At 35.9% G+C, this 52,782-nt stretch carries 46 protein-coding genes, 2 pseudogenes and 2 riboswitches (1 of these 50 cut by a window edge); of the genes and pseudogenes, 29 read left to right on the top strand and 19 right to left on the bottom strand.

Going from position 1 to position 52,782, the window contains the following annotated elements; genetic code table 11:
• The coding region (locus ACYIAL_RS04540) for an IS5 family transposase (protein ID WP_483751093.1) at nt 1–473 on the top strand (473 nt) is incomplete at its 5' end.
• Nucleotides 474–679: 206 nt separating this feature from the next.
• On the opposite strand, the gene ACYIAL_RS04535 is transcribed toward ACYIAL_RS04540, so the two are convergent.
• From ACYIAL_RS04535 to yihI, 3 genes are all read right to left on the bottom strand, one after another.
• The gene (locus tag ACYIAL_RS04535) at nt 680–1,489 is read right to left on the bottom strand and encodes a hypothetical protein (RefSeq protein ID WP_174796295.1); all 810 of its coding nucleotides are present in this window, start codon (nt 1,487–1,489) and stop codon (nt 680–682) included.
• A gap of 197 nt (nt 1,490–1,686) precedes the next feature.
• Nucleotides 1,687–3,057 (bottom strand): oxygen-independent coproporphyrinogen III oxidase, encoded by a 1,371-nt coding sequence (gene hemN, locus ACYIAL_RS04530; RefSeq protein ID WP_483751092.1) that lies wholly within the window; start codon nt 3,055–3,057, stop codon nt 1,687–1,689.
• A gap of 322 nt (nt 3,058–3,379) precedes the next feature.
• Complete coding sequence (yihI, locus tag ACYIAL_RS04525) at nt 3,380–3,874, bottom strand: Der GTPase-activating protein YihI (protein ID WP_483747488.1); 495 nt, start codon at nt 3,872–3,874, stop codon at nt 3,380–3,382.
• 170 nt (nt 3,875–4,044) lie between these two features.
• Here yihI and coaA point away from each other — a divergent pair, with 170 nt between their 5' ends.
• The 11 genes from coaA (at nt 4,045) to ACYIAL_RS04470 (ending at nt 18,307) form a co-directional block, all read left to right on the top strand.
• Entirely contained in the window at nt 4,045–4,980 is a 936-nt protein-coding gene (gene coaA / locus ACYIAL_RS04520; protein WP_160403767.1) for a type I pantothenate kinase, read from the top strand.
• Nucleotides 4,981–4,998: 18 nt separating this feature from the next.
• Nucleotides 4,999–5,427 (top strand): DUF1090 domain-containing protein, encoded by a 429-nt coding sequence (locus tag ACYIAL_RS04515; RefSeq protein ID WP_483751091.1) that lies wholly within the window; start codon nt 4,999–5,001, stop codon nt 5,425–5,427.
• Nucleotides 5,428–5,583: 156 nt separating this feature from the next.
• Nucleotides 5,584–5,628: riboswitch (PreQ1 riboswitch) on the top strand.
• A 3-nt stretch (nt 5,629–5,631) separates the two neighbouring features.
• A complete protein-coding gene (gene queF, locus ACYIAL_RS04510) occupies nt 5,632–6,105 on the top strand; it encodes a preQ(1) synthase (protein WP_483751090.1) in 474 nt (157 codons plus the stop codon).
• Between the two features lie 29 nt (nt 6,106–6,134).
• Nucleotides 6,135–6,791, top strand: a complete 657-nt coding sequence (gene queC, locus ACYIAL_RS04505; RefSeq protein WP_483751089.1) for a 7-cyano-7-deazaguanine synthase QueC — start codon at nt 6,135–6,137, stop codon at nt 6,789–6,791.
• A gap of 46 nt (nt 6,792–6,837) precedes the next feature.
• Nucleotides 6,838–7,518: a 7-cyano-7-deazaguanine/7-aminomethyl-7-deazaguanine transporter gene (locus ACYIAL_RS04500; protein ID WP_483751088.1), complete on the top strand. Its 681-nt coding sequence runs from the start codon at nt 6,838–6,840 to the stop codon at nt 7,516–7,518.
• Between the two features lie 353 nt (nt 7,519–7,871).
• Complete coding sequence (locus tag ACYIAL_RS04495; RefSeq protein ID WP_483751087.1) at nt 7,872–13,028, top strand: alpha-2-macroglobulin family protein; 5,157 nt, start codon at nt 7,872–7,874, stop codon at nt 13,026–13,028.
• Between the two features lie 119 nt (nt 13,029–13,147).
• Nucleotides 13,148–15,445, top strand: coding sequence for a penicillin-binding protein 1C (gene pbpC, locus ACYIAL_RS04490; protein ID WP_483751086.1), 2,298 nt, complete (start codon nt 13,148–13,150; stop codon nt 15,443–15,445).
• Between the two features lie 14 nt (nt 15,446–15,459).
• Complete coding sequence (ndk, locus tag ACYIAL_RS04485; protein WP_483747482.1) at nt 15,460–15,882, top strand: nucleoside-diphosphate kinase; 423 nt, start codon at nt 15,460–15,462, stop codon at nt 15,880–15,882.
• Between the two features lie 172 nt (nt 15,883–16,054).
• Nucleotides 16,055–16,888 carry an ABC transporter substrate-binding protein gene (locus tag ACYIAL_RS04480; protein WP_483751096.1) on the top strand — a complete coding sequence of 278 codons (834 nt, stop codon included), beginning with the start codon at nt 16,055–16,057 and terminating at the stop codon, nt 16,886–16,888.
• Nucleotides 16,889–16,891: 3 nt separating this feature from the next.
• Complete coding sequence (locus tag ACYIAL_RS04475) at nt 16,892–17,617, top strand: amino acid ABC transporter permease (protein WP_174796307.1); 726 nt, start codon at nt 16,892–16,894, stop codon at nt 17,615–17,617.
• Between the two features lie 6 nt (nt 17,618–17,623).
• Entirely contained in the window at nt 17,624–18,307 is a 684-nt protein-coding gene (locus ACYIAL_RS04470) for an amino acid ABC transporter permease (protein WP_483747480.1), read from the top strand.
• A 261-nt stretch (nt 18,308–18,568) separates the two neighbouring features.
• Here ACYIAL_RS04470 and ACYIAL_RS04465 read toward each other — a convergent pair whose 3' ends face one another.
• Nucleotides 18,569–19,189 (bottom strand): YrbL family protein, encoded by a 621-nt coding sequence (locus tag ACYIAL_RS04465; RefSeq protein ID WP_483751085.1) that lies wholly within the window; start codon nt 19,187–19,189, stop codon nt 18,569–18,571.
• A 278-nt stretch (nt 19,190–19,467) separates the two neighbouring features.
• On the opposite strand from ACYIAL_RS04465, the gene rplM reads away from it, so the two are divergent.
• The 7 genes from rplM (at nt 19,468) to glnE (ending at nt 27,167) form a co-directional block, all read left to right on the top strand.
• Nucleotides 19,468–19,896 carry a 50S ribosomal protein L13 gene (gene rplM / locus ACYIAL_RS04460; protein WP_065566227.1) on the top strand — a complete coding sequence of 143 codons (429 nt, stop codon included), beginning with the start codon at nt 19,468–19,470 and terminating at the stop codon, nt 19,894–19,896.
• 11 nt (nt 19,897–19,907) lie between these two features.
• Nucleotides 19,908–20,300: a 30S ribosomal protein S9 gene (rpsI, locus tag ACYIAL_RS04455; protein WP_034915459.1), complete on the top strand. Its 393-nt coding sequence runs from the start codon at nt 19,908–19,910 to the stop codon at nt 20,298–20,300.
• A 344-nt stretch (nt 20,301–20,644) separates the two neighbouring features.
• Nucleotides 20,645–21,277, top strand: coding sequence for a glutathione S-transferase N-terminal domain-containing protein (locus tag ACYIAL_RS04450; RefSeq protein ID WP_174796310.1), 633 nt, complete (start codon nt 20,645–20,647; stop codon nt 21,275–21,277).
• A gap of 49 nt (nt 21,278–21,326) precedes the next feature.
• The gene (locus ACYIAL_RS04445) at nt 21,327–21,737 is read left to right on the top strand and encodes a ClpXP protease specificity-enhancing factor (protein WP_483751084.1); all 411 of its coding nucleotides are present in this window, start codon (nt 21,327–21,329) and stop codon (nt 21,735–21,737) included.
• A 124-nt stretch (nt 21,738–21,861) separates the two neighbouring features.
• A complete protein-coding gene (locus tag ACYIAL_RS04440; protein ID WP_483751083.1) occupies nt 21,862–22,806 on the top strand; it encodes a CYTH domain-containing protein in 945 nt (314 codons plus the stop codon).
• 16 nt (nt 22,807–22,822) lie between these two features.
• Nucleotides 22,823–23,869: a hypothetical protein gene (locus ACYIAL_RS04435; RefSeq protein WP_483751082.1), complete on the top strand. Its 1,047-nt coding sequence runs from the start codon at nt 22,823–22,825 to the stop codon at nt 23,867–23,869.
• 454 nt (nt 23,870–24,323) lie between these two features.
• Nucleotides 24,324–27,167, top strand: a complete 2,844-nt coding sequence (glnE, locus tag ACYIAL_RS04430; protein WP_483751081.1) for a bifunctional [glutamate--ammonia ligase]-adenylyl-L-tyrosine phosphorylase/[glutamate--ammonia-ligase] adenylyltransferase — start codon at nt 24,324–24,326, stop codon at nt 27,165–27,167.
• Nucleotides 27,168–27,323: 156 nt separating this feature from the next.
• On the opposite strand, the gene ttcA is transcribed toward glnE, so the two are convergent.
• Nucleotides 27,324–28,220 carry a tRNA 2-thiocytidine(32) synthetase TtcA gene (ttcA, locus tag ACYIAL_RS04425; protein WP_174796315.1) on the bottom strand — a complete coding sequence of 299 codons (897 nt, stop codon included), beginning with the start codon at nt 28,218–28,220 and terminating at the stop codon, nt 27,324–27,326.
• Between the two features lie 14 nt (nt 28,221–28,234).
• The gene (gene yeiP / locus ACYIAL_RS04420; protein WP_160432338.1) at nt 28,235–28,807 is read right to left on the bottom strand and encodes an elongation factor P-like protein YeiP; all 573 of its coding nucleotides are present in this window, start codon (nt 28,805–28,807) and stop codon (nt 28,235–28,237) included.
• Between the two features lie 115 nt (nt 28,808–28,922).
• On the opposite strand from yeiP, the gene ACYIAL_RS04415 reads away from it, so the two are divergent.
• Together ACYIAL_RS04415 and ACYIAL_RS04410 are read left to right on the top strand one after the other, a co-directional pair.
• Entirely contained in the window at nt 28,923–29,189 is a 267-nt protein-coding gene (locus ACYIAL_RS04415) for a YkgJ family cysteine cluster protein (RefSeq protein ID WP_174796316.1), read from the top strand.
• A 202-nt stretch (nt 29,190–29,391) separates the two neighbouring features.
• Nucleotides 29,392–30,840, top strand: coding sequence for an amino acid permease (locus ACYIAL_RS04410; protein WP_174796317.1), 1,449 nt, complete (start codon nt 29,392–29,394; stop codon nt 30,838–30,840).
• 117 nt (nt 30,841–30,957) lie between these two features.
• Here the strand turns inward: ACYIAL_RS04410 and infA are convergent, their stop codons facing one another.
• The 6 genes and pseudogenes from infA to bamD all read right to left on the bottom strand — a co-directional run.
• Nucleotides 30,958–31,176, bottom strand: coding sequence for a translation initiation factor IF-1 (gene infA / locus ACYIAL_RS04405; RefSeq protein ID WP_025315083.1), 219 nt, complete (start codon nt 31,174–31,176; stop codon nt 30,958–30,960).
• 227 nt (nt 31,177–31,403) lie between these two features.
• Nucleotides 31,404–32,057, bottom strand: coding sequence for a nicotinate-nucleotide adenylyltransferase (gene nadD / locus ACYIAL_RS04400; RefSeq protein WP_174796318.1), 654 nt, complete (start codon nt 32,055–32,057; stop codon nt 31,404–31,406).
• Nucleotides 32,051–33,055, bottom strand: coding sequence for a DNA polymerase III subunit delta (holA, locus tag ACYIAL_RS04395; RefSeq protein ID WP_483747474.1), 1,005 nt, complete (start codon nt 33,053–33,055; stop codon nt 32,051–32,053). The genes nadD and holA overlap by 7 nt, the downstream gene beginning before the upstream one ends.
• A 7-nt stretch (nt 33,056–33,062) precedes the next feature.
• Entirely contained in the window at nt 33,063–33,557 is a 495-nt protein-coding gene (gene lptE, locus ACYIAL_RS04390; protein WP_483747473.1) for an LPS assembly lipoprotein LptE, read from the bottom strand.
• Nucleotides 33,558–33,592: 35 nt separating this feature from the next.
• A complete protein-coding gene (gene leuS / locus ACYIAL_RS04385) occupies nt 33,593–36,175 on the bottom strand; it encodes a leucine--tRNA ligase (RefSeq protein WP_174796321.1) in 2,583 nt (860 codons plus the stop codon).
• A 376-nt stretch (nt 36,176–36,551) separates the two neighbouring features.
• A pseudogene (gene bamD / locus ACYIAL_RS04380) lies at nt 36,552–37,274 on the bottom strand (outer membrane protein assembly factor BamD); the annotation flags it as partial.
• 92 nt (nt 37,275–37,366) lie between these two features.
• Between bamD and rluD the strand changes: the two are divergent.
• Together rluD and pgeF are read left to right on the top strand one after the other, a co-directional pair.
• Entirely contained in the window at nt 37,367–38,341 is a 975-nt protein-coding gene (gene rluD, locus ACYIAL_RS04375) for a 23S rRNA pseudouridine(1911/1915/1917) synthase RluD (RefSeq protein WP_483747472.1), read from the top strand.
• Between the two features lie 5 nt (nt 38,342–38,346).
• Nucleotides 38,347–39,117, top strand: coding sequence for a peptidoglycan editing factor PgeF (pgeF, locus tag ACYIAL_RS04370; protein ID WP_483747471.1), 771 nt, complete (start codon nt 38,347–38,349; stop codon nt 39,115–39,117).
• Nucleotides 39,118–39,263: 146 nt separating this feature from the next.
• Here the strand turns inward: pgeF and ACYIAL_RS04365 are convergent, their stop codons facing one another.
• From ACYIAL_RS04365 to queD, 3 genes are all read right to left on the bottom strand, one after another.
• Nucleotides 39,264–40,244, bottom strand: a complete 981-nt coding sequence (locus ACYIAL_RS04365; RefSeq protein ID WP_483751095.1) for a DUF1176 domain-containing protein — start codon at nt 40,242–40,244, stop codon at nt 39,264–39,266.
• A 201-nt stretch (nt 40,245–40,445) separates the two neighbouring features.
• Complete coding sequence (locus tag ACYIAL_RS04360) at nt 40,446–41,060, bottom strand: 7-carboxy-7-deazaguanine synthase QueE (RefSeq protein WP_483751080.1); 615 nt, start codon at nt 41,058–41,060, stop codon at nt 40,446–40,448.
• On the bottom strand, nt 41,057–41,485 hold the full coding sequence (gene queD, locus ACYIAL_RS04355) for a 6-carboxytetrahydropterin synthase QueD (RefSeq protein ID WP_483747469.1): 429 nt from the start codon (nt 41,483–41,485) through the stop codon (nt 41,057–41,059). Before queD ends, ACYIAL_RS04360 begins: the two co-directional genes overlap by 4 nt.
• A 3-nt stretch (nt 41,486–41,488) precedes the next feature.
• Nucleotides 41,489–41,534, bottom strand: a riboswitch (PreQ1 riboswitch).
• 286 nt (nt 41,535–41,820) lie between these two features.
• Between queD and clpB the strand changes: the two genes are divergently transcribed.
• The gene (gene clpB / locus ACYIAL_RS04350) at nt 41,821–44,391 is read left to right on the top strand and encodes an ATP-dependent chaperone ClpB (RefSeq protein ID WP_483751079.1); all 2,571 of its coding nucleotides are present in this window, start codon (nt 41,821–41,823) and stop codon (nt 44,389–44,391) included.
• 802 nt (nt 44,392–45,193) lie between these two features.
• Complete coding sequence (locus tag ACYIAL_RS04345; protein ID WP_483751078.1) at nt 45,194–46,780, top strand: hypothetical protein; 1,587 nt, start codon at nt 45,194–45,196, stop codon at nt 46,778–46,780.
• Nucleotides 46,781–47,372: 592 nt separating this feature from the next.
• Here ACYIAL_RS04345 and pgm read toward each other — a convergent pair.
• From pgm to ACYIAL_RS04330, 3 genes are all read right to left on the bottom strand, one after another.
• The gene (gene pgm / locus ACYIAL_RS04340) at nt 47,373–49,010 is read right to left on the bottom strand and encodes a phosphoglucomutase (alpha-D-glucose-1,6-bisphosphate-dependent) (RefSeq protein WP_483747466.1); all 1,638 of its coding nucleotides are present in this window, start codon (nt 49,008–49,010) and stop codon (nt 47,373–47,375) included.
• A 103-nt stretch (nt 49,011–49,113) separates the two neighbouring features.
• Nucleotides 49,114–49,617: a replication initiation regulator SeqA gene (locus ACYIAL_RS04335; protein WP_174796330.1), complete on the bottom strand. Its 504-nt coding sequence runs from the start codon at nt 49,615–49,617 to the stop codon at nt 49,114–49,116.
• A 22-nt stretch (nt 49,618–49,639) separates the two neighbouring features.
• Nucleotides 49,640–49,825, bottom strand: a complete 186-nt coding sequence (locus ACYIAL_RS04330; protein ID WP_174796331.1) for a hypothetical protein — start codon at nt 49,823–49,825, stop codon at nt 49,640–49,642.
• A gap of 166 nt (nt 49,826–49,991) precedes the next feature.
• On the opposite strand from ACYIAL_RS04330, the gene ACYIAL_RS04325 reads away from it, so the two are divergent.
• Nucleotides 49,992–50,492, top strand: coding sequence for an outer membrane lipoprotein (locus ACYIAL_RS04325; protein ID WP_174796392.1), 501 nt, complete (start codon nt 49,992–49,994; stop codon nt 50,490–50,492).
• Between the two features lie 227 nt (nt 50,493–50,719).
• A pseudogene (gene gloA / locus ACYIAL_RS04320) lies at nt 50,720–51,127 on the top strand (lactoylglutathione lyase).
• A gap of 48 nt (nt 51,128–51,175) precedes the next feature.
• Here gloA and gmk read toward each other — a convergent pair.
• On the bottom strand, nt 51,176–51,808 hold the full coding sequence (gmk, locus tag ACYIAL_RS04315) for a guanylate kinase (RefSeq protein ID WP_483751094.1): 633 nt from the start codon (nt 51,806–51,808) through the stop codon (nt 51,176–51,178).
• A gap of 228 nt (nt 51,809–52,036) precedes the next feature.
• On the opposite strand from gmk, the gene ACYIAL_RS04310 reads away from it, so the two are divergent.
• Nucleotides 52,037–52,732 (top strand): AzlC family ABC transporter permease, encoded by a 696-nt coding sequence (locus ACYIAL_RS04310; protein ID WP_483751077.1) that lies wholly within the window; start codon nt 52,037–52,039, stop codon nt 52,730–52,732.
• Nucleotides 52,729–52,782, top strand: the beginning of a protein-coding gene (locus ACYIAL_RS04305; RefSeq protein ID WP_174796335.1) for an AzlD domain-containing protein. Its footprint extends 270 nt past the window's final position; 54 of the gene's 324 nt are visible here — the first part of the coding sequence; its start codon is at nt 52,729–52,731; its stop codon lies beyond the right edge, outside the window. The genes ACYIAL_RS04310 and ACYIAL_RS04305 overlap by 4 nt, the downstream gene beginning before the upstream one ends.

Below are 52,782 nucleotides of genomic sequence, written 5' to 3'. Positions count from 1 at the left end.
GGGCTCATCAACACAGTACAGGCGCTGCAACGGAGCATTCCGAGCAAATAGGTCAGAGCTGTGGTGGTCATTCAACTAAAATTCATCTTGCGGTTGATAGTGGTGGTTTGCCTATTTGTTTTGAGCTATCTGAAGGACAACGACATGATATCACTTATGCAGAAAACCTAGTTGAAAAGCTCGATGAAGTCAATACAGTGATAGCCGATAAAGGTTATGACAGCGAGCCTTTTCGGTGCTTTGTTCGTCAAAAAGGCGGACGAACGGTGATTGCTAAACGTAATTATGGTAAGGATATAGATAAAAGCAGTATGGATAGGTGCCTTTATCGCTATCGTCATTTAGTCGAGAATGCCTTTGCTAGAATCAAGCAATATCGTTCAATATCAACTAGATACGATAAGTTAGAAAGGAATTATGCCAGTATGGTATCACTGGCATTTATGTTAATGTGGCTGCCAATGTATTGTTGAGTGATTTATGTACAGCAAAGATCAACAGCCCCTAATTTATTTAATAAAATCCAAATTAAAAATCCTATTTATGGTTTAAATAAAAAAATAAACTCCGAATTATATCGAGGTTTGTCATCAATCTGAGGGCGATGTTATCGCCCTATGTATAAAATTTAAATATTTAAACTTAAACTGATTTCACTATTCTTGATATCATATCTGGATTAAGAGAGAGCTTCTTTTAATGCCTGCATTTCATTATAGGTAAAATCACAGCGCGTAAATTCTTGATCAAGAAGAATAGGAACAGAGTTGCTTTCTCCGACTACGGCCAACACATTACATTTATTTCTAATCCTATCACCTATAATGATTGGTCCACCGTTTAAGTCTTTATTAAAATTGGCTGCATATTTAGCATTTATTCCTTGTGCATTGTTTGCACGATATAAAGCTGTTATTGTTTTACCATAAGAAACTAATTTAACTGGCACAATAACAGGTGTTAATTTTTGCCCGTTAATTTCCTTGATAACTTTTGTCATTTTATGTGTTCTTAAGAAACATCCTAAACTCATCCATGTAACCAACAACAACAAAAGAATAAGACCAGTAGTAGCCACAAATACAGTTCGCATATTCTCAATAGCTAAATCGATTGTTACTAGTGATGGATCATCGGCCGAAGCTACAGTTACAACTTGATAATTTCCTTTTTTCCCTCCAATGAAAGTATAATCACGCTTAATAACTTGTCCTGTATCAGTGGTAATTTTCACTGAACAGTTATCAACCGCACGTTTTGCACGACATGTTCCTTCTACATCATAGTTAACCACAACTGGATTCCGTGATATTTTATAATCATCAATTAATCCAGGATAATTTCTTATGCCCATAAACATAGCTAACACAAATAAAATTATTGCTGCACTTATTCTTCTTATTTGATGAAATGAGCCTTCTTGCTTTAGTTTCATAACTTTTAAAGGGCGAGTTGGAAATACTTCTACTAATTTATTCGTCAATCCCATTTTATAAATATACTCCTTATTAAAAATAAAATTTCATGTTTAAAGACTAAAATTGTGTTATTAAGGGCTAACCTTTAATAACACAATAAAATTAACAAGTTATTACTTTTTTTATTAATTTGGACTAAATCTTATCATAATATTTATTTTATAGGAATCACTCGCGTTGTTTCAGTAATTTGAAAAACGATATCAAATTAAATAACTCTGGAAAACTGTTGCTGCCTTGCCATTTTTCGCATATAAATATCAAAGCACATGCAAATATTGCGTATCAATAAATGCCCTTTAGGTTGAACTTTAATTATCTTGTCATTTACTGTGACTAATCCATCTTGTTGCAATGGAGCGAGTAGTTTTAAGTCTTCAGCAAAATAGTTATCGAACTGGATATGAAAGTGTTCTTCTATTGCTTTTTTATCTAAATAAAAGTGGCAAATGAGTTGCTTGATTACATCACGACGAATAATATCATCTTGATGTAAATTAAATCCTTTCCATAATCCATGACCTTTTTGTTCAACTTGACTTTGATAAGCTCTAAGATCTTTCTGGTTTTGTGCATAACTATCACCTAACATACTAATGGCTGATACCCCCAGCCCAAGTAAATCTGCATCTCCTTGCGTTGTGTAGCCCTGAAAATTACGGTGCAGCAGATTTTCTTTTTGTGCAATCGCTAATTCATCAGTAGGTTTGGCAAAATGATCCATGCCGATAAATTGATATCCCGCTTTGGTTAGTTTTTGAATACTTGTGTATAAAATCTGTAATTTTTGATTAGCATTAGGTAAATCAGCATCTTTAATTTTACGTTGTGCTGCAAAACGGCTCGGCAAGTGGGCGTAATTAAATACACTTAAACGATCGGGCGAGATATCAATCACTTTATTAAGCGTTTCGGTAAAACTAACGACTGTTTGTTTGGGTAAGCCATAAATGAGATCTAGACTAATGGAGTCAAAATTATTTTTGCGAGCTTGATCAATAAGAGAACGTATTAATGTTTCATCTTGTTCGCGATTAATCAGATTTTGAATTTCATGATTAAAATCTTGAATTCCCATGCTTAATCGATTAAACCCAACGTGAGCTAAATGATCAATAGTTTGTGGGGTAATTTCTCGCGGATCGATTTCGATCGAAAGTTCAGCGTTATCGGCAAAGTTGAAATGCTTTTTTAGCGAAGTTATTAGTCGAGTGATTTCATCATCAGTTAAAAAAGTCGGCGTGCCGCCACCCCAGTGCATTTGGGTTACTGTTCGATTGTTAAACAATTTGGCACGTTCGGCAATTTCAATATCTAAAATATCTAAGTATTTGGTGACTTTTTGCGTTTGGCGAGTAATGAGTTTATTACAACCGCAAAAATAACAAAGCTTATGGCAAAACGGAATATGCACATAAAGCGATAATGGCTTTGTTGTGTAACGTGCTGCTGCCGATAAAAAATCCTGTTCATTAAAATTTTCATTAAATTCAAGTGCAGTAGGGTAAGAGGTATATCTTGGACCAGAATAGTTATATTTTTCAATTAACGCCTGATCCCATAATTGCATATCAGTCATGCTTTTGCTTCCGTTTAGAGCTGTATTTAATGTTGTTATTTTTGTAAATTTTTAGTGGTTGCTTTTGTTGGTTTCTGATTTTTGTTTTAATTTTGATTCGATTAGTTTTATTTAAATATAACAATGTGCAGATTAATAACCCAAAATATAAACTTAACATAATTAATATTGGCATTATGATCCGCTCGCTTTTTAAGTTATTAATAGATTTTATAAAAAATAATAGTTTTTAATTTTAAATTATGAGCAGAAATTAAATGATTAGGATCGTATTTCTGCTTGCATTGAGAAGATACTCATAAGTACTAATGACAGTTGTCTCTTATGAGTTTCGTTTTAATAAACTAACAATATCTTCTTTTTTTTCGTCTTCATCTTCAAAATCATCATCAGTATAACCCAGCTCTTGCATCAACTCATCAATACGATTTAATTTGCTATCAAAATAAATTTGTTGCTCTTTAGTGAGTTTGGCATTTTGCTCGACTAGATCCAGTAACATATCTAATTTTGGATCGTTTTCTAATTGTTTTAATTCTTGTTGTGGCGATAAAACTGTTTTAGCCGGTTTCGGTTGTTTAACGGGTTTTATTGCATTGCTAGCACTTTCAACAACTAATGAAATCGGTTTTTTACTGCCAATGCGTGGATCTTTGCTTTTGTTTGTCGAATTTTTATTTTTGCTATAATCTTGATTATTAAAACGAGAGCCACTTGGTAAGCCTTTGTGCTTACGTTTGCGCTTTAGCTCACGAGACTCTTCATTAATCTCTTGACGGCTTTTTTTAGTTTTTTGTTTCGATTTATTCTTTAACATACAATCTCTGTTTAATATTAGGGTTAATCATTTAACAAACGTATTTTATCAGTAAGTCTTAAATATAGCTATGATGAAGCGGCCATGCTAATTTAAGATTGTAAAAAAAGAGATTTATGTATAATCTGAGCCTAATAAATTTGTCAGATCGAATTAGAGAACAAAATAAAATGAAAAATCATTTGAGCCCTTATATGCAATTTAATCGTCAAGAATGGGCAAGTTTGCGTAATGCTGTACCGATGACGTTAACCCCTGACGAGTTAACTTCTTTACAAGGCATTAATGAAGACTTATCGATGGATGAAGTCAGTGACATCTATTTACCTTTATCAAGATTGCTTAATTATTATATTAGTAATAGCTTTAGCCGGCAGGCGGTACTGTCTAAGTTTTTAGGCAAAAGTCACAAAATCCCTTATATCATCGGTATTGCCGGTAGCGTTGCAGTAGGCAAAAGCACAACAGCAAGGGTATTGCAGGCATTGTTAACGCGTTGGCCAGAGCATCGTAAAGTAGCTTTAGTAACAACCGATGGATTTTTATACCCCAATAAATGCCTTGAAGAACGTGGAATAATGAACAAAAAAGGCTTTCCACAATCATATGATATTAAAAAACTGATCAATTTTGTTGCGGATATAAAGTCAGGACAAGCTAACGTTAAAGCACCGGTGTATTCTCATCTGGTTTATGATATTGTCGAAGGTGAAGAAATGGTGATTGATAGTCCAGATATTTTGATTCTTGAAGGATTAAATGTACTACAAAGCACCTTGAATTATCCGCAAGCAAATAACCGTGTTTTTGTTTCTGATTATGTCGATTTTTCCATTTATGTTGATGCCGAGGTTTCGTTATTACATGATTGGTATGTGAACCGCTTTTTAAAATTTAGAGCTGGTGCATTTAGTGATCCCAACTCTTACTTTAACCATTACTCAAAACTGCCAGAACAAGAGGCCGTAAACATTGCTAATCGCCTTTGGCGTGAAATTAATGAATTAAATTTGGTTGAAAACATCTTACCTACAAAGGAAAGGGCAAGTTTAATCCTGACTAAAGGTAAAGATCATAAAGTTGATTTGGTTCAGTTAAGAAAATAAGGTAAAGGGGGGATTGATATGAAATCAGTAATTCGAGTCATGACTAAATTAACCATTATTACTATGGCAGTTTTTTCTTCGCTTGGCGCTTATGCTTCAGAACATTCTGAAGGATTAACGTGTGAAAGCAAAAAACAAATCATTGAATCACAGATTGATTATGCTAAAAAAAATAATAACTCTCATCAAGTTCAAGGGCTTGAAAAGGCATTACATGATGTCAATAATTATTGTTCAAATGATAAGTTAGAAGAAAAATATAATAAAAAAATTCAAGAAAAGACAGATAAAGTTGTCAAAAGATCTCAAGAATTGAATCAGGCAAAAACAAAAGGTGATGAACACAAAATTGCCAAACAACAAGCAAAATTATCAGAGGCAGAACAAGAACTCAATGAAGCAAAAACTGAATTAGCTAAATTTTATCAACAATTAAAATTAAGATAAGCGGTAACAGGTAGATTATTCACCCGCTTCGATTGCCTTTCCACTATGTTTTTATCATTAACCCCATCAATAGTTACTGTTGATGGGGTTAGTTTGATATTTTGTATTCTTTGTCACACTAGACTTTTTTATTTAAAAAGAGTATGGTGTGCGGCTTGTTACGTGGTTCGTAAACCTCCCACGCTAAAAAACTAAGGAAACATTATGAGCAAAATTACACTACTAGGCGATCAGTCTGTTCGCTATCCTACAACCTATTGTCCTGAAATACTCGAAACGTTCGATAATAAACATCCGAATAACGACTATTTTGTTAAATTTAATTGCCCAGAGTTTACTAGCCTTTGCCCTATCACTGGTCAGCCTGATTTTGCAACGATTTATATTTCGTACGTACCCAATATTAAAATGGTTGAAAGTAAATCGCTAAAGCTTTATTTATTTAGCTTTCGTAATCATGGTGATTATCACGAAGATTGTATTAATATCATCATGAAAGATCTAATTAAATTAATGGATCCTAAATATATTGAAGTTTGGGGCAAATTTACACCACGCGGTGGTATTTCGATTGATCCTTATGCCAACTATGGCAAATCAGGTACCCATTGGCAACAAGTTGCGGCAAATCGATTAGCTAATCACGATATGTATCCAGAAAAAGTGGATAATCGCTAATTTATAATCCATCCAAACAGGAACAGTTAATGCAAACTCGTAAAGCACTCGTTATATTTTCTGGCGGGCAAGATTCAACTACCTGCTTACTGCAAACCATTGCTGATTATGGACGTGAAAATGTTCAGGCAATCAGCTTTCATTATGGTCAACGTCATGCAATTGAGCTTGAAAAAGCCAAATGGATCGCTAAAGATTTAGGTATAAAGCAAACTGTCATTGATACATCAGTTATCAAACAAACCACGAATAATGCGCTCATCGACGACTCACAAGAAATTAAAGCGGCTCAAGATGGCGATTATCCTAATACCTTTGTGGATGGGCGTAATATGCTCTTTTTACTTTTAGCTGGCTGCCATGCCAAGCAGCAGGGCATTTCTGATATTATTATTGGAGTTTGTGAAACCGACTTTAGTGGCTATCCAGATTGTCGCGATATCTTTATTAAATCAATGAATGTATCGATGAATTTAGCCATGGATTATGCGTTTAATCTTATTACACCACTGATGTATTTGACCAAAGCACAAACATGGGAAATGGCCGATAAACTGGGCTATCTTGATTATGTCCAACAATATACCCACACCTGTTATTACGGAGTTGAAGGAGGATGTGGCAAGTGCCCTAGTTGTTTGCTGCGCGATAAAGGCTTGCAAGAATATATGGCTAAGGCTAGATAGATTTATTAATAACTGGGTTCTCTCACCCCATTAAAAAGGAAAAAAGATGTACTTAAAGAATAATTTCGAATCGATAGAAAAAAACTTTACCCGTGGGCAACAGCAAAAAGCGCTTTACTGGTTGGCTTTTTTTCATATTTTAGTTATTGCTTCAAGCAATTATTTAGTCCAAATCCCATTTGTTATTTTTGGTTTTCACACCACATGGGGGGCTTTCACTTTTCCGTTTATCTTTTTAACCACCGATTTGACCATTCGAATTTATGGTGCAAGTTTGGCAAGAAAGATCATTTTTGTGGTGATGATCCCCGCATTGCTATTCTCATACCTTATTTCGGTGTTATTTTTTGAGACACATTGGGTTGGCTTGTCGGCATTGACCGAATTTAATAGTTTTGTATTTCGAATAGCGCTAGCCAGTTTTGCCGCTTATCTGGTTGGGCAATTGATGGATATCACTGTTTTTAATTATTTAAGAAAAAATAAATCATGGTGGGTTGCACCAACTGCATCAGCAATCTTTGGTAATGGTATTGATACTATTGTCTTTTTTGCTATCGCATTTTATCAAAGTAGCGATGAATTTATGGCAAATCATTGGACCGAAATTTCGTTAATGGACTATAGCTTTAAAATTCTGATTTGTGGATTATTCTTTTTGCCTCTTTATGGGGTGATTTTAAATTTTATCCTAAAAAAATTAGTTTCAGCGCCCAAAAATAATTGATCATTAAAATCTAAATTTTAGTTATTCTTCCGAACAATCATAAAACTCATTATTATTTTAGATGAGTTTTATGTTTAATACTGAAAAACATTCCAATTTTTCACAACACCTAAAGGCGAATAGGGTCATTAATTTGGCATCAGAATAAGCCGAGAGCTGATATAGGTTGTTGCAAAAAGCAGTCAGAAAAAATATTGATTTTATAGATTTTTTATTTACTCTGTTTTTATACAAAAAATCATCAAACCTTATTAAACACTCTTTGCTAAAAGGTAAAGGGTAGTACATAATATGTGATTAAATTTTAGATAAAGAAGATCAGCAAATAATAATAATTATATACGGGGTGGAAAATGCGATTAGTAAAACATTTAGCTGTATTAAGCTTGCTGTTAGTATTAGCTGGCTGTGATAATAATGATACTAAGCAAAGTGCAAGCGCTGAACAAATCATCACACAACCAGCAACAGAATTGATTGATAATAACGAAACAGTCCATGTTAGCGATCCCAATGATGCAAGTAAAATAGCGCAAGATGAACCAGCAAAACCTGTTTTTAACCCAACCCCTGAATTAATCGAAAAATATCATGATAAAGCGTTAACCGTTATTGATAGTTCTGAAGTCATTGTTGATGGTTCAAGTACATTGGTGATTACCTTTTCAGTGCCTTTAAACCCTAATCTTAATTTTTCTAATTTGCTTCGTTTAGTTGATCGCCAAGCTGGCAATGTTGACGGTACTTGGGAACTGTCAGATAACGGATTAGAGTTAAGACATCGATATCTTGAACCAAATCGTAAATTAGAACTGACAATTGATAAGATGTTAGCAGCAATTAATGGCAACAGTTTAAAAGAAGTCTACCAAACGGAAATTAAAACCCAAGATCGCAAACCGATGGTGGGATTTGCTAGCAGTGGTTTTTTGTTGCCAAGTAAATCAATGAGTGGTTTGCCAGTTACCACACTTAATGTGGATAAAATTGATGTTAATTTCTTTAAAGTTAAACCTGAACAGTTATCTGATTTTATTGCTGATTATGGTTTTATTAACCAAATGACCAGTTGGAACGCAAAGAATATTAATAAATTTACTGATTTAGTCTATACGTCTCGGTTTGATCTGAATCCAAAACGTAATTCGCAAGAAACTGTTTTACTTAACCTTGCTTCCATTCCACAACTTCAGCAAGAAGGTGTTTATCTTGCAGTTATGAGTCAAGCAGGAAGCTATGATTATTCAAATCCTGCATCGCTGTTTACGATCAGTAATATTGGTATTGCTGTACATGTTTATGAAAACGGTAAATTATCAGTAATTACCCATAGACTCGACAATGGCAAACCGCTTGCTGATATTAATTTATCGGTGCTATGTACCAAAAGTATTCGAGATAGCAATAAAAACTGTACAACTATTTCAGCTAAAACGGATGCCACAGGTTATGCTGAAGTGGCTTTACCAAGAGGTATGGATTATGGCTTACTTACCGCCAATGATGGCAAACAGATTTCGTTGCTAAATTTGGATCGCGGTGCATTAGATTTAAGCGAATATAACTTAACGGGTTCGGCTTTTTATCAAAAACAACTTTTTGCTTTTGGTCCTCGTGACTTATATCGCCCTCAAGAAACGGTCTATTTTAATGCGCTTTTGCGTAATGCCGATGGTAAGCCATTGCCTGTTCAACCTATTGTGGTTGATGTTATGTCTCCGGATAATCAAATTGTTGAAACTTTCACTATCGATGCTCAAACTGATTCCAATGGTTTATATCAATGGCCATATATTATTCCCGCCAATGCGGCAACGGGTAAATGGGTATTTCGTTTTAATTTAGGCGACGATAATTACCGTTATGCGTGGTTTCGTGTGGAAGAATTTTTGCCAGAGCGCATGGCAATGGAAATTACGCCCGCATCAAATAAACCTATTATGTTGGATAAAAGTATCAATTTTGATGTGAAAGGCTGGTACCTTTATGGTGCTCCTGCTGCAGGTAATAGTTTAGAGGGGCATGTTTATGTTAAGAAGATCGATTCAATTCCTGAACTTGCCGATTATAAAATTGGTGATGTGACTGACAGTAATCTTGCTCATCAACTTGATAATATTGAGACGACTTTAGATAAAAACGGGATCGCAAAAGTTGGGGTAGATACTAACAATTGGGGTAAATTGGCCTCTCCAATTAAACTTATTTTGCAAGCTAGTTTACTTGATTCTGGGGGACGTCCTGTTACACGTTATGCTAGTCAGACTATTTGGCCAAATCTACAAATGCCAGCAGTGCGGGCGTTGTTTTCTCAATCGCCTTATTATGATTGGTCTTCGGATCGGTACGAAACCAGTCCGACAGTTGATAAAGGGACTAATGCAGAGTTTGAAGTCGCCTATGTTAACATCGATGGCGAGAAGCTGGCTGCAAATCATTTAAAGGCGAGAATTATTCGTGAACGTCGTAATTATTATTGGAGCTGGTCTGACGATGCTGGATGGCATCAAGAATACAATTCAAGTGAATTTGTTGCGCAAGAACAACCGCTTTCTATTGATGCCAGTGGCACAACCAAAGTAAGTTACCAAACAGATGATTATGGCTCTTATCGTATTGAAATTGTCGATACTAAAAATAACATCACCAGTAGTCTACGTTTTAGAAGTGGTTACAATTGGGAAGATAACACTAATGGTACCAATGCTGTTCGCCCAGATCAGGTTAAATTAAGCCTTGATAAAACAGCTTATTCAGTTGGCGATACCGCTAAAATACATGTACAAGCACCTGTAGCGGGATCGGGGTATGTATCTCTTGAAACCAATGGCGGTATGTTATGGAAACAAGATATTACCGTTGATGAAAACGGCCTTGATGTCGAAATTCCAATTCAAGATTGGGGACGTCATGATATTTATATTAATGCGATGATTATTCGTCCATCAACCGACGCAACAGTACAAACGGTTAAACGAGCAATAGGGTTGCTTTATTTACCCATTGATACCTCTAATCGCCAATTAAATTTGAGTATTGAGGCATCGACGAAGACAGAGCCTGAAAAAACCATTCCAATAAAAATTAAATTGGATAAAAAATCAATCCAGAAAGATCGTAAGGTAACGGTATTGGTTTCGGCTGTGGATTCAGGAGTGTTGAATATTACCAATTTTGCCACACCCGATCCTTACAGCGCGTTTTTAGGTCGTAAACGTTATGATGTTGATCTTTACGATGTATACGGCAAATTGATTGAAGGTAAAGGGCGCAATGTAAATGTGAGCTTTGGTGGTGATGCTATGCTTGGCGCAGCGGGAGCAGGAGGCAAAAAAGCATTAACTGAAGTCAATGTTGTGGCTCAACAATTACAACCTATTGATCTTAACGATGAAGGTGAAGGTGTTGTTGATCTAGTTTTGCCTAATTTTAATGGCGAATTACGCATCATGGCACAAGCATGGGACGATAGTCGTTATGGCAAGGCTGAACAAGCGATGACCGTTGCATCGCCAGTGGTTGCTGAATTATCGACGCCACGCTTTTTATCGGGTGGTGATCAGGCTATTTTGGCGTTAGATCTTAATAATCTAACCGAAAAAACGCAAACAATGCAGGTTGATGTTTCAACGGATGGTTTGATTCATCAAAATGCAGTTAAGTCTGTAACAGCAACACTTGATAGCAAGCAAAGACAAATTATTCAAGTGCCCATTGTTGCTGATTATGGCTATGGACAAGGTATTGTAACCATTAATGTCAAAGGGATTTTGTTAGATGATGGTTCTGATTACCAGATCAAACGATCATGGAAGGTTGGTGTTAGACCTGCTTATGCCGCAACAACAAAATATTATGCGGCAGCAATAAATGGTGGTGAAAGTTGGCAGTTACCTAAAGATAGTATTGCTGAGATGATTGAAAATACGGTTGATGGCAAATTGATCATATCAGATCAACCGCCACTTAATATTGCTCAATATATTAAAGAATTATTTGCCTATCCATATGGCTGCTTGGAACAGACCATTAGTGGCTTAATGCCGTCATTATATGCAAACCAAAAACAGCTTGCAGCTTTGGGAATTAAAACTGAATCGGATGAACAGCGACGTGAAAAAGTGCAATTAGGTATTTCGCGAATCTTATCAATGCAACGTAATAATGGTAGTTTTGGTTTATGGAATAACGAGAGTGCTGAAGAACATTGGTTAACCGTGTATGCGACCGACTTTTTATTGCAAGCTAAAGAACGTGGTTATAATATTAATAACGATGCGCTTAGTGCAGCTATTTCTCGTATTAGCCAATATATTTATGATGCTAATGCATTTAATAGCTTACACAACTATTATGAAAATTCACAAATAAGCGATTATACGCAATTTGCTACTAAAGCGTATGCTTTAGCAGTGCTTGCAAAACAAAATAAAATCACGGTACCAATGCGTAATGAGATCAATCGAATGTCTCAACAAATCACAGAAAGTAATTTTAAGGTGTTGTCACCATTACCTGTTGCTCAGTTAGCACTATCTGCTAAATTAGCTGGTTTTGACAACGTCTATAACAGCTTGATGCCACAAGTATTTACAACCAATTATGATAATCAATATGCTTGGCTTGGCGAATATGGTAGTGCGATTCGTGATAATGCGTTAGTCTTATCATTGTTGATTGAAAACGGGTTAAGTGTTGATAAACAAGCTGATTATTTAATTCATTTATCTGATCTACTTAATGATACTCGTTATTTTTCAACACAGGAACTTAATGCATTATTTGTAGCAGGCTGGTCATTAGATCAACATAAATCTTCACACAAGTTTAATGTTGTGATTAATGCACAGTCAAATCAGGTTGATTCGACATTATCGCGTTCTTTTGGATTTGTTAATTTAGCAAGTGGCTTAACGATTTCAAATCCACAAGACGCACAGCCGCTTTATATCAAATTCACAGTGTCAGGCTATGGTAAAAATGCCCCCGCGCCAACCAGTGATGAAAATGTATTAACGATTAAACGTACTTACTATGATTTGAAAGGTAATAAAATTCAACCTGATCAAATGAAGGTGGGAGATTTAATGGCAGTTGTATTAGATGTTAATTCGCATAAAGAAGCTATTCATGATGCGTTAATTGTTGACTTTTTACCTGCTGGTCTTGAATTAGAAAACCAAAATCTAACTAACAGCAGTGTTAGTTTACAGGCGATCCCTGAATTAGCTAATTTGTTGAAAGATGAAGATAGCAATGATGTTAAATATCAAGAGTTTCGTGATGATAGATACGTCGCAGCCGTTGATATTAATCATTATATGAGTGAAGATACTTATCGCACTCGTGTTGCTTATTTAGTTAGGGCTGTGACGGCAGGTAATTATATGATTCCATACCCTTATGTTGAATCAATGTATCGCCCGGATCGGTTTGCAATTGGTCAATCCACTGAAGTTATGTCGATTGTTGAACGCAATGTAGAACCTAATAAGCCAAAGCAACAATAGTATTTATACATCGATTCAGATTGATGACTAATAATATAAACAAATTGATTATCCGCTAACGAAAGTTAGCGGTATCTTTTTATACTAAAACGTAGGGTTTTCTGAAAGTTTTTGACAAAATGAAAAAGTACCTGCTTAACATTCTGTTTTGTTTTTTTTCTTTCATCTTATTGTTAATAGGCAGTTTTTTTGTTGCCGATCACTTATTTCCATTGTCGATTGCAACAAATAAATCCACACAAACAATCCTTGCGCAAGATGGTACGCCACTTTGGCGATTTGCTGATGAAAATGGCGTTTGGCGGTATCCAATTCACTTAGATGAAGTCCCCAATGATTATCTTGATGTGTTACTAAATTATGAAGATCGCCATTTTTATGATCATTTTGGTGTTAACCCCGCATCGTTAATGCGGGCAGCTTGGCAAAACATCACCAATAAAAAAATTATTTCAGGTGGCAGTACTATTTCGATGCAGGTTGCAAGATTGCTTGATCCTCACGATCGCTCCATAGCTGGAAAGTTACAACAAATATTTCGAACGCTACAACTTGAATTACATTTTACCAAAGATGAAATTTTAACTTTATATATCAACCGTGCACCATTTGGGGGAACAATCGAAGGCTTGGGGGCTGCGAGCTGGTCATATTTTGGTAAAGCACCAAAAGCGTTAACACGTGGCGAAGCGGTTTTATTAGCGGTATTGCCACAAGCTCCTAGCCGCTTGCGTCCTGATAGGTATCCTCAGCGCGCCAAACAAGCTCGAGAAAAGGTTTTAGCAAGATTAGCTCAATATCAAGTATGGTCATCCGATATTATAGAGCAAGTTCGAAAAGAAGATATATGGGTTTATCCTCGTAAAAAGCCACAACTAGCGCCTTTATTAGCTCGTAGATTAAGTCAGCAATATCCTGATGTTGATATAATCCGTTCAAATATCGATCACTCTCTTCAATATAGTCTTGAAGATATTGCGACTAATCGGAAAAACCAGTTACCACCCAAAACTTCGCTGGCTATTTTAGTTGTCGATCATACCGATATGTCAGTAAAAGGCTATGTAGGTTCAGCTGATTTTAATGATAAAGATCGATTTGGACAGGTTGATATGGTAAGTGCGCTTCGCTCACCTGGATCGACATTAAAGCCTTTTATGTATGCACTCGCGATTGATGATGGTATGATTCATTCTGAATCGCTATTGCAAGATACGCCTCGAATCCGTTCTGATTACCGCCCTACCAATTTTGATGAAGATTTTTATGGTCCAATCAGTGCTACAGAAGCATTAAAAAATTCATTGAACTTGCCCGCTGTTCAGTTAATTGAACTCTATGGTCCAAAACGGTTTGCTGGAAAACTTGCCAGTGTTGGGTTGCCACTGGTATCTACTGGTAATAACCCTAATATTTCGTATATATTAGGTGGTGCATCATTAAGAATGGATAATTTGGTCAGTGCCTATAGTGCCTTTGCTCGTCATGGACAAGTCAGCCCTTTACGTTTTACGCAAGATGAACCATTGTTAAGTAAGCCATTTATTAGCGATGGCAGCGCATGGATCACTAGCAAGATGCTAGTTAATAATCATCAAATTGTCTATAAAACAGGCACTAGTTATGGCTATCGTGATGCTTGGGCGGTTGGTATGAACTCTCGTTATTTAATTGGTGTTTGGGTTGGTCGTCCAGATGGAACGCCTGTTGTTGGACAATATGGCAGTATTACCGCAGTGCCGATTTTACAACAGGTTAACTCGTTATTATTAAATAAAGAGCGACGACTCAATCGATCATTACCCTTAATAACAAAACCGACAACGGTGACTTCAGAAAAAATTTGTTGGCCATCAGGGCAAGTCCTGCCAGCAAACGATGAAAACTGTCACCGGCAGAAAAATGCTTGGATATTAAATAACATGGTTCCCCCAACGCTTGATACTCTTACAGAGCTTAATAACAATCTCTACCGTTCAGGGTGGGTGACGATCTGGGTCAATGATGAAGGAAAACGGGTGTCTGCAGATTGTAATAATGCGCATAAAAAACAGATTGCACTTTGGCCGATCGCTTTAGAAAATTGGCTGTTACCCAAAGAGCGTAGGCAATCGTTGTTCCCTGAGGTTGATAAAAATTGTCCTGTATTTGGTAAAGATATCTTTTTGCCACTGAATATTATTGGATTACGGGATAACCAATTAGTAAAGCGTTTGCCAGGGCAACACGATGTCACCATTGATGTAACACCACAAGGTGGAATAGGTGATAAATGGTGGTTTTTAGATGGTGACCTCATTGAGCAAACGCATGACGATCGAAAAGTTGCTATAACGGTAACTCAAAAAGGTTTACATCATCTATTATTATTAGACCAAAGCGGGCAAATTTCGCGACTGGCCTTTACCCTTGATTAACTAGGAACAAGCATATGACTATTGAACGAACATTATCCATCATCAAGCCCAATGCTGTTAAAAAGCAATTGATTGGTGAAATTGAAACCCGTATCAGCCAAGCAAAACTTAACATCATTGCCCTAAAAATGCTTAGATTAACGAAAGAGCAAGCTGAAGGCTTTTATATAGAGCATCAAGGTAAATCATTTTTTGATAAATTAGTTAAATTTATGATATCTGGCCCGATAGTAGTTCAAGTGCTAGAAGGAAAAAATGCTGTTAGGCGCTATCGGGAATTGATGGGACCGACTGATTTATCTAAAGCAACTGCAGGCACTTTGCGGGCTGATTTTGCTGACAGCATGACCGAAAATGCCGTACATGGTTCAGATTCGTTAACCTCGGCTGAAAAAGAAATTGCTTACTTTTTTGTCGATAGTGAGATAGTTGGGTAAATTAATTTTATAAAATACCTGTTGTATTGCGTATTACCGTTATTCTAGGATTCTTTTTCAAAACATGAACGATATAACTTTAAGTTATAACCATGTGAGTATTTGTTATTTATTCATTCAGTTCTTTGTTGTTAGACTTTAACTGAAAATAACATAACCTTTATTTGGGAGAATCAGGATGAAATTGTTGACTAAATCACTAACAGTGGTCGCATTAATAAGTAGTTTGTTAGGTGCAAATTCAGCTTACGCAGATCGCCTTGATGACATCGAAAAACGCGGGGAAATCAAAATAGCCGTGTTTGATAGCAACCCGCCATTTGGATATGTTGATGAAAAGACCAATAAAATTGTTGGTCTTGATGTTGATTATGCCAATGAAATAGCTAAAGCACTGAATGTGAAAATTGATCTTGTGCCAACTAATCCAGCCAATCGAATTCCGCTATTAACTTCCCAAAAAGCCGATTTAATTGTTGCTAACTTTACTGTAACTGATGAAAGGGCAAAAACTGTTGATTTTAGTCTGCCTTATTTTGCGACTGGTCAAAAATTTATAGCAAAAAAAGGTATTTTAAAATCAGTCGATGATTTAAAGAACCTTCGTATTGGTGCTGATAAAGGTACGGTCATGGAAATCACGCTGCGCGAAAAATACCCGACAGCAAAAGTGATTTCTTATGATGATACGCCATTTGCCTTTGCGGCATTACGTAATGGTGTTGTGCAGGCAATTACTCAAGATGATGCCAAATTAATTGGTTTACTCGCTAATGTACCAGAAGAACAACGCGCAGCATTTGAAATTTCGCCATTTAGTATCACCCAAGAATATCAAGCAGTAGGTATACCAAAAGGAGAAGAACGCTTAAAAGAAAAAGTGAACCAAATTTTATTAACACTTGAAAAAGATGGTCAAGCGTTAACAATTTATAATCGTTGGTTTGGACCTGAAACCACATCAGCCATGCCTCGTGGTGATTTTAAAATAGGTAAAGGTCAGTAAGTTATGCACGAGCAATTACTTCAATCCCGTTATTGGTGGTGGTTATGGGATGGTTTTTTAGTTACGTTAGCTATCTCATTGCTTACCATCGTCTTTTCAACATTACTGGGTTTTTTATTAGTTATTGCTCAACAAAGCCCGATTAAGATTATTCAAAGGATTGTAATGGCGTATAACGCAATTTTTCGTTATTCCCCATTATTACCTCAACTCTTTTTTTGGTATTTTGGTGTGGGTAATTTATTACCAGTTGAATTTAAGTTATGGCTATTTGATGAACCACAAATTTCGTTGTCCTTTTTTTCACTGAAAATGCCTTCCTTTGAATTTATGATTGGTTTAGTTGGTTTAACGTGTTATTCCAGTGCTTTTATTGCCGAAGAGTTTAGAGCCGGCATTGCTGGTGTAAGGCAAGGGCAAGGACAGGCTTCATTAGCATTAGGGTTAACTTGGTGGCAAAGTATGCGATTTATTATTTTACCGCAAAGCTTTCGTATTGCCTTTCCGCCTTTAATTGGTCAGTATATGAATATTATCAAAAATTCATCGTTAACAATGGCTATTGGTGTGTTAGAGCTTTCTTATGTATCACGTCAAGTCGAAACCGAATCATTAAAAACCTTTCAAGATTTTGCCATTGCGACTTTATTATATATTTTGGCAATAGTGATGGTTGGAACTTTAGGTAATATTTATCAAGCAAAACGATTACAAATAGGTAAGGTGTAATCAATTATGGAACTTAAAGGTTTAGAGGTTATTTATAACAATTTAAGTTATATGATGTGGGGAAACTTTCCCGGAGGCATTTTTTTAACGTTATTAATGAGTTTTGCTGCAATTATCGTTTCAACGCTGTTAGGTATTTTGGCCGGTGTAGGGTTGACTGTCTTAAAAGGAACAGTGCGCTATTTATTAGTCGGTATACTTGGTTTTTTAAGAGCAATCCCTGTTATTATGCTTATTTTTTGGACTTACTTTTTATTACCTGTATTGCTTAATGTTGATGTGCCAGCTATCGCAACGGTGATATGTGCACTATCTTTAATTGGCGCTGCATATATTGGTCATTCAGTGCATGCCGGTATGATTGCGGTGGCTAAAGAACAATGGCAAGCAGCATTTTCGTTAGGGTTGACTAAAAAGCAAGTTATTTTATTTATCATTTTACCACAAGCTCTTAAAATGATGTTGCCGTCTTTTGTCAATCAGTGGGTATCGCTTATTAAAGATACGTCTTTGGCCTATATTGTTGGGGTGGCGGAATTTACTTTTATAGCTACTCAGGTTAATAATCGTAGTATGGTTTATCCAACTGAGATCTTTTTATTTGTTATTGTTGTTTATTTTATTATTTGCGCATCGCTTGATTTCGCTGTTTCGATTTTGCCAAAATGCCGATCATTTCGTTTTAAATGACATTTTGTTATATTTATTTTTGTTCACATAAATCTAATTATTAAATAAAGCCTTTTTATTAAGGTTCTCTCAAAGTTTTTAAGTTAACTTATTAATAATTTAGATGAATCTAAAAGCGAAAAAGCGACCCAAGCCTTTTCGCATGGTTTGAAAGCATAACAGCATTAGGCTTGGTTTAAGTATTGTTAAAGTACATCATTACCTATTTACCTTAAAAAAATAGACTCGATAATGTGAAAGATGATATTGCATAATTTTGTATCATTGCTTCACATCTTCAACTAAACGTGTGATTAATTTATTGTGGTCATTTTCTTTAATAATTGATGTTAAAAAACGTTGCCAAGTTCGTTCAATTTTAGCTTTCGCAAAAAAAGAAATATAATTAGCAATGGGGATAAGGGTTGAATTACCGATATTGTCGATAATAATCAAGCGGCTTTTATCTGCACTTAAATGCTGAAATAAGATATTCTTGCTTTTGATTGTCATTGTAATAATGCGATCTTTTAATAAAGCTGATTTTAAACTTTTTAATGATACAACTAAATCATCATAATATTGTTTAGTTAATTTATTATCAGCAAGGTACTTTTCTAGTGGTATGGCTATTTCACCATTATAATCTCGAATAAGCTCGAAAACATGGCCTTTACCGTAATTGGTTGAAACTGGACCATAATATTTTGCTAATGCATCAAATGCAATATTACGCCTAATAAGGTGTTTATAATAAGCTATTTCGCGGTTTGTTTCTTCTTCTGCTCCGTCATTATAATTAACTTTAATGCATTTATTAGGATCTATTGGATGATGATAGCATTTGCGGTGTAACCCTTTGCCTATATAGTCGTCTTTAGAAAGTAGAATTATATTGTCCATTTATATCAATATGTGTCGTTATTTAATGTTAAGTGAAAGTTTAACAGTAAGCGTTTCTTATCGCCATGATTTTTTCTTTTTAACTCTAGCGCTTTTATATTATTTCTGTATAATATTGCCACCCACGTTACGACAACGTTCTTCCCAACGTTGTTTTCGATTGTCAACATTAATATGGCCACTCGAAGGGGTGAGTTAATTAATAGTTTTGATCAAAAAGTGTAAATAAATCAAGTGATTTATTAACGTGAGATTAATTAAAAATTGGATAATTACGAATGAGTACTTTTTCAGCTAAACCAGAAACAGTTAAACGCGACTGGTATGTTGTTGATGCAGCAGGTAAAACGTTAGGTCGTTTAGCTACTGAAATCGCAAGCCGTTTGCGTGGTAAACACAAAGCAGAATACACACCACATGTTGATACAGGTGATTATATTATCGTTATCAATGCAGAAAAAGTTGCTGTAACAGGCAAAAAACGTACTGATAAGATCTATTATCGTCATACTGGTTACATCGGTGGACTTAAAGAAGCGACTTTTAAAGAGATGATTGAACGTCATCCTGAACAAGTTATCGAAATTGCTGTAAAAGGCATGTTACCGAAAGGTCCTCTTGGTCGTGCAATGTACCGTAAACTAAAAGTTTATGCTGGTAATGAGCACAATCATGCGGCACAACAACCGCAAGTATTAGATATTTAAGGGGATAAAAGATGGCTGATAATCAATATTACGGTACAGGTCGCCGCAAAAGTTCTGCTGCTCGTGTATTTATCAAACCAGGTAGTGGTAACATCGTTATTAACAAACGCTCATTAGAGCAATACTTTGGTCGTGATACTGCTCGTATGGTTGTTATGCAACCGTTAGAGTTAGTCGAAATGACTGACAAACTTGATCTTTATATCACGGTTAAAGGTGGTGGTATTTCAGGTCAAGCTGGTGCAATTCGTCACGGTATTACTCGTGCATTAATGGAATATGATGAAACTTTACGTTCTGCATTACGTCAAGCAGGTTTCGTTACTCGTGATGCACGTCAAGTTGAACGTAAAAAAGTGGGTCTACGCAAAGCACGTCGTCGTCCACAATTCAGCAAACGTTAATTTCGATATTACAAAAACGTTACAACTTTGTTTCAAAAACCCAGCATTGGCTGGGTTTTTTTATGCTGGTTTTTGTCTATTAAAAAACATTCCTTTTTTTGATTAAGTGACTTGGAATGATGAAAAGCTATCGGCAAACAGATAAATTTTCTTAAATTTGACGAATCTAACTCATTTGGCAATCTTTTATATTAAAACGTATGCTTTTCTGAAACTTTTTTTCAATATTGTATTATTCAAGAAAATAACGTAAGAAAATTCATTTTTTTTAACAAATTTGTTATTCAATTTGTTAGAATGGTCATCAATAAAACTTATTTTAATTTTATATATTTGGAGTGGATATGGTTGTTGCTGTTAATAAACGTTCTGTGATGACATTATTTTGTGATACAACAGATATTTACGGACATCAGATCCGTTTTGTTCTGGCAGAAAAAGGGGTAACTGCGGAAATAGAGTTTGTAACGGCAGATAATTTACCGCAAGAATTATTGGATCTTAACCCATATGGTTCAATTCCAACTTTAATTGATCGAGATCTTACGTTATATGAACCACATATTGCATTGGAATACCTTGATGAACGTTTTCCTCATCCGCCATTAATGCCAGTTTACCCGATTGTTCGAGCGAATTCTAGATTAACGATGTATCGAATTAAAAAAGAGTGGTACAGTGCTTACGAAACAATCATTGCCGATCCTAATAGCGATGCAGCTAAAACAGCACGAAAAAATCTTCTTGATGATCTTGTTTCCATCTCGGTTATGTTTAAAGAAGCAGATTATTTTATGAGTGATGATTTTACATTAAGTGATTGTTACTTTGCGCCATTACTTTGGCGATTACCTCTGCTTGACATTGAATTACCAAAAATAGCTGAAAAGAATTATTTAGGCTATATGGCGCGAATTTTTGAACGTCCTGCTTTTGTTAATTCATTAACTGAAGAAGAAAAAAAGATAAGATCTTAATCAATTAAATTTATCCTTATTTACGATAATTTTAGACAAGGTGGCCTTAATGGAACTTGAGCAAATGACCCCGCGTCGCCCTTACATATTTAGGGCTTTTTATGATTGGATTTTAGATAACGACTTAACGCCTTATATTGTAGTGAATACTTCGGTATATGGTGTATTAGTGCCGCAGGAATTTATCCAAAACAATCAAATCGTTTTAAATATTGCCCCGCAATCGGTAGGCCAATATTTATCTACTAATGAACAAATTGAATTCAATGCTCGTTTTTCTGGCGTACCCCAACACATTGTGGTGCCAATGGCTGCAATTGAGGCTATTTATGCACGCGAAAATGGCGTTGGCATGGGATTTGAAGATGAGCCGCAATATCATGCTCAGCGTGAAGCCTCAACTCAACAATCCGAACAATCCAAACCTAAGCCAATTAATCCATTTCGTGTCGTAAAGTAATTGGTAATCGAGTTCACGAACATTAATTGACAGTACTTTTTAATGCCTAATTTGTCCGTCATTGATTGCTTTACATAATAACTAAACAATAGATGAATCATAGTAACGAATAAAAAATAGATTAATGAGTAACGAAATTGAATTAAAGTTTGAAATAAATGATAGTGATATTGCTGCGTTGCAACTTTATTTAAATCAATGGGCGCACTCTGATGAGCTAGAGTTTTCTGCAATATCAAATCAAAAACGTACATTCTCGCAATTAACACTTTGTAACACCTATTATGATACAGTGGACTATTATTTGCGTCATCATGGATGTGGTTTACGGGTCAGAACAAGCAATGACAGCACGAGAACTCATTTTGAAATCACCTTGAAACGTGATAAAAAAACTATTGCGGGTTTACACGAGCGAGCTGAGTTTAATGCTGATTTACCTACTTCAGAGCCTGATTTAACCGTATTACCTTATTCGGCATTGCCTGATAATTGTGATATTGAGGGATTACAGCAAGATTTATTACCGTTATTTTCGACTGACTTTAAACGTCAAGTTTGGTTAATTTCGTTTGCAAGTAGCGAAATTGAAATAGCATTAGATCAAGGTGAAATTCACTCAAATGGAAAAATTAAAATAATTCAAGAGGTCGAATTAGAGATCAAACAAGGTAATAAGCAGGATTTACTCAATTTTGCGCTTGAATTAAGTCGATTTAATTTGCATCTTTTTTCACAAAGTAAAGCCGCTAGAGGTTATCGCTTACTCAAAAATGCGCCATTAAAAATCTGCCAGTTTGATCCACAAGTTCATCAAGATTTGGTGCAGCTATTAAAGTTTTGGCAACAAAACGAAGAGTATGCGTTAGAAGTTAATGATCTGGAACTATACCAACAGACACTAAATCAAATCAATTATATTCTAATAGATAAATATCTTCCTCTTGAACCTGAATTTACTCAATGGCAAATGGCATTATCGTCCATTAACTCTGTAAAAAAATTTGCTTTTAGTGAGATCAATACAAAGTTGAAACTAATGTTGATTGCAAATCTAACTGTTAATTAATTGAATGAAAAGTAAAATGACAAAACTCTCCTTTTTTAAATTACCGTTCTTGTTTGTACTGTTGTATGGGGTGCTAGATAGCACTTTTTTGGTTGGGCGAGAACTTCTTTTTGACAATATGGTTTTCAGTTATGCAAAGCTTAACCCATATATTTGGGCCGATTCTTTTGTATCATTAATTATTCATATAGTTTTGCCTAATATTTTTAATCAGCTAGCAAATCTAGTTTTAATTTTTATTACTTCAGCCATAATATTGCACAAGAATTCGGTTTATCGGGCTAATAAAAAGAATCTGCTTTGTGTATGCTTAATTGTTTTTTTGATAATAATAGGTATCAATGGTTGTCAAGTTCTATTTGAGCGACAGGTTCTTGGATTTTTATATTCTGCTATAGCGCCATATTATTTTCCCCATATAGAAAGTCTCTATATAGGCATATTTAGATTAGCTTGTTATATTTGGATAACAGTGGCGATTTATTTAGGGATAAAGCTACTTCGGACTGCTTTTGTAACAGAGTCAGATATGATTGTATTATCCTCAGATAATAGTCAAAAAATTCATTTATCTTTATTTATTTTATTGTTTAATTTTTATTATCTAGCTATTGTCTTGTTCTGTTTAAATTTCTTTTTCATTCCTAAAGATCCCCTAGATTCTACAGCCCCCTTTGAACATAATATTGTAATTATTATGTTTTATTCAGCTTTTTTGCTGATTATAAATATGATCGGTTATTTTGCTTTACGAAAAAAATTTATGGCAGTTAATGATAAATTGCAAGTGAAGTCATTAATTTTTAGTTCTGCTATTGCTTTTATGTTGACATTACTAATAGCAATAATTGTCATCTCTATAAATATATATTGTCTAAAATGGTTTGATAAGATGGCAAACTCATTAACAAACAATGAAATGCTGGTCATAGTTATAGCCGATATTATATTATTATTTCTTATTTTAAGTGTAACGGGTTGTGGTGTTGTCCGCAAAACAGCCAGGGCATTTTTTAGTAAAAAAGCTAATTTATCCTGTTTTGTTAAGCTATCACCTGAATAGGACTTACACCAATTAACTTAACAGAAATTGAGCTGGTAAAATTGGCATTAAGCAAGTTCAATTTCTGTTATTATTAATGGCAACATTTTACATTAAGCACAGCAAGTGTGGCGCTATAATAAGTAGTACTGTCTTGTATTATATATTGTTGTTGATTATATAGAGCGATACCTGAAATTTTTACTTCCTCTTGTTATGGCATGTCTTTGTTAGGATTAAGGTAATTATGCTGTCTTAGCAAAAAACTCTCGTTCCAAAATGTGTATTGTTGATATGGCAAAGATAAGACTAATAACTTGAAACAGTTTTTATTTTTTGTATGCATTATCTATTATTTTTCTGCAAGTTTTCATTTTGTATATAAAATACTATATCAATAGTAAAAGTTATTTATAATATGGTTCTATTTTAGTGATTTTACTTTTAGTAAAAATATTTCTAAGAGAGTTTACCCATGTTGGAACTTAACCACTTGCTTTCCACTTTGCTTGAACAGCAAAAGCAAAAAATTACCTTTCAACTTAAGCAATGCACCCCAAATGAGGTGGAAGCTAATCTTGATATTTTAGTACACAGTGATTTTTTGGTGGATGCTTTTTATCAATTTCCACTGTGGCTTTCTGACATCATAAAAAATCCACCACAAGCCGACGAAAGACGATATTACCAAAATTGGTTGAGTGAAAAATTAACAGCAGTTTCAGATGAAACTGAATTAATGAAGATATTAAGACAATTTCGTCGTTATATTTTAGTCCGGTTGGCGTGGTCTCAATTAACACATAGCAGCAATGATGAGCAAATTTTATTACAATTGAGTGAACTGGCAGAGGTGATCATTATTACAGCTCGTGATTGGCTCTATGAGCTTAGTTGTAAAGAGTGGGGAACACCTTGTAATTGTCAAGGTGAGCCACAGCCATTACTGATTTTAGGGATGGGCAAACTAGGCGGGGGAGAACTTAATTTTTCGTCTGATATTGATTTGATTTTTACTTATCCGGAGCATGGGCAAACACAAGGAGGGCGGAGAGAGTTAGATAATGCAGTATTCTTCACTCGATTAGGTCAACGTTTAATTAAAGCACTTGATCAAATTACTGAAGATGGTTTTGTCTACCGTGTAGATATGCGTTTGCGCCCGCTTGGTGATGGAGGGCCTTTAGTATTAAGTTTTGCGGCTATGGAAGATTATTACCAAGAACAAGGACGTGACTGGGAACGCTATGCGATGGTTAAAGCAAAAGTACTGGGTGATGAGCAAGCACCTTATGCTAAAGAGCTTTACCAAATGCTAAAACCTTTTGTGTATCGTCGTTATATTGACTTTAGCGTCTTACAATCATTGCGTAATATGAAAAGCATGATTGAACGCGAAGTCCGTCGCCGTGGTTTAAAAAACAATATTAAACTTGGGGCAGGTGGCATCCGTGAGATAGAGTTTATTGTACAAGTTTTTCAGCTTATTCGCGGTGGTCGAGTGGTGAACCTACAAACTCGTTCATTATTATCTGCTTTACAGGTCATTGAGCATGAACAATTACTGAGCGATCAAGAAGTATCGACGTTACGCGAAAATTACCTTTTTTTGCGCCGTTGCGAAAACTTACTGCAAGCGATTCGTGATGAGCAAACCCAAACACTCCCAGAGGATGATCTTGATCAGTCACGTTTAGCGATAAGTATGGGCTTTAATAATTGGTTTGATTTTGCAACTGACTTGTCGGCACGAATGCAAATTAATCGTTTAATATTCAATGAACTTATTGGAGAGGTAGAGCCTGAATTTTCCTCTAATGATAAACAGCATAATGATCAATTTGATGATCTTTGGGTACCAGATCTACAATTAAATGATGTGATGGCAATACTACCTAACTATTCAGATAGTGAGGCAAATCAATTTTGGCAGATGCTTGTGCAATTTAGAGATGATATAAGTAAACGAACAATTGGTGTTCGTGGACGAGAAATACTTGATCAATTAATGCCAAGACTATTAGAAGCTTGTTGTGCTGACAAACAAGCATTAATGGTATTACCAAGAATTTTACCATTGATAATTAATATTGTTAGTCGCACGACTTATTTAGAGTTGTTATTGGAGTATCCGACTGCATTAAAACAGTTAATTCGTTTATGTAGTGCATCGCCAATGATTAGCGATCAACTTGCTCATTATCCTATATTATTAGATGAACTTATTGATATCAATTCGCTGTACCAAACCGTTGCACCTAATGAATATAAAAGCCAGCTTTATCAGTATTTATTACGCATTCAGTTGGATGATGAAGAACAACAACTTGAAGCTTTACGCCAATTTAAGCAGATGCAATTACTGCATATTGCAGCGGCAGATGTTGAACAAGTCTTATCAACCATGAAAGTCAGCGATCATTTAACCTATGTGGCTGAGGCATTACTTGATTTTGTTTTACAAATGGCATGGAACCAAATGCTTGCTCGTTATGGCAAACCAGAGCATTTGGGCGATAATGATAAAGGCTTAGTTGTGGTTGCCTACGGTAAATTAGGTGGCTGGGAGCTAGGTTATGGGTCTGATTTAGATCTGGTTTTTTTACACGATTGTCCAGTCAATAGCATGACTAATGGAAATAAACAGATCGATAGCCGTCAATTTTATTTGCGTTTAGTTCAGCGAATTATTCATTTATTTAATGTGCGTACTAGCTTTGGTATTTTATATGAAATCGATGTAAGGCTTCGCCCTCAGGGCGATGCTGGGCTACTTGCATGTAGTTTAGATTCGTTTGCAGATTACCAAATGAATGAAGCGTGGACATGGGAACATCAAGCATTAGTGCGAGCTAGAGCAGTCTATGGTGAAGATAAATTAATAAAACGCTTTAACCAAATTCGTCATAATGTACTTTGTAAAAAGCGTGATGAAAACACACTAAAAACTGAAGTTCGGCAAATGCGTGAAAAAATGAGAAGTCATCTTGGCACGACACAAGCTAAATTATTTAATTTAAAGATTGACGAAGGGGGAATTGGGGATATTGAGTTTTTATCGCAATATCTTGTGCTTAATTATGCTCATCAATATCCTAAAATGACGGCTTGGAGCGATAATGTGCGAATTTTAGAACTTGCGACAAATTATCAAATCATGAACAGTTATGAAGCACAGCTGCTAACACAAGCTTATATCGACATGCGCAATAAAATTCATCAACTAGCCTTACAATTACAACCTAGCACGGTTGATAACTCACTTTTTATACAAGAAAAACAAATAGTCAACCAATGCTGGCAAAAATGGTTAACTTAACGGGTTAAATATTGATATTTTATTTCAAGTATGGCTGATCTTAAACTTTTTTAAAATATCAGCTTGTTAAGTTTGTTGTGTAATATAAATAAAAGTTAATGCCACACTAGTGGCATTAATTGAAAAATAACTATTATCGATGGTGATATTAACGAGTTATTTTGCTTCTTTCCATAAAATCATATCTTGATCTTTAAGCTCTGAAGCATCAAAGCCTCCGATTGGTGTGATATCTTCACGGTCAAAAGCGATATCGCCACCATTAACAGCAAGATCACCTTTTTTAATTCCTTTAAAATCAAACAAATTGGTATCACACAGATGGGATAGGGTGATATTTTGTGTTGCTCGGAACATGGTTTCAATGCGTCCGGGGAACTTTTTATCCCATTCATTGAGCATTTCTTTAATTACTTGCCTTTGTAAGTTCGGTTGTGAACCACAAAGGTTACAAGGAATAATCGGAAATTGTTTAATTTCAGCGTATTTGGCAATGTCCTTTTCTTTGCAATAAGCTAGTGGTCGAATAATGATATGTTCACCTGAATCATTCATTAGCTTCGGTGGCATTGCTTTGAGTTTACCGCCATAGAACATATTTAAAAACAGTGTTTCTAAAATATCATCACGATGATGACCAAGGGCAATTTTTGTTGCGCCAAGTTCGGTGGCTGTGCGGTATAAAATTCCTCGGCGCAGCCGTGAACAAAGCGAGCAAGTTGTTTTACCTTCTGGGATCTTTTCTTTGACAATACCATAGGTGTTTTCTTGCACGATTTTGTATTCAATACCTAGGGATTGTAAATATTGAGGCAAAACGTGTTCGGGGAAACCAGGCTGCTTTTGATCTAAATTAACGGCAATTAGCTCAAAGTTTATTGGTGCGCTGATTTTCAAGTTAATTAGAATATCAAGCAAAGTATAACTATCTTTACCACCTGATAAGCAAACCATAATACGATCACCTTCTTCGATCATATTAAAGTCAGCGATTGCCTCGCCAGTCAAGCGACGCAATCGTTTGTGTAGTTTATTTTGATTATATATATTCATTAGAGTTTTATTGGTTATTCGGCACGGCTCATATAACGGCGTTCAGCAATATGAATTTTAACTTTTTCGTGGTTATCAATATATTCAGGAACTTGGATAACAAGTCCGGTTGATAACGTAGCTGGTTTAGTTCGCGCACTGGCTGACGCCCCTTTAATACTTGGCGAAGTTTCAACAATTTCGAGATCAACCGTTTGCGGTAATTCTAAAGCAAGGACTTCACCATCCGCCATTAGCACTTGAATACCATTCATACCACCTTCAGGAATAAATAATAGCTCATCTTCTATTTGCTCTTTTTTGAAGATATAAGGCGTAAAATCTTCGTTATCCATAAACACATATTCATCGCCATCAATATACGAAAAACTAACAGGACGGCGCGATAGTTCAATTGTTTCGAGGATATCATCACCTTTAAAACGCTCTTCAACTTTACCGCCATTTTTGACATCGGTAAAACGCATTTTATAAAGTGTACTTGCACCACGAGCACTTGGGCTTTGGACATCAATATCTTTAACCAGTAATAATTTGCCATTAAAGGCGACTGCATCGCCACGTTTTATTTCATTTGCTTTAGCCATAATATTTATTCTTCACAATTAATAAAAAGAGTTAAAAATTAGCTCGCTATTTTACCGCTAACTTGCTATTGTCACCATCAAAATTTATTCAAGCACCTTAAATTAAAGAAAAACTATGGCAGATTTATTCAAATGCAGGCAAAACTGTGGTGCTTGTTGTATTGCGCCATCGATTTCATCAACTATTCCTGGTATGCCTAAAGGGAAGCCTGCTGGCGTTGCTTGCATTCATTTAGATAATAATTATCGATGTAAATTATTTTTACACCCATCAAGGCCTACAGTTTGTGGTCGATTAAAACCTAGCATCGAAATGTGCGGTAATAATAGAATGCAAGCGATGAATTATTTAACACAGTTAGAACAGCTAACTAAAGGTTAAGTATTGCCTAAATTTAACAAAACAGTCCGATTATTAGAATTATTTATCTCGCACAGTAGTTTTTTTGATAAACTTCCCGCACTTCATTATTTAGTGATAAATATCAATAAATTTTTGAGATAGATTTTAGCCACATATATCTTTATACATCAAATAAGTGGCTAATTTTACAGATAAATTTGATCTTTTTAGACAGAAGAAAATGATTATGAAAAACAAATTAAAACGAGATTTAAAAGCCCGCCATTTAGCCATGATAGCTATTGGTGGCTCGATCGGAACTGGGCTATTTGTCGCATCAGGGGCAACCGTTGCTCAGGCAGGTCCTGGAGGTGCATTGCTTTCGTATGCCATTATAGGTGTGATGGTATATTTTTTAATGACCAGCCTTGGTGAGCTAGCAGCTTATTTGCCTGTTTCAGGTACTTTTGCAACTTATGGTTCACGTTATGTCGATGAAGCCTTTGGTTTTGCCATTGGTTGGAACTATTGGTACAACTGGGCAATTACGGTTGCTGTAGATTTAGTTGCAGCTCAATTAGTTATCTCTTATTGGTTTGATGCAGGACCTTATAGCTGGTTATGGAGCTTATTATTTTTAAGTATCATCTTTTGCTTAAACTATATTTCAGTTAAAGGTTTTGGTGAAGCAGAATTTTGGTTTTCATTAATTAAAGTTGTTACTGTGATTATTTTTATTGTAGTTGGTTTATTAATGATTATTGGCATCTTTCGAGGCGTCGAAGTGGCTGGTTGGCAAAATTGGACTATCAAAGAAGCTCCTTTTGCGGGTGGGTTTTCATCAATGATTGGTGTAGCAATGGTGGTTGGATTTTCATTCCAAGGTACTGAATTAATAGGTATTGCAGCGGGTGAATCAAAAGATCCAGAAAAAAACATCCCTAAAGCTATGCGACAAGTATTTTGGCGAATCTTGTTATTTTATATCTTTGCGATTTTAGTTATCAGCTTGATTATTCCTTATACTGATCCTAATTTACTACGTAACGATGAAACTGATGTCAGTGTTAGTCCATTCACCCTTGTATTTGAACATGCAGGATTATTATCTGCTGCGGCATTAATGAATGCAGTTATTTTAACATCCGTATTATCTGCGGGTAACTCAGGGCTGTATGCTTCAACCCGCATGCTATATGCACTTGCTAAAGAAGGTAAAGCGCCTAAAATATTTGCAAACTTATCATCATCAGGGGTGCCTCGTGCTGCGTTGTTTGCAACAACATTTGTGGCCATGCTTTGTTTCTTAACCTCGATGTACAAAGATCAGGCTGTTTATTTATGGTTGCTTAATATGTCAGGTATGACAGGCTTTATTGCTTGGCTAGGAATAGCGATTAGCCATTATCGTTTTAGAAAGGGTTACACTATTCAAGGTAAGGATGTTAATCAATTACCGTATCAATCAAGTTGTTTCCCATTTGGCCCTATTTTCGCTTTTGTATTATGCTTAATTATTACCCTTGGTCAAAATTACGAAGCTTTCTTGCAAGATACCATTGATTGGAATGGTGTTATTGCGACCTATATTGGTATACCATTATTTTTAATGATTTACTTTGGCTACAAGCTAGTGAAAAAGACAAAATGGGTTAAATACGAACAGATGGACTTTTCTAAAGAAGATTAATTCGCAAGTTTAGTCCCAATTTTTTACTTTTCCGTCGACAAAAGTCGACGGTTTTTTATTAAAAAAGAGAGAAATAAACTGTTATATAGTTTTAAATAGTTTATCTTGATAACGATATTAGCGACTACGGAAGATGATACGTGCTTTAGACAGATCATAAGGTGTCATTTCAACAGTAACTTTATCGCCGGTTAAAATACGAATATAGTTTTTTCGCATCTTACCAGAAATATGTGCAGTAACGACATGACCATTTTCAAGTTCAACACGAAACATCGTGTTTGGAAGTGTATCAAGTATAGTACCTTGCATTTCAATGTTATCTTCTTTTGCCATTGGGGCCTCTTAATAATAAATACAAATTAAATATATTTAACTGACTAACTGTTTTGCTACGTTTAAGTGTTTAACGGCAAAACAATAACGTGCTATTACCATCTGATTGATGTTGTATTAGATGACTAAGCAAAGTTAAGTATAAACACAAAAAAACTGAATTTAAAATATATAAACACAGCGGCGAAATAATGCCGAAAAAACTGTCAGAAGTAAAGCCCTTTCTACTATTTCTTTGCACAATAAAGTTCTTGCTGCTGAATATAATGCCACACTTTGGCTGGCAACAAATTTTCACAACTGGCTTGATTGTTAATATTTAGTCTGATTTCAGTCGCTGAAATGTCTTCAAGTGGTGTATGCGCAAAAAAAATATAACCATGCGGTGAGTCATGCAAATCTTGTGCATTTAGGGTGTTATGCATCTCAATCCATTTCTGTAGTTCAATATTATTGGTATTTTTTGCATAACCCGGCCTACGACAAATGAGTAAATGACAATAATCAAGTAACGTTTGCCATTTATTCCAAGTTGGCAAACTCAATAATGAATCTTGCCCCATAATAAAAGCTAATCCTTCACTATCCCCATTTTCTTGTCGCCAAGCTTGAAGCGTTTCAATGGTATAAGAAGGACGGGTTGAGACTTTAGGTAAAAGCTCTCTTACATCTAACGCAAATAAGGGCAAATCTTCAATGGCTAATTTTAACATTGCCAAACGTTGCTCGGTACTCGCTTCGGGTTGTGGTTTATGTGGTGGAATATGATTGGGCAATAAGCTAATTTGTTTTAACCCAACTTCGCTAGCTAACGAAATAGCAGGGCGAAGGTGTCCATAATGTATCGGATCAAAAGTTCCACCTAACAACGCAGTTAACATTTATTTAATCCCATAAACTGCATTGATAAGCTAAACATAGCATCCCATATTTGTGCTTGATTATCATGTTTTAAACTAATTTCGACTTCAGTCAGTTTGGCTAATAAATTAAACAGGCTTTTAAGTTGGCAACGGTTTAGATAATTAGTATAAATCGTTCTTTTATTTTGCCAAATCTTATATTCATCAAAAACTTGTTTCAATGATTTTTGTTGCAATCCTTTTTTTAAATTGATCATCAATATCAACTCGCGTTGAATAATCCGCAACAAAATTAACGGTTCAAATTCATTTATTTTCAACTGCTGTAAAATGTGAATAGCCCGCTTAGTTTTATTGGCAATCATTGCATCAGTCCAATGATAGGGTGTAAATATCGCTGAATCATTAATATTGCTTTCGACTTCATCATACGAAATGCTCTGATCGGGATACAGCAATTTTAGCTGCGCAATAATTTGCGTTAGCGCCAGTAAATTACCTTCGTAATAATAGCAAAGCAATTCAATTGCTTTTGGGTCAATGATTATATGTTGTTGCTGCAAATGATTTTTAATCCATTGCGGTAACTGCAACGTATCTGGCGTGGTACAATTAACAACCGTTAGCTTATCTGATAATGCCTTATACCAAATAGTATTTTCTTGCGATTTAGTGATTTTATTAAGCGTGATTATTAGCGCAATATCAGGGGTTAAAACCTCACTTAGTGTATTGAGTTTTGCGGTAATACTTGCATTTAACGAACCGTCACCGAAATCAAGTAAAATTAAAGTATTGGTAGAAAATAGATTCATCGCATGACAGCTATCAAAAATTGCGTTCCAGTCGGTTTGATTATCAATAACAAACGTAAGCTGTTCATCAAAACCTGCGTGAGTAAAAGCTTTCCGTAACTCAGTTTTCGCATAATGTTGTAAATAAGGATCACTACCTAAAATTAAATAATAGGGTGATCCTAATTTATGATTAATTTGATCGACACTAATTTTAATCATGACAACGTTAATTTACCGCATCAATCGATTTTAATTTACGGATGATTTGTTTAGCAGCTTGTTTAAACATCTCGTTTTCAATTAAATCTTGCTCAACAGTTTTGGCCAACGCTTCAGATGGATTATCAAAAAATGTCCTAAATACACGTACACTAATTGGATATATTTGTTGACCAGCAATAACAACTTGTGCTTCAACGGTTAATACCAATTGATACTCAGCTGCTTTACCATCTTGATAAATCGAAATAGTATTGCGGCTTAGATTTTCGCTTAACATTCTTAACGATGGTACCTGACTTGTAGCATTATTAGTAGTTAAAGTCACTTTGTTATCGTGTAATAACTCTTTAATATCGCGAGACAGTCGGCCATAAGGGTCATAGCTTACATAAGACATCGTTTTAAACCGCTCAGGCACTTCTGTTTCATGCTGCAAATGAAATCCACATCCTGTTAAGGATATCGCTAATAACATAAATAATGCTAAATACTTTTTCATATCTATAACCGCCTAAATTTAGTTATTAAACAATATTAACCCACAACAAGATTTAATAATTTACCTGGAACGTAAATTACTTTACGGATAGTAACATCGCTCAAGTATTTTTGGATGTTAGGCTCTTGTTTCGCTTGCGACACAACAAAATCTTGATCGGCATTAGCTGGCACCGTAAATTTACCACGGACTTTACCGTTGATTTGCACAACTATAAGTTTTTCATCCTCGATCATTGCTGATTGGTCAGCAACAGGCCAAGTTGTATTATCAATCGATTCGTTATGGCCTAAAGCTTGCCACATAGCAAAACAAGCGTGTGGCATCATAGGGTAAAGCAAACGAACAATCGCATTTAATGCCTCACTCATTAGCGCACGATCTTGTTCGGTTTCTTGTGGTGCTTTTTGTAAGCGGTTCATAAACTCCATGACAGCGGCAATCGCGGTATTAAACGTTTGGCGGCGTCCAATATCATCACTCACTTTCGCAATGGTTTTATGTAGCTCACGGCGTAATGATTTTTGTTCACTATCTAAGGCTGTAATATCAAGTTTAGCGATTTGACCTTTTTGGGTATGTTCATACACTAAACGCCACACACGTTTAATAAATCGGTTAGCGCCTTCAACACCGGACTCTTGCCATTCCAATGTCATATCCGCTGGCGAAGCAAACATCATAAACAATCGAACTGTATCGGCTCCATATTTTTCAACCATTTCTTGAGGGTCGATACCATTGTTTTTGGATTTTGACATCTTCGTCATACCCGCATGGACTAGCTCATTGCCATGTTTGTCAACGGCTTTAGCAATGCGACCTTTTTCATCACGTTCAATAGTGACTTCGGTTGGTGAAACCCAGATGCGTTCATTGGTTGGACTGGTATAATAAAACGCATCGGCTAATACCATGCCTTGGCATAGTAAGCGTTTTGCTGGCTCATCGGACGAAACTAAACCAAAATCACGCATTAATTTATGGAAAAATCTAAAATAAAGCAAATGCATAATCGCATGTTCAATACCACCGACATATTGATCGACAGGCAACCAATAATTAGCTGCTTTTTCGTCTAACATACCTTTGTCAAATTGTGGACAAGTATAACGGGCATAATACCAAGATGACTCCATAAAGGTATCAAACGTATCGGTTTCACGTAGAGCAGGCTGACCGTTCACCATTGTTTTTGCCCAGTTAGGATCGGCCTTAATTGGACTAGTGATACCGTTCATTTCGACGTCTTCTGGCAAAATAACCGGTAACTGATCTTCTGGTGTTGGAATAGTTGTACCGTCTTCAAGCGTCACCATTGGGATAGGCGCACCCCAATAACGTTGGCGTGAGACGCCCCAATCACGCAAACGGTAATTAACTTTTCGTTGACCAATGCCTAACGCAATTAATTTATCGGCAACAGCATTAAATGCTTGCTCAAAATCCAGACCATCAAACTCGCCAGAATTAAATAATTTGCCATGTTCAGTATATGCTTTTTCAGACAAGTCGGGTGCATTGCCGTCTTGAGTTAAAATAACAGGATTAATTGGTAAATTGTATTTTGAGGCAAACTCATAATCTCGTTCATCGTGACCCGGTACCGCCATGACTGCACCAGTACCATATTCAATTAACACGAAGTTAGCAATCCAAACAGGGACTTTTTTTCCTGTTAATGGATGGATAGCATAAAAGCCCGTTGCAATACCTTTCTTTTCCATGGTTGCCATATCGGCTTCGGCTGTTTTGGTATTTTTACATTCAGCAACAAATTCAGCAATTTTAGGATCGTTTTTTGCTGCTAATTGTGCAAGAGGATGCTCTGCGGCAACTGAGACAAAGCTCACCCCCATTAAAGTATCGGGGCGTGTTGTATAAACGCGTAATTTATCTGCATAATTTTCAACAGCAAAATCAAACTCAACCCCTTCAGAGCGACCAATCCAGTTACGTTGCATAGTTTTAACTTGCTCTGGCCAGTCCTCTAAGATATCTAAATCATTAAGTAGCTCTTCAGCATATTCGGTGATTTTAATAAACCACTGCGGGATCTCTTTGCGCTCAACAGGGGTACTACAACGCCAACAGCAACCTTCAACCACTTGCTCATTAGCAAGTACGGTTTGGTCATTTGGACACCAGTTAACCGCAGATGTTTTTTTATAAACTAGGCCTTTTTCGTATAACTTGGTAAAAAACCATTGTTCCCATTTGTAATATTCTGGACGGCAAGTGGTTACTTCGCGATCCCAATCATAACCGAAGCCTAAAAGCTGTAATTGCTTTTTCATATAGGCAATATTTTCGTAGGTCCATTTTGCCGGTGCAGTATTATTTTTAACAGCAGCCCCTTCAGCAGGTAAACCAAACGCATCCCAACCAATTGGTTGTAGTACATTTTTACCATTTAAGCGTTGGTAACGTGAAATGGTATCACCAATGGTGTAATTGCGAACATGACCAAGATGCAAACGCCCAGACGGGTAAGGTAGCATCGATAAACAGTAATATTTTTCTTTTGATGGATCTTCGGTAACGTGAAAAGTTTTATTGTCTTGCCAGTGTTTTTGCACAGTGGCTTCAATTTCATCTGGGCGATATTGTTCTTGCATGACCAGTTAATGTCCTATCTATTATTGCTAATAAAAATATGTTGCTAATTGTATTGGTTATTGACACGTTTTACAAACGATATATGAATCAAGATATTGATTTCTTGCGGTAGCAAATTTAAAGAATAATAAATTGTAAACTATTGAGTATATTTTATTGCTAATGTTAAATAACATGCTTAAACTGTAACAGTTTAGGCATAAAGGGTGAGAATAAAAAGAATTAATTGCTATTTAAGCCTAATTAAATAGCAATTGAAGTCATACAAAATTAGCCAAAAACGGGATCTTAAATTTAGAATATCTAACCACCATTAAAAATGCTGGTAAAGCGTGATAATAACGAACGTTGTTCTTCTTTAGGCATATTTTCAAGATTTGCTAGAATCAACTGTTCGACTTTTTGGGCTTCATCAACTAGGCCTAACTCGTTATAGGCATTGCGCATTAAAAGCAATGCTTCTTTAGTTGAATCGGTATCTGGAAACGTAACTAGCATTTCTGTCACACGATTAATCACTGCGACATAAGCGCCGCGTTTTGTATAGAACTGCGCAATTTTTAATTGATAGCGAGCCAATCTGTTTTTCAAAAACACAAGGCGTTTTTGCGCATCGGCGGCATATTGACTGTTTGGAAAGCTTGTCGTTAAATAAGTAAAATCCTTAAACGCTGCTGCGGCATAATCAGCATCGCGATCTGAACGATCAACGTTGAACCACCCTTGAATCATATTATCATCTTGCGCCATATTCGAAATACCGCGCATATAAATAACCCAATCAATGTTTGGATGCGTTGGATTTAGTTTTAAAAATCGGTCAATTGACGCAACAGCTAGTGTTAAATCACCTGATTTATAGTAAGCATAAATCAAGTCAAGTTGTACCTGTTGAGAATAGGGACCAAATGGATAATTCTTGTCCAAAGCCTCTAAGACAGTGATACTGGATTTAATATTACCATTCTCGAGATATGATTTCGCTTTGTTATGTAGTTCAATTTCGGGCATATTTTCAACATCGGACTTGGAAGAAGTACAGCCAATTAACATACCACTTAAAGCGATAGCTAACAAAGAGTGTAAACGCAATTTCATTCAGTTTTCAATCCAAATATAATTAAACATTAAAGGCGATGATTGGTATATAATACTCTAAAACAAAACAGCTTAAAATAGATAAATTACACATGCACGAGTTAAAATTATCAACTGAAATAGAACAAACCCAACTAGGGATGCGTTTAGATCAAGCATTATCAGCGCTTTTTCCTGATTATTCACGTTCAAGAATAAAAGATTGGATTGTGAATAATAAAGTTACTGTCAACGATGTTATAGTTAATAAACCCAAAGAAAGAGTGCTCGGTGGTGAGAAAATAATAATCAATGCTGAAATCGAAGAAGAAACCTATCATCAACCCGAAGATATAAAACTCAATATTGTTTATGAAGATGACGATATTTTAGTGATCAACAAACCCCGCGATTTAGTTGTACACCCTGGTGCCGGTAATCCTGATGGTACAGTATTAAATGCCTTATTACATTATTATCCCGATATAGCCCGAGTACCACGGGCAGGTATTGTGCATCGTCTAGATAAAGATACAACGGGCTTAATGGTTGTTGCTAAAACCATTATGGCACAAACACACTTAGTTGAATCGCTCCAATTGCGTGAAATCACGCGCGAATATGAAGCGGTTGTTATGGGTATTATTACTGCAGGTGGCACGGTTGATCAGCCTATTACGCGCCATCCAACCAAACGCACACATATGGCAGTATTTCCAACGGGGAAACCTGCGGTCACCCATTATCGAGTAATGGAAAAGTACCGTCTACATACACGCTTGCGCTTGCGCTTAGAAACAGGTCGAACTCACCAAATTCGTGTGCATATGGCACATATTGCCCACCCATTAATTGGTGATCCACTTTATGGTGGGCGTCCAAGACCGCCCAAAGGCGCAAGTGAATCGTTTATTCAAACCTTACGCGATTTTGACCGCCAAGCATTACACGCTACCATGTTACGCTTATATCACCCTATAACAGGCGAACAAATGGAATGGCATGCGCCTATTCCTGATGATATGCAAAAACTGATTCAAGCATTGCAAGAAGATACTCAACAGCATAAAGATGAATTAGATTGGTGATAAATATGATTAAATCGATTTACCCATATTGGACAGCACCCAAAAGCATACATGCGTTTACCTCAACACGAACAGGTGGCGTTAGTTTAGCGCCATTTGCGAGTTTAAATATGGGTGATCGAACTGGTGATAATCTAGAGCATATTGCTGAAAATCGTCGTCGAATCACTCAAGTCGAACAAATACCAAGCGAACCGTATTGGTTAGTGCAAACCCATAGCACTATAGCACTAGATATATCACAAATTGCCTTACAAGCACCCAGCAGCAATATCAATTCCTATCAAACTTTTGAAGCTGATGCTTCATATACTAATCAACCAAAGCAAGTCTGCGTGGTATTAACCGCAGATTGCATGCCAATACTCTTTTGCACAAAAACAGGCGATGAAGTTGCTGCCGCACATGCCGGTTGGCGAGGGTTATGTAACGGCATATTAGAAGAAACCATCAAAAAATTTTCAAGCTCACCATCAAATATCATCGCTTGGATGGGGCCGGCAATTAGTGCCAAAAAATTCGAAGTTGGTCTTGAAGTTAAACAGCAATTTGAAAAAGTCGATCGAAAAGCACAAGAAGCATTTAAATTAATCAATCCAACTGAACAAAAATATCTAGCCAACCTCTATTTAATTGCTAAACAACGCTTACAAGCGCTGGGAATAATACAGATTTTTGGTGGTGATTATTGTACTTATACTGAACAAGATAAGTTCTTTTCTTATCGGCGCGAAAAGAGAACCGGCAGAATGGCATCAATGATCTGGTTTGAATAAAAGGTGGTTTTTCAGCTAAAAAACGTCAACTTTTATCTATGGTTATAAAGTAAGCATAGTGTAAAATCGGCGGTAAAATGCTAATATATAAAGCGTACAATGTCTAAACCGCCTGTAAACCCTGAAAACTTTTTATTACTTAATTGTTACTTTATTTTGCTAACAAAAGAAGGTAATTCCCAAGCTCCACCATCAAAACCCAAGCACTCACCTGTGCTGATATCAGAAGAAAGGATAAATTTATGCCCATTCCAAGTCCAACTAGATTTTTCTAAACAATCTCCCTCAGCTCTAAGCTTAGCAATACTAAATATTGTTCCATTTTTGTATGAGTTACCTTGGCTATTTATAAATTTTATATTTTTATTGTTTGGTTTAGCTGTGTTAGGGATTATCCAATAAGCGTTGCCTGAGTTATATGCACCAAACCAACATAAAGTTTCAAGTAAGTTGTGGTGATTATCTAATTTGATTAATCGAAATCTTTTATCATATCCTTGCGTTTCATCATAATAAGGATTTTCCAATTCATGAGCATGACACTTAGCCTCATGTATATAACGTTTTTTGAATTGAGGAAATATTTTGGTTACTTCAGCGATATTAAGTTCTTCACTTTGTTCTGGCTCAATTACTTTACCTTTTATTATAGTAGGTACAGGTATTGGTGCATACACGTTTGATTCATTTTTATTGCCATGTGCGACAATTGCACCAACTGTACCAATACGACCTTGCTTTTTATCCATTTTTAACATAACGTCATCAAATCCACTATTAGCAAAGGATGATTTGCTTCTATTGTTACGGAATATAACCTCATTATTTTTTGTAAACGCCTGAATAACTTTTGTGGCTTGATGTTGTGATAACTGATAAATATTGTTCCGTATTTCTTTTAATTCACCGAAATATTCTTGATTAATGAACAGAGCCAATGAATTGTCTGATTGTTGTGTGTCTTTAATTTCGATATCTTCTTCACTATTTTTTGTTCTAACATAAATTTCAACTGGCTGATTAGCGCCCGCTTTTCGCTCAAATAATATTGATGATTTTATCAATCCTGTATCAGACATATCGCTATATTCTATAACACGACAAGTTAACGTATTATCACAAACCATATCCCAAGCTATGGCTGGAGTTGAAAACACAGTTAAGAATAAATAATAGTAAAAACGCATGGTGTTTAATTTTATAAAATGGGGTATGAGGGATAGTATAATCATAATTTTAATCAAATAATAGATTAATTATTTGATTAAAATTAATAAAAACTTTTGTTTTTTAAGGTTATTTAAGTATTAATATTTGATACTAATCTATTATTCTATATTGGCAAATTTATGGGTTTGCAGACTTAATAGCCATTTATTATCTATACGGTATTGATTGATTTTTCCTAGAAGATCAATTGTCTCAAGCATATTCATTTCGCCATTTTTTTCACAAGGTGAAAGATAATAACGTTTAGCATTAATCTGTTTTTCAATATATTGGCAAAAATCAAGAAAATCATCATGTTTTTCTGTAACAATTCGGACTTCATTTGCTGTTGTTTGCTTAATTTTTTGATAATGTGATTGATAGCAAAATTTGGGACTAAGTGCTATATAATCAATAAGCGGATCAACTTTGCCAAGTCCATTACTTTCAATGGCAATAAAATAACCTGCATTTTTTAATGATAACAGTAGTTCGGGTAGCGCTTTGACCATAGTGGGTTCGCCGCCAGTAATGATAATGTTTTTGCTGTTATATTCGCTTACTGTAGCAAGCAGCGTATCTAACGTAAACCGGGTAAATTGGCGGAAATTAGTATCACACCAAGCACAATTTAAATTGCAACCAGCAAAACGGATAAAAACAGCAGGCATGCCAGTATTATAACCTTCGCCCTGTAAAGATTCGAAGATTTCAACAATACGAAATTCACTCATTTTGGACTCCGATGATATTCACAATATGAAGTTGGTGTTTCCCATAATTTGATCATTGAAATAGGCAAATATTGAGACAGGCGATCAAATATAAATTTGCTCATTGCTTCGGCGGTAGTTCGGCATGGAAAGGCAAAGATTTTGCGCTCCATTTCTTGCAGTAATGTGGCGATACGGCGCTCATTTGGGTTATTTTGGTTGTAAAGATAAGCGTGATCCAGTGGATCAATAATATGCTGTTTAACAATCATTTTTAGATCAGCATAATCCATGACCATGTCTTGACTCGAACCAGTATCGATAAGATCACCGGTAATTTCGACTAATAAGCGATAAGTATGGCCATGCAGATTGTGACACTTTTTATTGTGCCCATCTAACATATGACAAGCATCAAATTGAAACTCTTTAGCTATTTTGAACATTTTATATTCCTAGTTTTTTTACGTGGGATGGATTACGAACCACGGTTAGCGAACCTAACAAAATAAAGACGCTAATATAATAGATAAAAGCTGATTTGTCATCTTGCAAGTTTTATTTAAAACAACATTGAGTGGTAATTGATTGAATCGTGATAACCTTTATTTTTGACACTATTTAAGTTTTAAATACTTGCTGATCTTGCTGTATAAATTTTATAAAAAATATTGTGGATTTGCTCTTGAAATTTAGCTTGCAACACACATTTAGATCGCATGCAAATGGGTTGAATGCGTTAAGCATTGAATCCAAATCTATTGCTCAGGAGATAAATACTATGAGGTTAGATAAATTAACAAACAAGTTTCAACAAGCTTTAGCTAGTGGGCAGTCTATTGCATTGGGTAAAGACAATCAATATATAGAGCCTGTGCATGTCCTATCAGCCATGCTTAATCAAGAAGGTAGCAGTATAACACCATTATTGACTACTGCTGGTGCAAATGTTGCTATTTTGCAACAAGAATTAACGCAAGCCATTGATCGATTACCCCAAGTTCAAGGTATTGGTGGGGATGTTATGCCATCGCAAGAGTTTATTCGCGTATTAAATCTATGCGACAAATTATCCCAAAAAAATGGCGATAGCTATATATCATCAGAACTCTTTATATTAGCCGCTTTAGAAGACAAAGGTAGCTTAAGTGATATTCTTAAAAGATCAGGCGTCAATAAAGACAAATTTAGCCAAGCAGTCAATCAAGTAAGAGGTAGCGATAACGTGAACGACCCTAATGCAGAAGATCAACGTGGTGCTCTTAAAAAATATACTATTGATTTAACTCAACGAGCAGAACAAGGTAAGCTTGATCCTGTTATTGGTCGTGATGAAGAAATTCGCCGAACAATTCAGGTATTACAACGCCGTACTAAAAATAATCCGGTATTAATTGGTGAACCAGGTGTTGGTAAAACCGCCATTGTGGAAGGTTTAGCTCAACGTATTGTTAACCGCGAAGTGCCTGAAGGATTGCGGAATAAACGCGTTTTATCGCTAGATATGGGCGCATTAATTGCGGGTGCTAAATATCGTGGTGAATTTGAAGAACGGTTAAAAGCCGTGCTTAAAGACTTAGCAAAAGAAGAAGGTCGCATAATATTGTTCATCGACGAAATCCATACCATGGTTGGTGCAGGTAAAAGTGATGGTGCAATGGATGCTGGTAATATGCTAAAACCTGCATTAGCTCGTGGAGAATTGCACTGCGTGGGCGCAACAACACTTGATGAATATCGTCAATATATCGAAAAAGATCCGGCGTTAGAACGTCGTTTCCAAAAAGTCTATGTTGCCGAGCCAACAGTTGAAGATACTATTGCCATTTTGCGTGGATTAAAAGAACGTTATGAACTGCATCATCATGTACAAATTACCGATCCAGCAATTGTGGCGGCGGCAACGCTATCGCATCGTTATATTTCTGATCGTATGTTGCCTGATAAAGCAATTGACTTAATTGACGAAGCCGCATCGAGTATTCGTATGCAAATGGATTCAAAACCTGAATCTTTAGATCGACTTGAAAGGCGCATAATTCAACTTAAACTTGAGCAACAAGCGCTTAAAAAAGAGTCTGACGATGCCAGTAAAAAACGACTTGAGATGTTAAATGATGAACTTTCTGAAAAAGAAAAGGAATATGCATCACTTGAAGAAGAATGGAAATCAGAAAAAGCAGCTGTTTCGGGCACGCAAAGCATCAAAGCTGAACTGGAAAAAGCGCGGACTGAAATAGAGCAAGCACGTCGAGCTGGCGACTTGAGCAAAATGTCTGAATTACAATACGGTAAAATACCAGAGCTCGAAAAGAAACTTGTTTCAGCAACTCAGTTAGAAGGCAAAACCATGAAGTTATTGCGTAACAAAGTGACCGATAACGAAATTGCCGAAGTGCTATCTAAAGCGACAGGTATTCCTGTTTCTAGAATGCTTGAGAGCGAAAAAGACAAATTATTACATATGGAAGATGCTTTACATAAACGTGTCATTGGCCAAAATGAAGCGGTATTAGCGGTTGCTAATGCGATTCGCCGTAGCCGAGCTGGGCTTTCTGATCCAAACAGACCAATTGGATCGTTCCTATTCTTAGGACCAACAGGGGTTGGTAAAACCGAGCTTTGCAAATCACTGGCTAACTTTATGTTTGATAGCGAAGATGCCATGGTGCGTATAGATATGTCAGAGTTTATGGAAAAACACTCTGTTGCTCGCTTAATTGGTGCACCTCCGGGTTATGTTGGTTATGAAGAAGGCGGATACTTAACAGAAGCAGTTAGACGTCGACCTTATTCAGTCATTTTACTTGACGAAGTCGAAAAAGCGCATCCAGATGTCTTTAATATCTTACTGCAAGTTCTGGATGATGGACGCTTAACCGATGGCCAAGGTCGCACGGTTGATTTTCGTAATACCGTCATAATTATGACATCAAACTTAGGATCTGACCTAATTCAAGGTCAAGTTGAGCTAAGTTATGACGAAATGAAAGCGTTAGTGATGACAGTTGTTGCTAAACACTTTAGACCAGAATTTATCAATCGTATTGATGAAACAGTGGTCTTCCATCCACTTGGTCAAGAAAACATCAAAGCGATTGCAAAAATTCAATTAGCACATGTTGAAAAACGTTTAGATGAACGTGGTTACCAATTGGATATCTCGGATGCGGCGTTGGAACAATTTGCTAAAGTCGGCTTCGACCCAATTTATGGAGCAAGACCACTAAAACGCGCGATCCAGCAAGAGATTGAAAACCCATTAGCGCAACAAATATTGTCTGGCAAATTAGTTCCAGGAAAAACTATCCATTTGGATCTTGTTGGCGATAATATTGAAGCTAAGCAGTAATTAACCATCAAATGACAAACCGACCTTTTATGGTCGGTTTTTTATATCAGAAATAGACTATCCAGCCTTTGGTTCAGAAGAAAGGGTATATGTAAAAGAATGAGTTTTGACTGAATTTTTAAAGGTAGTATTATTGAACGTGATTTAGTAGTTCAGCGTACTTTAAAAAATTGTAAGTTTAAAAACTTTCATATTATTAATGTGAGAAAAAGTAAACAGTGGATTGTTACTATCAATTTATAACATGGTAGATAGTTTTATAAATAAAATAAGCAATGGTATTTTACTATGGCAATATGAGTTAATTAAAGGTAAATATCATTCTAATTCTTCACAAGCAACATACCTTTGGACCAAAATACACAAACTTAAATAGTTTAAACCATTGTTTTTTGCCATCCAAAGAGATGTTGGAAATATTTGCACAAAAAAATATCATCTAATACTTTCTCTAACAAAATCTTTAATTTCAAATTTGCAAAATCCTATTAACTTATTTATACTTCGAAAAAATTTAAAATAAAACAAATATATATCATGATAGAAGGATTGAAAACATGTTAAAATACAGTTATTTAGAGGCCAGCCCACCATTTAGCTAGCCATAAAGTAGTTTTAATACGGGAGCAATTTTTTGGTTGTAAGTAATCCAAATTCACCAATACTTTTTTATTCAAAAACAAACTCAAATTTAAGTGTAAATTTAAAGACTCATTCAAAGGCAAATACATATTTATCAATAAAATCCTCAAGATTTTTATTTCCATCATTTTTTGTAAGGCCAATATTTATTAGCATAAATATGTTATTAATGTCCAATGTCAATATAGTTGCAGCCTTAAATGCGACAACTTCTAAAGAGATTCATGGTAGTGCACCATATTTAACCTTTGATAGTGGAATGACAAAGATAAATGATACTAATTCATTATTAGGCATAAGTTTATCAAGTGGAACAATAATAAAAGCGAATGATGATGTTTCAACTATCACAAATCCGATAGAGTTACCGCAAACCTCAATAAGGTTTAGTGATATAAAAACAGTGGTACCTTTACCAACGGCAGGGAATAGTGATTATCCGCGCATTGATTTAAATCAGTTAATTGGTGCTCCCTATTATTATTTTGGTGATGATGATGGGGATGCAGAAACAGGAGCTAGTGCTACAGGAAGTGTAACAATAAAATGGGAAGACAGCGCTGATAACGATATAACAGCAAGCGTAAAAGCAAATCCAACCGGATTATTAAGTACATCATGTACTGCAAGTTATAAAATAACAGTAAAATCGACTTCAGGTGAATTATCAACACGTTACGGTATTCCAAATACAAGTACTTTTGATGCAAGTGAACATATATATTATATAAAACCGAATCGAAACAATATGGTACCTTGTTCTGTTGAATATGCGCAACCTAACTTAGCATATGATAATACTTCATGGGGTGATGCAAGTGTTGATATGGACGGACCGACATGGTTTGCTAATAAAGGCTATAAGGTACTGAGCACATCAAATAGTGGAAATTATAAAGGTGCATCTTCCATAATCAGAAATAACTTTCCAAGCACTGGGGCGCACAATTTATTTTTTTATTTGTTATTTAAAAATATAACCCCAGAGGAAGTATTAATTGCCAATGGCAATATTGTTACTGCAGAAGAGGGAGGAAATGTAAGTTTAACACTTAGTGCCGAAAGCACTCAAGGCTGGAGATATAAAACAACTCGCGGCTCTGGAATATATGGTCATATCGAGCCAGGCTTAAAGATAACCTTGAAAGGTCCGCGATATAACACGCCGGGGGATAAAAGTTTTAAACCTGTAACATTTAGACTATATGCAGATAAAAGTAAAAGCAGGTTATTATACGAATTTAAGCTAATGCGCTGGTATATCGCACAGCCAGAAGTTAGCTATAGCGGAACCGATGATGGTGTGGATGCTCGGAATCGAATCAAAGACTATTGTCAGAGTTTAGGGAGTGGTTATCGATTACCCGAAGTGAATGAGTACACAAACTCGAACTATCCAGCGCATGGCTGGCGTGGGGGAGTACCTGGTCGAAATGAAAATACTTATCGTCGTCAATTAAGTTACCTAGAAAGTGCAACAAAGTGGCAAGGAGGTATATTCAATGAATGGGGATGTTTGGTAAATAATTTGAACGCGGAGGCAATTGACTCAATTCGCTGTAGTGGTTATCCAGGGAGTGACTGGGATGTATATGAAGGGTATTGGAGTGACAGTGTGGCAAAGAATGCGACCGGTAGTGATAGTTATAATGGAAAAGGGCTTATGATTTGGGGAAGTCATGGGATAACCGATCCTTATGATCAAAATTCCACTTATGCTCTTCGCGCTGCTTGTGTAGCACCATAACAAAAAAATAGCTGGAATATTAAGACCAAAAGTAAATTTTTCTGGGAAAAATTTGAACATCAGAGTAAAGAAAAGATGGTTTTGAAAAGATAAGTATTATGGATGATACAAATAATAAAGGGGGGGATTTTTTGCAAAATTCCCCCCCTTATTCGGATGTTATCACAGTAGCGATTTTACAACAAATGGATAACACGTCCGAAACCTAGCTGAAACTAAATAGACTTTAATCAAAATATAAATCCCCCAAAAATGTTCCGTAGTATGTTGATTTTATTAAGAAACATTGAATTAAAGCTTAAATAAAATCAAAGCTATACCTGAATGGTTTTTATACAAAAATACAATAATTTTTACAATACCGAAAGGTGCGAATATGGTTGTTTTATTTTTGCGTCGGGATGTATCAACAATAAAGCAAGATTAGCACATTAAGCAAGGCTGTTTAGTAAGGGAGTTGAGGGATTTCGCAAATTTCCAACCCAGAATTTGACACTAATGTTATTTATTTCATCTAATAGATAAAATATCCAAAAACCAATTTAACCAACTTTAATAAAAAAATAGCAACCATACGGCTGCTATTTTGCGATTATTTAATTACTTTAGCTACAATTTCTTGTGCTTCTTGCTGTAGTGTATTTAAATGCTGGTTGCTTATAAAGCTTTCTGCATAAATTTTATAGGCATCTTCTGTGCCTGAAGGGCGAGCGGCAAACCAGCCGTTTTCAGTGATCACTTTTAGCCCTCCAATTGGTGCATTATTTGCTGGTGCGGTGGTTAGGCATTGGGCGATGTTTTCGCCTGCGAGCTTGTCGGTAGTTAATTGGCTGGCATCTAGTTTGGCTAGTTTTTGTTTTTCACTAAACGATGCGGGTGCTTGGATTCGTCCGTAATAAGAAACACCAAATTTAGCTTCGAGTTCTTGATACTGTTCTTGTGGGTTTTTACCTAGTTTCGCGGTCATTTCGGCAGCAAGTAGGCATAAAATAATACCGTCTTTATCTGTTGTCCAAACTTTGCCATTGGATCTTAAAAACGATGCGCCTGCGCTTTCTTCGCCTGCAAAGCCGAGTTTGCCTTGATAAAGTCCATCAGCATACCATTTAAAACCAACTGGGTATTCTAAGTACTGTTTGTTTAAGCTATTTGCCACACGGTCAATCATTGAGCTTGTGACAAGTGTTTTACCAATGGCGATATTTTTATGCCATTGTGGGCGGTTTTGGAACAAGTAATTAACACAGGTTGAAAGGTAGGCATTTGGATTCATTAACCCTTTAGGCGTCACAATGCCGTGACGGTCAAAGTCGGTGTCATTGCCAAAGGCTAGGTCAAATTGGTCTTTTAATGTTAATAACCCTGCCATAGCCCAACGACTTGAGCAGTCCATGCGAATGACCTCGTCATGATCTAAATGCATAAAGCTAAAGGTTGGATCGATTTTATTATTGACAATATTGAGGTTAATACCATATTTTTCAGCAATTCGTGGCCAATAAGTAATGCCTGCACCACCAAGTGGATCAACGCCAATTTTAAGTGATGATGATTTGATAAGCGATAGATCTAAAATATTTTCAAGGTCATTAATATAGTCGGTTTCGTATTCTTTGGTGTGGATATAATTTGAATTTATAGCTTTATCTAAGGTAATACGTTTTACGCCATTGAGTTTGTTTTTTAGTAGTTCGTTAGCACGGTTTTCTATTTGTTTGGTGATGTCGGTATCCGCAGGTCCGCCATTGATTGGATTATATTTTATGCCACCATCTTCAGGTGGATTATGCGATGGGGTAATGACAATGCCGTCTGCCAGTTGCGATTGTTTACCTTCATTATAGGTTAAAATAGCATGTGAAATGACAGGCGTTGGCGTATAGCCCCAATCACGCGCTATAACCACCGTTTGTTGGTTAGCAGCAAACACTTCAAGTACTGATTTTAATGCGAGTTCTGACAAGGCATGGGTATCTTGACCAATAAAACATGGGCCTGTGATGGCGTTGGCTTTGCGGTATTCGGCAATGGCTTGGGCAATGGCTAATATATGTACTTCATTAAATGTACCTTTGTTAGCACTGCCGCGATGACCAGATGTACCAAAAATAACTAATTGGCTAGCATCATCTGTATCAGGTTGGATTTGGTAATAGTCATTTCGTAATGTTTCAACGTTAATAAGATCCGATGGTTGAGCTAACAATCCTGCGCGGCTTTGCTGGGCCATTTTTTACTCCTTTTCATAAAATAAGATTTTATAATAGCTAACTACGTGAATTGCTTGAGCTCATATCGCGTTTTTAGCTTTATATTTGCTTTTCAGTATTCTGTTAAGGTAAAAAAGCGTTGGTGACTTGGTGTATCATAGTTTCAGATATTCCCATATCACTCATTATTGATTCAATAATATACAGCTTTCTGGCCGTATTAGTATTGCTAATCACCCAATAAGGTGTGCCAATGATTTCGCGGGGTTTAGTGTTTTTGCCCGATTTTTCGAGTAATTGTTTATCTTTGGCTAAATATTGTCGCTTACTACCATGTAATGATGTGGCAGCAATAGCAAAAAGTGCAGGGTTATAGTTATACAGTGCACTAAGTAATAATATAAAGCGACTTATTATCGATTTTTCGCTTGTGAATGTGTCGCTAGTTAATAAGTCATTAAAAAGAGGATAATGATTTTCCTTTTGTGCGATAGTATGTTGTTTTGCCAACGTAGGTTGGTTTATGTTCAATAAACGTCGTAATATACTTGATGCATCTTCGCCAATGTGTTTGGTTTGGCCTGCAATAAATTGGTATAGTTCTTCGTCGATTTCGATAGTTTTCATTATGTTACATATGCCTATTAGATTATTTTACGGGACATTTTAAAGCCGGAATCTTGTCAAAATGTGTACCATTAGCCGGTTTGTTATCTAAACAATCATTCGATGGCTGTTCAAAGACAGCACTATCGTTTTTTTTAGGCGATTGATTAGCATCATGGCAGGCAGTTATCATAACCGATAATATTAATTGAAAAAATAACCGTTTCATATATCCAGTGTATGCTTGATAAAATATTGCGCTGAGTATAACTCAACTTAAGTATAAATTGTATTGGCTATTGATAAAATAATGAAAATGATATTGTTGTTTTTATAAAACAATATTATTCTAAACCATGTATAACAAATTTATATGAATATTATATGAGGAATCAATTATGAAAAAAATCGTCACATTAACTATTTTAGCTGCAATTTTATCTGGATGTAGCAATAGTGATCTTTACTCCGGCGATGTTTATACTGCAGATCAAGCAAAACAAGTTCAACAAGTGAGTTATGGTACAGTTGTTTCAGTACGCCAGGTTAAAATTCAAGCTAATGCGTCAAATGGTAAGAGCGAAAATATAGCAGGTAGTATAGGTGGTGCTGTGTTAGGTGGCGTTTTAGGTAATACTATTGGCGATGGTTCAGGACGAGTATTAGCTGCTGCTACTGGTGCTATTGGTGGTGCAATTTTAGGGGATGCAATTCAAAATAAAGCTAGCCAAGCTAGTGGTGTTGAGTTAGAAATCAAGCAAGAAAATGGTTCAAATATAGTTATTGTCCAAAAGGGTTCGGTTAACGAGTTCTACGCTGGGCAACATGTTCGTTTAGTGACTAACGGTAAGCAAATTAGCGCATCACCACGTTATAATAGCAGTCCAAAAAAATAATAGTTAATTTTTATCTTAAGCTGTGGGCATATTGTCCTTAGCTAACAGTCACTTTCGCTCATCTTGATGGTGAGCGAAATACCTCACCTATCAACTAACTTGATTCAATTGTCATTGTTGTTTGCATTTTGTCCATAATCACTCAATATTCAACAAAAATTTGCCTGTCTGAATACTAACGTATAAACTTAAATAAATTCTTAATCGTTATAAGGGACAATAAATCAATGCGTATATTACATACTATGATCCGAGTTGGCGATCTTCAGCGTTCAATTGATTTTTATACTCGTGTAATGGGAATGCGAGTGTTAAGAACTAGCGAAAACACGCAATACAAATATTCATTAGCCTTTGTGGGATATGGGGATGAAACAACCAGCTCAGTTATCGAGTTAACTTACAATTAGGGTACTGACAAATACGATCATGGTTCAGCATTTGGGCATATCGCTATTGGTGTTGATGATGTTGCAAAAATGTGCAATGACGTAAAACAAGCTGGAGGCAAAGTAACACGTGAAGCAGGACCAGTAAAAGGGGGGAAAACCATTATCGCTTTTGTTGAAGATCCTGATGGATATAAGCTAGAGTTGATTCAAAACGATCAGGCCGATAAAGCATTAGGTCATTAAGTTATCCTATTCATAATATCGCCGAGCACTCGGCGATTATTTTGCACCTTAATTAAAATTATTCCCTAACAAATCTGCTAATAATTGCTTATTGATGATAGTTTGTTTTGGTTGTTCTAGGCTGGCAGCGGTAATTATCACACTCAAAGCGTGTAATGAGGTATCAAAATCGTCATTAATAATGACATAGTCATATTCGTTATAGTGCGAAATTTCGGCTTGTGCTTTTTGCATCCGTTTGGCAATCACACTACTGTCATCTTGACCGCGTTTAACTAGGCGATTTTCAAGTTCTTTTAGCGAAGGTGGTAAGATAAATATGCTTTTTGCTTGAGGCATTTTTTTGCGTACTTGCTGTGCTCCTTGCCAATCAATATCTAAAAAGACATTAATCCCTTGCAATAGGCTTTGTTCGATTTCGGCTTTTGATGTGCCGTAATAGTGGTCAAATACGTTAGCATATTCGACAAATGCCTGCTGTTCAATTAAGGATTCAAAGTTTTTGTGATCTACAAAATAATAATGTTCGCCATGCGCTTCGCCAGGGCGAGGATTGCGCGTAGTATGCGAAATGGACACTTTGGCTTGATGATGGTTTTTTTGGGATAAGTAAGCTCGAATAAGACTTGATTTACCTGCACCACTTGGCGCAGAGATGATAAATAGAGTTCCTGTATACATAGATATGTTTGCCACGTTAATTGCTATGAAGTTATTTTTGTTGTCATTGATATTAGTCAAGCGATATTATAGCAAAATTTGGTAATATATTGTTGTTTATTGTGAGTTAAGTTATTTAATTTAGTGCATAAGTTTTAGTAAATAATAGACTCGAACAGTACGCTTTATTACATATTTGCAATATAAACAATGTTAATTTATAGAATATTGTATCACCAAGGAATTCTTATGTCTTTGACTTTTAAAGATGGTGTTTATGCCTGTGTTCCAACTTTACTTGGCTATATTGGTATCGGTATCGCCGCCGGTGTGGTGGGTAAATCAGCTCATCTATCGGTATTAGAAGTGACATTATTAGCCGTCATTGTTTATGCGGGTGCTGCACAATTTATTATTGCTGGATTAATGATGGTGGCGACACCCATTTCAGCTGTTATTTTTACAGTTTTTTTAGTTAATTCACGTCATTTTTTAATGAGTATGGCAACTGCCCCAGCTTTTCGAAAATTCTCTTTATTCAATAATATTGGTATTGGTAGCTTATTGACTGACGAAAGTTTTGCTGTGGCAATGAATGCAATTACCAATAAAGTGCCTGTTAATGCTGCTTGGATGCATGGGCTTAATTTAAGTGCTTATCTTACTTGGATTGTATCTTGTTTGCTGGGTGCTTTAATTGGTGAGTGGTTACCAGACCCAACTCAATTTGGCTTAGATTATGCTTTAGTGGCTATGTTTGTTGGTTTGCTTTATTTACAATTGATTGGTGATAAAAGCAAAAGTCTTAAAAACCGACTTTTAGCCATGTTAACCGTTGCTGTTATGTTGATTTTGTTAATGCGCTTTGTATCACCTGAAATGGCAATTTTAATCAGCACTTTTTGTGGTTGCTTTATGGGAATAGCAATGGAGCGTGATACATGACAATTTATAGTTTATTTATCATTTTAGGTTGTGGACTCGTAACATGGTTG

It is taken from the genome of Gilliamella sp. X-57 (genome assembly GCF_057063565.1).
This window is presented reverse-complemented; position numbering and strand designations above follow the sequence as displayed.

Bases quoted from the DNA above. Each gene is read 5' to 3' on its own strand.
- gmk (WP_483751094.1), bottom strand. From the start codon at position 51,808: ATGTATACAGGAACTCTATTTATCATCTCTGCGCCAAGTGGTGCAGGT.
- lptE (WP_483747473.1), bottom strand. From the start codon at position 33,557: ATGAAAAAGTATTTAGCATTATTTATGTTATTAGCGATATCCTTAACA.
- clpB (WP_483751079.1), top strand. From the start codon at position 41,821: ATGAGGTTAGATAAATTAACAAACAAGTTTCAACAAGCTTTAGCTAGT.
- pbpC (WP_483751086.1), top strand. From the start codon at position 13,148: ATGAAAAAGTACCTGCTTAACATTCTGTTTTGTTTTTTTTCTTTCATC.
- rplM (WP_065566227.1), top strand. From the start codon at position 19,468: ATGAGTACTTTTTCAGCTAAACCAGAAACAGTTAAACGCGACTGGTAT.
- ACYIAL_RS04500 (WP_483751088.1), top strand. From the start codon at position 6,838: ATGTACTTAAAGAATAATTTCGAATCGATAGAAAAAAACTTTACCCGT.
- ACYIAL_RS04475 (WP_174796307.1), top strand. From the start codon at position 16,892: ATGCACGAGCAATTACTTCAATCCCGTTATTGGTGGTGGTTATGGGAT.
- holA (WP_483747474.1), bottom strand. From the start codon at position 33,055: ATGATTAAAATTAGTGTCGATCAAATTAATCATAAATTAGGATCACCC.
- queC (WP_483751089.1), top strand. From the start codon at position 6,135: ATGCAAACTCGTAAAGCACTCGTTATATTTTCTGGCGGGCAAGATTCA.
- ACYIAL_RS04440 (WP_483751083.1), top strand. From the start codon at position 21,862: ATGAGTAACGAAATTGAATTAAAGTTTGAAATAAATGATAGTGATATT.
- yihI (WP_483747488.1), bottom strand. From the start codon at position 3,874: ATGTTAAAGAATAAATCGAAACAAAAAACTAAAAAAAGCCGTCAAGAG.
- pgeF (WP_483747471.1), top strand. From the start codon at position 38,347: ATGATTAAATCGATTTACCCATATTGGACAGCACCCAAAAGCATACAT.
- rluD (WP_483747472.1), top strand. From the start codon at position 37,367: ATGCACGAGTTAAAATTATCAACTGAAATAGAACAAACCCAACTAGGG.
- yeiP (WP_160432338.1), bottom strand. From the start codon at position 28,807: ATGGCTAAAGCAAATGAAATAAAACGTGGCGATGCAGTCGCCTTTAAT.
- ACYIAL_RS04345 (WP_483751078.1), top strand. From the start codon at position 45,194: ATGTTATTAATGTCCAATGTCAATATAGTTGCAGCCTTAAATGCGACA.
- ACYIAL_RS04445 (WP_483751084.1), top strand. From the start codon at position 21,327: ATGGAACTTGAGCAAATGACCCCGCGTCGCCCTTACATATTTAGGGCT.
- ACYIAL_RS04470 (WP_483747480.1), top strand. From the start codon at position 17,624: ATGGAACTTAAAGGTTTAGAGGTTATTTATAACAATTTAAGTTATATG.
- ACYIAL_RS04495 (WP_483751087.1), top strand. From the start codon at position 7,872: ATGCGATTAGTAAAACATTTAGCTGTATTAAGCTTGCTGTTAGTATTA.
- queD (WP_483747469.1), bottom strand. From the start codon at position 41,485: ATGTTCAAAATAGCTAAAGAGTTTCAATTTGATGCTTGTCATATGTTA.
- ACYIAL_RS04330 (WP_174796331.1), bottom strand. From the start codon at position 49,825: ATGAAACGGTTATTTTTTCAATTAATATTATCGGTTATGATAACTGCC.
- rpsI (WP_034915459.1), top strand. From the start codon at position 19,908: ATGGCTGATAATCAATATTACGGTACAGGTCGCCGCAAAAGTTCTGCT.
- coaA (WP_160403767.1), top strand. From the start codon at position 4,045: ATGAAAAATCATTTGAGCCCTTATATGCAATTTAATCGTCAAGAATGG.
- ACYIAL_RS04515 (WP_483751091.1), top strand. From the start codon at position 4,999: ATGAAATCAGTAATTCGAGTCATGACTAAATTAACCATTATTACTATG.
- ndk (WP_483747482.1), top strand. From the start codon at position 15,460: ATGACTATTGAACGAACATTATCCATCATCAAGCCCAATGCTGTTAAA.
- ttcA (WP_174796315.1), bottom strand. From the start codon at position 28,220: ATGAATATATATAATCAAAATAAACTACACAAACGATTGCGTCGCTTG.
- ACYIAL_RS04310 (WP_483751077.1), top strand. From the start codon at position 52,037: ATGTCTTTGACTTTTAAAGATGGTGTTTATGCCTGTGTTCCAACTTTA.
- pgm (WP_483747466.1), bottom strand. From the start codon at position 49,010: ATGGCCCAGCAAAGCCGCGCAGGATTGTTAGCTCAACCATCGGATCTT.
- ACYIAL_RS04365 (WP_483751095.1), bottom strand. From the start codon at position 40,244: ATGGTTTGTGATAATACGTTAACTTGTCGTGTTATAGAATATAGCGAT.
- ACYIAL_RS04535 (WP_174796295.1), bottom strand. From the start codon at position 1,489: ATGGGATTGACGAATAAATTAGTAGAAGTATTTCCAACTCGCCCTTTA.
- ACYIAL_RS04410 (WP_174796317.1), top strand. From the start codon at position 29,392: ATGATTATGAAAAACAAATTAAAACGAGATTTAAAAGCCCGCCATTTA.
- queF (WP_483751090.1), top strand. From the start codon at position 5,632: ATGAGCAAAATTACACTACTAGGCGATCAGTCTGTTCGCTATCCTACA.
- leuS (WP_174796321.1), bottom strand. From the start codon at position 36,175: ATGCAAGAACAATATCGCCCAGATGAAATTGAAGCCACTGTGCAAAAA.
- ACYIAL_RS04360 (WP_483751080.1), bottom strand. From the start codon at position 41,060: ATGAGTGAATTTCGTATTGTTGAAATCTTCGAATCTTTACAGGGCGAA.
- ACYIAL_RS04415 (WP_174796316.1), top strand. From the start codon at position 28,923: ATGGCAGATTTATTCAAATGCAGGCAAAACTGTGGTGCTTGTTGTATT.
- infA (WP_025315083.1), bottom strand. From the start codon at position 31,176: ATGGCAAAAGAAGATAACATTGAAATGCAAGGTACTATACTTGATACA.
- glnE (WP_483751081.1), top strand. From the start codon at position 24,324: ATGTTGGAACTTAACCACTTGCTTTCCACTTTGCTTGAACAGCAAAAG.
- ACYIAL_RS04465 (WP_483751085.1), bottom strand. From the start codon at position 19,189: ATGGACAATATAATTCTACTTTCTAAAGACGACTATATAGGCAAAGGG.
- nadD (WP_174796318.1), bottom strand. From the start codon at position 32,057: ATGTTAACTGCGTTGTTAGGTGGAACTTTTGATCCGATACATTATGGA.
- ACYIAL_RS04435 (WP_483751082.1), top strand. From the start codon at position 22,823: ATGACAAAACTCTCCTTTTTTAAATTACCGTTCTTGTTTGTACTGTTG.
- hemN (WP_483751092.1), bottom strand. From the start codon at position 3,057: ATGACTGATATGCAATTATGGGATCAGGCGTTAATTGAAAAATATAAC.
- ACYIAL_RS04450 (WP_174796310.1), top strand. From the start codon at position 20,645: ATGGTTGTTGCTGTTAATAAACGTTCTGTGATGACATTATTTTGTGAT.
- ACYIAL_RS04335 (WP_174796330.1), bottom strand. From the start codon at position 49,617: ATGAAAACTATCGAAATCGACGAAGAACTATACCAATTTATTGCAGGC.